43 protein-coding genes and 2 tRNA genes are annotated in these 57,161 nt (G+C 49.2%); 27 read left to right on the top strand and 18 right to left on the bottom strand.

The window, feature by feature from the left end:
- The 4 genes from EOJ37_RS08945 to purM form a co-directional block, all read right to left on the bottom strand.
- Positions 1-1,823, bottom strand: a 1,823-nt coding sequence (locus tag EOJ37_RS08945) for a type VI secretion system Vgr family protein (RefSeq protein ID WP_155522489.1), incomplete at its 3' end; no start/stop codon positions are given.
- A 669-nt stretch (positions 1,824-2,492) separates the two neighbouring features.
- Positions 2,493-3,047: a spermidine N1-acetyltransferase gene (gene speG / locus EOJ37_RS08940; protein ID WP_127959586.1), complete on the bottom strand. Its 555-nt coding sequence runs from the start codon at positions 3,045-3,047 to the stop codon at positions 2,493-2,495.
- Between the two features lie 169 nt (positions 3,048-3,216).
- A complete protein-coding gene (purN, locus tag EOJ37_RS08935) occupies positions 3,217-3,855 on the bottom strand; it encodes a phosphoribosylglycinamide formyltransferase (protein WP_127959585.1) in 639 nt (212 codons plus the stop codon).
- Entirely contained in the window at positions 3,855-4,889 is a 1,035-nt protein-coding gene (purM, locus tag EOJ37_RS08930; protein ID WP_127959584.1) for a phosphoribosylformylglycinamidine cyclo-ligase, read from the bottom strand. The genes purN and purM overlap by 1 nt, the downstream gene beginning before the upstream one ends.
- Positions 4,890-5,225: 336 nt before the next feature.
- On the opposite strand from purM, the gene upp reads away from it, so the two are divergent.
- The 4 genes from upp to EOJ37_RS08910 all read left to right on the top strand — a co-directional run bounded on the left by upp (position 5,226) and on the right by EOJ37_RS08910 (position 9,559).
- Complete coding sequence (gene upp / locus EOJ37_RS08925; RefSeq protein ID WP_127959587.1) at positions 5,226-5,852, top strand: uracil phosphoribosyltransferase; 627 nt, start codon at positions 5,226-5,228, stop codon at positions 5,850-5,852.
- Between the two features lie 116 nt (positions 5,853-5,968).
- Entirely contained in the window at positions 5,969-7,258 is a 1,290-nt protein-coding gene (uraA, locus tag EOJ37_RS08920; protein ID WP_127959583.1) for a uracil permease, read from the top strand.
- Positions 7,259-7,536: 278 nt separating this feature from the next.
- Entirely contained in the window at positions 7,537-9,015 is a 1,479-nt protein-coding gene (gene putP, locus EOJ37_RS08915; protein ID WP_127959582.1) for a sodium/proline symporter PutP, read from the top strand.
- 343 nt (positions 9,016-9,358) lie between these two features.
- Positions 9,359-9,559 (top strand): hypothetical protein, encoded by a 201-nt coding sequence (locus tag EOJ37_RS08910; RefSeq protein ID WP_127959581.1) that lies wholly within the window; start codon positions 9,359-9,361, stop codon positions 9,557-9,559.
- Positions 9,560-9,649: 90 nt separating this feature from the next.
- Here the strand turns inward: EOJ37_RS08910 and EOJ37_RS08905 are convergent.
- A tRNA-Leu gene (locus tag EOJ37_RS08905) sits at positions 9,650-9,736 on the bottom strand.
- Positions 9,737-9,741: 5 nt separating this feature from the next.
- Positions 9,742-9,815, bottom strand: a tRNA-Cys gene (locus tag EOJ37_RS08900).
- Between the two features lie 144 nt (positions 9,816-9,959).
- On the opposite strand from EOJ37_RS08900, the gene EOJ37_RS14415 reads away from it, so the two are divergent.
- Entirely contained in the window at positions 9,960-10,133 is a 174-nt protein-coding gene (locus EOJ37_RS14415; protein WP_155522488.1) for a hypothetical protein, read from the top strand.
- Between the two features lie 23 nt (positions 10,134-10,156).
- On the opposite strand, the gene EOJ37_RS08895 is transcribed toward EOJ37_RS14415, so the two are convergent.
- Complete coding sequence (locus tag EOJ37_RS08895) at positions 10,157-11,137, bottom strand: hypothetical protein (protein WP_127959580.1); 981 nt, start codon at positions 11,135-11,137, stop codon at positions 10,157-10,159.
- Between the two features lie 855 nt (positions 11,138-11,992).
- Here EOJ37_RS08895 and rsuA point away from each other — a divergent pair.
- The 3 genes from rsuA (at position 11,993) to EOJ37_RS08880 (ending at position 14,540) form a co-directional block, all read left to right on the top strand.
- Positions 11,993-12,697, top strand: coding sequence for a 16S rRNA pseudouridine(516) synthase RsuA (gene rsuA / locus EOJ37_RS08890; RefSeq protein ID WP_127959579.1), 705 nt, complete (start codon positions 11,993-11,995; stop codon positions 12,695-12,697).
- A 35-nt stretch (positions 12,698-12,732) separates the two neighbouring features.
- Complete coding sequence (locus EOJ37_RS08885) at positions 12,733-13,923, top strand: Bcr/CflA family multidrug efflux MFS transporter (RefSeq protein WP_127959578.1); 1,191 nt, start codon at positions 12,733-12,735, stop codon at positions 13,921-13,923.
- 170 nt (positions 13,924-14,093) lie between these two features.
- Entirely contained in the window at positions 14,094-14,540 is a 447-nt protein-coding gene (locus EOJ37_RS08880) for a YejG family protein (protein ID WP_127959577.1), read from the top strand.
- 355 nt (positions 14,541-14,895) lie between these two features.
- On the opposite strand, the gene EOJ37_RS08875 is transcribed toward EOJ37_RS08880, so the two are convergent.
- The 5 genes from EOJ37_RS08875 to EOJ37_RS08855 form a co-directional block, all read right to left on the bottom strand.
- Positions 14,896-15,465 (bottom strand): rhomboid family intramembrane serine protease, encoded by a 570-nt coding sequence (locus EOJ37_RS08875; RefSeq protein WP_127959576.1) that lies wholly within the window; start codon positions 15,463-15,465, stop codon positions 14,896-14,898.
- A 211-nt stretch (positions 15,466-15,676) separates the two neighbouring features.
- Positions 15,677-17,266 carry a microcin C ABC transporter ATP-binding protein YejF gene (yejF, locus tag EOJ37_RS08870; protein ID WP_127959575.1) on the bottom strand — a complete coding sequence of 530 codons (1,590 nt, stop codon included), beginning with the start codon at positions 17,264-17,266 and terminating at the stop codon, positions 15,677-15,679.
- A 1-nt stretch (position 17,267) separates the two neighbouring features.
- Entirely contained in the window at positions 17,268-18,293 is a 1,026-nt protein-coding gene (locus tag EOJ37_RS08865) for an ABC transporter permease (RefSeq protein WP_127959574.1), read from the bottom strand.
- Complete coding sequence (locus EOJ37_RS08860) at positions 18,290-19,384, bottom strand: microcin C ABC transporter permease YejB (RefSeq protein WP_127959573.1); 1,095 nt, start codon at positions 19,382-19,384, stop codon at positions 18,290-18,292. Before EOJ37_RS08860 ends, EOJ37_RS08865 begins: the two co-directional genes overlap by 4 nt.
- Positions 19,385-19,396: 12 nt before the next feature.
- Positions 19,397-21,205: an extracellular solute-binding protein gene (locus EOJ37_RS08855; protein ID WP_127959572.1), complete on the bottom strand. Its 1,809-nt coding sequence runs from the start codon at positions 21,203-21,205 to the stop codon at positions 19,397-19,399.
- A gap of 635 nt (positions 21,206-21,840) precedes the next feature.
- Here EOJ37_RS08855 and EOJ37_RS08850 point away from each other — a divergent pair.
- The gene (locus tag EOJ37_RS08850) at positions 21,841-23,202 is read left to right on the top strand and encodes an APC family permease (protein ID WP_127959571.1); all 1,362 of its coding nucleotides are present in this window, start codon (positions 21,841-21,843) and stop codon (positions 23,200-23,202) included.
- A 35-nt stretch (positions 23,203-23,237) separates the two neighbouring features.
- The gene (yddG, locus tag EOJ37_RS08845; protein WP_127959570.1) at positions 23,238-24,125 is read left to right on the top strand and encodes an aromatic amino acid DMT transporter YddG; all 888 of its coding nucleotides are present in this window, start codon (positions 23,238-23,240) and stop codon (positions 24,123-24,125) included.
- 264 nt (positions 24,126-24,389) lie between these two features.
- Here yddG and EOJ37_RS08840 read toward each other — a convergent pair whose 3' ends face one another.
- The 5 genes from EOJ37_RS08840 to EOJ37_RS08820 all read right to left on the bottom strand — a co-directional run bounded on the left by EOJ37_RS08840 (position 24,390) and on the right by EOJ37_RS08820 (position 30,832).
- Positions 24,390-25,517, bottom strand: a complete 1,128-nt coding sequence (locus tag EOJ37_RS08840; protein ID WP_127959569.1) for a hypothetical protein — start codon at positions 25,515-25,517, stop codon at positions 24,390-24,392.
- Positions 25,518-25,762: 245 nt separating this feature from the next.
- Positions 25,763-26,581 carry an N-formylglutamate deformylase gene (gene hutG, locus EOJ37_RS08835; RefSeq protein WP_127959568.1) on the bottom strand — a complete coding sequence of 273 codons (819 nt, stop codon included), beginning with the start codon at positions 26,579-26,581 and terminating at the stop codon, positions 25,763-25,765.
- On the bottom strand, positions 26,578-27,798 hold the full coding sequence (gene hutI / locus EOJ37_RS08830; RefSeq protein WP_127959567.1) for an imidazolonepropionase: 1,221 nt from the start codon (positions 27,796-27,798) through the stop codon (positions 26,578-26,580). The genes hutG and hutI overlap by 4 nt, the downstream gene beginning before the upstream one ends.
- Positions 27,799-28,010: 212 nt before the next feature.
- Positions 28,011-29,285 (bottom strand): arginine deiminase, encoded by a 1,275-nt coding sequence (gene arcA, locus EOJ37_RS08825; RefSeq protein WP_127959566.1) that lies wholly within the window; start codon positions 29,283-29,285, stop codon positions 28,011-28,013.
- 14 nt (positions 29,286-29,299) lie between these two features.
- Positions 29,300-30,832: an amino acid permease gene (locus tag EOJ37_RS08820; protein ID WP_127959565.1), complete on the bottom strand. Its 1,533-nt coding sequence runs from the start codon at positions 30,830-30,832 to the stop codon at positions 29,300-29,302.
- 478 nt (positions 30,833-31,310) lie between these two features.
- Between EOJ37_RS08820 and hrpA the strand changes: the two genes are divergently transcribed.
- On the top strand, positions 31,311-35,198 hold the full coding sequence (gene hrpA / locus EOJ37_RS08815) for an ATP-dependent RNA helicase HrpA (protein WP_206194039.1): 3,888 nt from the start codon (positions 31,311-31,313) through the stop codon (positions 35,196-35,198).
- An 87-nt stretch (positions 35,199-35,285) separates the two neighbouring features.
- Here hrpA and EOJ37_RS08810 read toward each other — a convergent pair whose 3' ends face one another.
- Complete coding sequence (locus EOJ37_RS08810) at positions 35,286-35,804, bottom strand: Hcp family type VI secretion system effector (RefSeq protein WP_127959563.1); 519 nt, start codon at positions 35,802-35,804, stop codon at positions 35,286-35,288.
- Between the two features lie 778 nt (positions 35,805-36,582).
- Between EOJ37_RS08810 and tssB the strand changes: the two genes are divergently transcribed.
- The 16 genes from tssB to tnpA form a co-directional block, all read left to right on the top strand.
- Positions 36,583-37,080 (top strand): type VI secretion system contractile sheath small subunit, encoded by a 498-nt coding sequence (gene tssB, locus EOJ37_RS08805; protein ID WP_127959562.1) that lies wholly within the window; start codon positions 36,583-36,585, stop codon positions 37,078-37,080.
- Positions 37,081-37,107: 27 nt separating this feature from the next.
- Entirely contained in the window at positions 37,108-38,595 is a 1,488-nt protein-coding gene (gene tssC, locus EOJ37_RS08800) for a type VI secretion system contractile sheath large subunit (protein ID WP_127959561.1), read from the top strand.
- A 5-nt stretch (positions 38,596-38,600) separates the two neighbouring features.
- Positions 38,601-39,041, top strand: a complete 441-nt coding sequence (gene tssE, locus EOJ37_RS08795; protein WP_127959560.1) for a type VI secretion system baseplate subunit TssE — start codon at positions 38,601-38,603, stop codon at positions 39,039-39,041.
- Entirely contained in the window at positions 39,041-40,885 is a 1,845-nt protein-coding gene (tssF, locus tag EOJ37_RS08790) for a type VI secretion system baseplate subunit TssF (protein ID WP_127959559.1), read from the top strand. Before tssE ends, tssF begins: the two co-directional genes overlap by 1 nt.
- Positions 40,849-41,901: a type VI secretion system baseplate subunit TssG gene (tssG, locus tag EOJ37_RS08785; RefSeq protein WP_127959558.1), complete on the top strand. Its 1,053-nt coding sequence runs from the start codon at positions 40,849-40,851 to the stop codon at positions 41,899-41,901. Before tssF ends, tssG begins: the two co-directional genes overlap by 37 nt.
- 18 nt (positions 41,902-41,919) lie before the next feature.
- Complete coding sequence (tagH, locus tag EOJ37_RS08780) at positions 41,920-43,227, top strand: type VI secretion system-associated FHA domain protein TagH (RefSeq protein WP_127959557.1); 1,308 nt, start codon at positions 41,920-41,922, stop codon at positions 43,225-43,227.
- On the top strand, positions 43,224-43,766 hold the full coding sequence (tssJ, locus tag EOJ37_RS08775; RefSeq protein ID WP_127959556.1) for a type VI secretion system lipoprotein TssJ: 543 nt from the start codon (positions 43,224-43,226) through the stop codon (positions 43,764-43,766). Before tagH ends, tssJ begins: the two co-directional genes overlap by 4 nt.
- A gap of 2 nt (positions 43,767-43,768) precedes the next feature.
- Positions 43,769-45,118 (top strand): type VI secretion system baseplate subunit TssK, encoded by a 1,350-nt coding sequence (gene tssK, locus EOJ37_RS08770; RefSeq protein ID WP_127959555.1) that lies wholly within the window; start codon positions 43,769-43,771, stop codon positions 45,116-45,118.
- Positions 45,115-45,882 (top strand): type IVB secretion system protein IcmH/DotU, encoded by a 768-nt coding sequence (icmH, locus tag EOJ37_RS08765; RefSeq protein ID WP_127959554.1) that lies wholly within the window; start codon positions 45,115-45,117, stop codon positions 45,880-45,882. The genes tssK and icmH overlap by 4 nt, the downstream gene beginning before the upstream one ends.
- Positions 45,883-45,891: 9 nt before the next feature.
- The gene (gene tssH, locus EOJ37_RS08760; RefSeq protein ID WP_127959553.1) at positions 45,892-48,618 is read left to right on the top strand and encodes a type VI secretion system ATPase TssH; all 2,727 of its coding nucleotides are present in this window, start codon (positions 45,892-45,894) and stop codon (positions 48,616-48,618) included.
- Positions 48,615-49,415, top strand: coding sequence for a Fis family transcriptional regulator (locus EOJ37_RS08755; RefSeq protein ID WP_127959552.1), 801 nt, complete (start codon positions 48,615-48,617; stop codon positions 49,413-49,415). The genes tssH and EOJ37_RS08755 overlap by 4 nt, the downstream gene beginning before the upstream one ends.
- Positions 49,412-50,098, top strand: a complete 687-nt coding sequence (gene vasI, locus EOJ37_RS08750; protein ID WP_127959551.1) for a type VI secretion system-associated protein VasI — start codon at positions 49,412-49,414, stop codon at positions 50,096-50,098. Before EOJ37_RS08755 ends, vasI begins: the two co-directional genes overlap by 4 nt.
- Positions 50,099-50,103: 5 nt before the next feature.
- Positions 50,104-51,501 carry a type VI secretion system protein TssA gene (tssA, locus tag EOJ37_RS08745; RefSeq protein WP_127959550.1) on the top strand — a complete coding sequence of 466 codons (1,398 nt, stop codon included), beginning with the start codon at positions 50,104-50,106 and terminating at the stop codon, positions 51,499-51,501.
- A gap of 31 nt (positions 51,502-51,532) precedes the next feature.
- Positions 51,533-55,054 (top strand): type VI secretion system membrane subunit TssM, encoded by a 3,522-nt coding sequence (gene tssM, locus EOJ37_RS08740; RefSeq protein WP_127959549.1) that lies wholly within the window; start codon positions 51,533-51,535, stop codon positions 55,052-55,054.
- A gap of 129 nt (positions 55,055-55,183) precedes the next feature.
- Entirely contained in the window at positions 55,184-56,614 is a 1,431-nt protein-coding gene (locus EOJ37_RS08735) for a type VI secretion system ImpA family N-terminal domain-containing protein (protein WP_127959548.1), read from the top strand.
- A 411-nt stretch (positions 56,615-57,025) separates the two neighbouring features.
- The coding region (tnpA, locus tag EOJ37_RS15060) for an IS66 family insertion sequence element accessory protein TnpA (protein ID WP_420820621.1) at positions 57,026-57,161 on the top strand (136 nt) is incomplete at its 3' end.

The following is a 57,161-nucleotide window of genomic DNA, read 5'->3' as shown; positions in this document are numbered from 1 at the left end:
TGGCCGTTGTGTGTGGCATAGAGGTTGAAGTTTTTGCCGTGTAGGCTGATACGCCCATCGGCGTGCAGTTCCAGTGCCGATGCGCCGCTCTCCAGCCGAATGCCACGCGCCGAGGCCAGTTCCAGCACTTGTTGTACCGTGCGTTGCTGTTGGCCGTTGATCTCGGTGTGTTGATCACCCTGAACCGTCAGGGTGTGGTTGCCGTGCGCGGTGAAATGATAATGTTGGCCAATTTCAATTTGCTGATTTTGTTGCACCGTTTCGATGTGGTTAGCGCCGACTTCGGTGACGCGGTTGTTCAGCACTTGGGTGGTCATGTCGCGCTGGGCACGCAGGAACAGGCCTTCCCTGCCTTTGGCATCTTCAAAGCGCAGTTCGTTGTAGCCTTCGCCTTTGTGGGTTTTGCTGCGCAATACCATCTGGGTTTTTGCCATCGGCAGTTTTAACGCGGCGCGGTTGACCGCGTGGTAGGTGCGGCCAGTGACCATCGGTTGATCCGGGTCGCCGTGCAGGAAGTGGATCACCACTTCCTGACCGACGCGCGGGATGGCGATCATGCCCCAGCCTTGTCCTGCCCACGGTTGGCTGACGCGGATCCAGCATGAGCTGTGGTCGTCGTTGTTGCCGTAGCGATCCCAACGGAACTGCACGCGGATGCGGCCATGTTCATCGCAGAAGATCTCTTCGTTGCCGGGGCCGACCACGTTGGCCAGATGTGGCCCGTCGATGACCGGTTTCGGCAGTGGCGTTGGCCGCCAGGTTTGGCTACGCGGGATAAATTGGAACTCGGTATTCAGGTGGGTGCCTTGCTCGCCGGCTTCTTGTTCCATGGCTTGCGGCTGTTGGCCGCTGTGGCGGGTGGCGATCAGTTGCCAGGCGCAGTTCAGGTCGGCGCGCGGGTGCTGGCTCAGCGTCAGGAGAATGCCAGGTTGCAGGCGGAAGTCGTTGCTGGTGCCGCGCCCCAAACGGGCGTCGTTGCGCAGCGCCTCCAGCCGGTAGCGGGTGAAATCTTTGCCGTGCTGCTGATCTTTGAAGCGACCAGGAAAATCAAACTGTTGGTAACTACGACGTTGAGCGATTTCGCCACTGGCTTGTTGGCTGAATGTCGCATCCCAACGCGGGTTTTTGAAGGTGTGATCCTTCAGTTGCACCTCCGCTGGGCGTACTTGCGCGCTGCAAATGAAGCTGTTGACGCACAGCTCGTTGGCTTGTGCCGCGACATTCGGGTTGTAGGGCAGGCTGGCTTTTTTCCGGATGATGCCGCAGTCATCGGCAAACACTACGGTATGGCGGCCCTGGTTGAACTCAAAATAGAAGAAGATGCCCTCTTCGGCGGCCAGGCGCTGGATAAATTCAAGGTCACTCTCTTGGTACTGCACGCAAAATTCGCGTGCTGGGTGCGGGTGGCGTAGGCCGAAGGCGTAGTCGACGATTTGTGCTTCACGCAGCAGTGTGCTGATGATCTGTTCGATGGTTTCAAGCTGGAAGATGCGTGAGTTACGGCGTAAGCCTAAGCGCCACAGGCTGGGGCGCACGGACATGCGGTAGCGGGTTTGCTGGAAGCCGCTGTCGCCCTGTTGAAAGCAGGTGACGATGCCGGAAACCGCGCGTTGTAGCACGCCGTCGCGCCAGACCGAGAGTGTCGCCCCGCGATCGAGCACCGCATCAAAATCAACCGCCGGGTTGCGGCTGGCGAGGTTAAGCTCCAGTTCAAACAGCGAGGAGTCGTGTTCGTGTAGGGTGAAATCGACCACCGCGAAGGTGCCAGCCGGTTGGCCGCCGGCGCTGAGGGTAAATTGCAATCCACTGGCTTGAGTGCGCATGTTCACGTTCCCTGAATCTCGCGTTGCTCGTGTTGATTGTGCGCGTAAATGGCTTGGTTTTAGTGCTTCTGATCACGGTGAGTGATGGTCGATACCGCAACGGCTAAAAAGCCTAACCGAGACGATAGCTTAATCACTGTTTCCGGATTAAATCACGCAGTTGCATGCAAAGAAACTGGTTTTTTCACCCTGCTTGAATACAGGGTGTCTGGCAGGGCAAGATCACGAACGTTTTTTAATCGATTATTAACTAAAGTTTGTTCTGTGCCACAATACGAGGAGCCAGGTAGTTCCCTCCCCTTAATAAGGGGAGGGTTAGGGTGGGGTGTTAACGCATTTGATTATTTTGAAATACCCCCTCCCAGCCTCCCTCTTTGCAGGGGGAGGAGCGAGACAATGCTTTTGCTTTGATAAGGGGAAAAACATCAACACGTGCTCAGGTCAAATACTGTTTTTGGTTAAAAAACGTTCGCGCGTTTGCCCTGGGGTGTCTGGCTGTTACAGCACAATCATCGGTGTTAGCGCCGGCCGCTGTGTGATATTGCTCTGGTTTTGTCTCGTCGATGCTGATCACTGAAACCACCCAAAAACATAGCCTAGATGATAGGTCAGCAAACGTGGCCAGATTCACGCACGGAATAGAAGTCGTTTTCCTATTACTGCTTTTATTCAGTAACCTGATGGTAGATCGCCTGATTGCTGTTTAAAACGTTGCAGATAACTGGGCTGGAAAATACACATCCGCAATACCGTGATGTATTTGCCGTTGACAAAGAACTCATCAATCAGTTCACCCTCAATGTCAAAACCCAATTTGGTGTAGATGTGGATCGCTTTGGCGTTATCTTTATCAACAATCAGATAGAGCTTATAGAGGTTCAGTACTGAAAAACCGTAATCCATCGCTAATCTAGCGGCTTTGCTGGCATAACCTTGCCCTTGATGTGCAGGATCAATGATGATTTGGAATTCGGCACGGCGGTGGATGTGGTCAATTTCAACCAGTTCTACGAGGCCGACTTTGTTGGATTGATGTTCGATGATAAAACGGCGTTCGGTCTGATCATGGATATGTTTGTCATACAGATCAACCAGTTCAACAAAGGCCTCGTAAGGCTCCTCAAACCAGTAACGCATTACGCTGGCGTTGTTGTCCATTTGATGCACAAAGACTAAATCTTCCCGCTCCAGGGGGCGCAGTTTAACATCATGAGTGGTCGGCATACTTTTTCCTGTTTGTTATCGCTATCAACATTGCAGAGATAAATAGTGTCAGAAGTATAGATCCAACCCGTGTCCGACGCTGGCAGGGCAGAGTGTCAAATGACGGTGTCAGGTGGGGCAATAACGGCAAGATAACCACTTGCCGTTAAGGGGGAACGAGTAGCGGTTGTTATTCTGCCGCGTATCCTTGCGCTGGTAAACGGTGGCCATCCAGCCAGGCAGCGCCATCTTGCATCCGTAAACGACCATTAATAAACCAACTCACTACCAGTGGGTAGATGGTGTGTTCCTGGTTCTTTACTCGCTCCATAACTTCTTGTTCGCTGTCGCCAGCAAAGATCGGTACTTTAGCTTGCAAAATCACTGGGCCACCATCCAATTGCTCGGTGACAAAATGCACCGAGGTGCCGTGCTCGCGGTCGCCGTTGTCGATAGCACGCCGATGGGTCTCTAAGCCAGGGTATTTGGGCAGTAGTGAAGGGTGAATGTTGAGTACCCGTCCACGGTAGTGCTGCACAAAAGCCGTGCCAAGAATACGCATATAACCGGCCAGCACGATTAGGTCGGGCTGGTACTGGTCGATAGTGGCGATTAGCGCCTGATCGAACGCTTCCGCATCAGCAAAATGTTTACTGCTGAAGATGTGACTGGCAATGCCTGCATCGGCTGCACGTTGCAAACCATAAGCCTTTGGGCGGTTGCTGATCACCGCAACCACTTCAGCGGTAATGCGTCCTTGCTGGCAGGCGTCGATCAGCGACTGAAGATTGCTCCCTTGACCAGAGAGCAGCACGACAATCTTTTTCATTACTCAATAACCACTGGTTGTTCAGTTGATTGGCGCAGTGTGCCGATCTGCCAGGCAGTCTCACCGGCCGCAGTTAACAGCGCAATTGCACACTCGACTGCATCGGCAGGGAGGGCGATCACCATACCTACACCACAGTTAAAGGTACGGTACATCTCATCACGTTCAACGTTTCCAGCCTGTTGCAGCCATTGGAAGATTTCTGGCCACTGCCAGCTTGATTCATCAATCACCGCCTGAATGCCTGCCGGTAGAACACGTGGAATATTTTCCCAGAAACCACCACCGGTTAGGTGTGCGATAGCGTGTACATCCACTTGCTCAATCAGTGCCAAGATTGATTTAACGTAGATTTTGGTCGGGGTCAGCAGATGATCAGCCAGTGATTTGCCCGCTAACTGGGTGGTTGCGGGATCGCTGTTGCTGACGGCTAGGATTTTGCGGATTAGTGAGTAACCATTGGAGTGTGGACCAGAGGCAGCAAGCGCAATCAGTGCGTCGCCAGCCTTGACTTTACTGCCATCAATAATAGCGGACTTTTCTACCACGCCGACGGCAAAGCCGGCGACATCATAATCTTCACCGTGATACATGCCGGGCATTTCGGCAGTTTCGCCACCAACCAGCGCACAACCGGCCTGTTTACAGCCTTCGGCAATACCGGTGATCACGCTGGTCGCTGTGTCGACATCAAGTTTGCCGGTGGCGTAGTAATCGAGGAAAAATAGCGGTTCAGCTCCTTGTACAACCAGATCATTGACACACATCGCCACTAAATCAATACCAATAGTGTCATGGCGCTGCAGATCCATCGCCAAGCGCAGCTTGGTACCGACCCCATCAGTGCCAGAGACCAGCACCGGCTCACGATATTTTTGCGGTAACGCACACAGGGCGCCAAAGCCACCAAGCCCCCCCATCACTTCTGGGCGGCGAGTCTGTTTTACCACACCTTTGATACGATCTACCAACGCATTGCCGGCATCGATGTCAACGCCTGCGTCTTTATAGCTGAGAGAGGTTTGGTCGGTCACTGTGCGATCCCCACGACGGTTTGCAGTTTGAAAAGAGTGCCAGTAGCGCAGACACATAGTGGAGCGTGTTGAGACAGCTACCAGCAGGCGCGGCAATTCTAACAGCGCAGGCAAACGTTTGCGAGTCTCTTATTGGCACAGCACAGAAAGTGTGAGTTTGATATGGCAATCGATCATACTAACTGTGAAAAACCGACGATACTTTTACCCAGGTTAATCGCTAGCAGCCTCTACCTTGGTTTAAACCAGACCGCTGATTGCTAGGCGTTACCCAAAAAAGACGCTATAATCCGCCGATTTTTTTGCCGCCAACTGCCGTGATTAGGAGAAAAAGTGATGAAGATCGTTGAAGTGAAACACCCGCTGGTTCGACATAAGCTGGGGTTAATGCGCGAACACGATATCAGCACCAAACGCTTTCGTGAATTGGCTTCTGAAGTGGGCAGTTTACTCACTTATGAAGCAACGGCTGACCTTGCTACAGAAAAAGTGACGATTCAAGGTTGGTGTGGGCCAGTTGATATTGATCAGATCAAGGGAAAAAAGATCACTGTGGTGCCGATCCTGCGTGCCGGTCTGGGCATGATGGAAGGGGTTCTGGAGCATGTTCCGAGTGCGCGTATCAGCGTGGTCGGTATTTATCGCGATGAAGAAACTTTGGAACCGGTGCCCTATTTTCAGAAGCTGGTTTCTAATATTGCTGAGCGGATGGCGCTGGTAGTCGATCCAATGCTGGCGACCGGTGGATCGATGATTGCCACCATCGATCTGCTGAAAAAGGCCGGTTGTAGCAGTATTAAAGTGCTGGTTTTGGTGGCAGCCCCAGAAGGGATTGCCGCTCTGGAACAGGCACACCCAGATGTTGAGTTATATACCGCAGCGATTGATAACTGCCTGAACGAGAAGGGCTATATTGTCCCTGGCTTAGGCGATGCAGGTGATAAGATATTTGGTACCAAATAGTTGATTAACCGACCGAAGCGTCGGTTTTTTTTCGCTTTTACCACCGGCCGGATTCGTTGCTGACATTGCTACAGCAGCAGACGACCGATCTATACAACCTAGAGGAAAGAAATAACATGACCCGCAGGGCCATTGGCGTTAATGAACGTTTACCGCTACTCCAGACTATTCCGCTGAGTTTTCAACACCTATTTGCCATGTTTGGCGCAACAGTACTGGTGCCGATCCTGTTTAATATCAACCCGGCGACGGTGTTGTTGTTTAATGGGGTGGGTACGCTGCTCTATCTGTTTATCTGTAAAGGAAAGGTGCCAGCTTATCTTGGCTCAAGTTTTGCCTTCATTTCACCGGTACTGCTGCTGTTGCCGTTAGGTTACGAGGTGGCGTTGGGTGGCTTTATCATGTGTGGCGTGCTGTTCTGCCTGGTCGCATTTATTGTCAAAAAGGCCGGTACCGGTTGGCTGGATGTGATGTTCCCACCAGCAGCGATGGGGGCGATCATTGCGGTAATTGGTCTTGAGTTGGCTGGCGTAGCGGCCAATATGGCTGGCCTGTTGCCCGCCGAAGGGACAAGCGCCGATAGCACAACCATTACTATCTCATTGATCACGCTTGGGGTGACTATTTTCGGTTCGGTACTGTTTCGTGGTTTTCTCGCTATTATTCCAATTCTGATTGGCGTTCTGGTTGGTTATGCACTTTCGTTCTTTATGGGCGTGGTCGATTTGACCCCGATCAGCGAAGCGAAGTGGTTCAGCCTACCCACTTTCTATACACCGCGCTTCGAATGGTTTGCCATATTGACTATCTTACCGGCTGCACTGGTGGTGATTGCTGAACATGTCGGCCATTTGGTGGTGACCGCTAATATTGTCAGAAAAGATCTGTTGCGTGATCCCGGGCTGCATCGCTCCATGTTCGCTAATGGCATCTCTACTGTGCTCTCCGGTTTCTTTGGTTCAACCCCTAACACCACCTATGGTGAAAATATTGGTGTGATGGCGATCACTAAGGTCTACAGCACTTGGGTGATCGGTGGCGCTGCAATCCTGGCGATCCTGCTCTCTTGTGTCGGCAAATTGGCGGCTGCAATCCAGGCTGTGCCAGTACCGGTGATGGGAGGGGTTTCGCTGCTGCTGTATGGTGTGATTGGTGCTTCGGGTATCCGCGTGCTGATCGAGTCAAAAGTGGATTACAACAAAGCACAAAACCTGATTTTAACTTCAGTGATCCTGATTATCGGTGTCAGCGGTGCCAAGGTTAATATCGGTGCGGCAGAACTGAAGGGGATGGCGTTGGCGACCATCGTCGGCATTAGCCTCAGCCTACTGTTCAAGCTGATCAGCCTTTACCGTAAAGAGGAAGAGGTGATTGAAGTGGCAGATGGATCTGTTGATCAACGCTAATTTATTTACCCTGCATACAGCTAATGCACGCACACTTGCTGCCATGGGTTTACAACTAGGAGCCGTGGAGCAAGTGATGGCGGCTGTTTTAACTTAAGCTGTTGCCCTTTGAACACATATTGAAGTAACCTCACCGGTTTACTGGGTGCTGGCATGCAGTTGCTGGCCCCATCTGCACCAATCCTTGACTGGGTACAAAAACCTATTGACTCTTGTGGGCGAGCGACATGTGCTGGGCTGATAGTGGATAGGCAATAAAAACGGAGAATTGCGCGAGAATGAGCACACCTATGCTAGTGACCTTTTTGGTCTACATTTTGGGAATGATACTCATTGGTTTGCTTGCTTATCGAGCAACTAAAAATTTTGATGACTATATTCTCGGTGGCCGTCGGTTGGGGAGTGTTGTCACGGCACTCTCTGCAGGTGCCTCTGATATGAGTGGTTGGCTACTCATGGGGTTGCCAGGAGCGATTTTCCTGGCCGGTATTTCAGAAAGTTGGATTGCGATCGGTTTGACTATCGGTGCTTACTTTAACTGGAAACTGGTGGCAGGGCGGTTGCGTGTCCATACCGAAGTTAATCATAACGCTTTAACTTTACCCGATTACTTTACTAGCCGCTTTGAAGATAACAGCAAACTGTTGCGCGTGATCTCTGCACTGGTCATTCTGCTGTTTTTCACTGTCTATTGCGCTTCTGGTGTGGTGGCTGGCGCTCGTTTATTCGAAAGCACCTTTGGTATTAGTTACCAGACTGCACTTTGGGCCGGTGCGGCAGCGACCATTTTGTATACTTTCATCGGTGGTTTCCTGGCGGTAAGCTGGACTGACACCGTGCAAGCTAGCCTGATGATTTTTGCGCTGATCCTGACACCGATTATGGTGATCCTCTCTCTTGGCGGTATCGATAGCTCAATTGAAGTGATCATGGCACAAAACCCGGCCAATCTTGACATGATGAAAGGGCTAAACTGGATCGCCATTGTTTCACTGATGGGATGGGGATTGGGCTATTTTGGCCAACCACACATTCTGGCACGTTTCATGGCAGCAGATTCACATCACACTATTCGCCGTGCGCGCAGTATCAGTATGACCTGGATGGTGCTCTGTTTAGCAGGCACTATTGCTGTTGGTTTCTTTGGTATCGCCTATTTTGCCAACCACAGTGATCAAGCCGCTAATGTGACACAAAATGGTGAACGGGTATTTATTGAATTGGCAATGCTGCTGTTTAACCCTTGGATGGCAGGGGTGTTGCTCTCCGCCATTTTGGCGGCGGTAATGAGCACCTTGAGTTGCCAACTGCTGGTCTGTTCCAGTGCGATTACCGAAGATCTCTATAAGGCTTTTCTGCGTAAAGGTGCCAGTCAGCGTGAATTGGTGTGGGTAGGGCGAGTGATGGTGTTGGTGGTTGCGCTGATTGCTATCACATTGGCGGCAGATCCAGAGAATCGTGTTCTGGGGCTGGTGAGCTATGCCTGGGCTGGTTTTGGTGCCGCATTTGGCCCGGTGGTGCTGATTTCGGTACTCTGGCCTCGCATGACTCGCAACGGTGCCTTGGCTGGGATGCTGGTTGGTGCAGCCACCGTGATTATCTGGAAACAGAATGGTTGGCTGGGTCTGTATGAAATTATTCCCGGTTTTTTGCTGGCTAGCATAGCAATCATTCTGGTTAGCCTGTTCGACAAGCCGCCTTCTGTTAATATTACACAGCGATTTAAACAGGCAGAAACTGAATTTAAGAAAGTGTAACACTCCCATACTGGGCACAAGGTTTTTCTTTGTGCTATACCCAATTGACTGCTTGTGGTCAGGGAAGATGCTGGGTGATGCCTGAATGGTTCAGGCACCACCTTTCTAGTTTTATGGCCACTACACAGCAGGTATCTGATAACAAAAAGCCACGTTCGGTGTCCTTATCACCATCACAGGGGATAGCCGTGAGCATTAGCGAAAGAGTTAGCGAGCGATTGTTGGTTAGCGACTAGTTGCACTTGCCTAACGATGTGGTGTGAGTCAGTCATCATATTGACTTGTTTGCTGTTATCCGTACCGTAAGAATATAACCAGTGATTGCCTGCGCACGATTGGAAATATGAAAACGCTTAAACCTCGTCGCCCGAATGGGCGTTGGATTTACTATATCCTGCATGAAGATATTTTGTGGCCCTGTCCAGTCAAATGGGAATGGGAGAGTAACTTCGGTGTTTGGGTACCATTCTACTACTCACCAACGTTGGAGTTTATTGCTGGTGATCCTGACAAAGCAGTCAGAGTGGTGAAGAGGGTAGCTTAACGCGCAGTAAGCTGGTTTGCATCGGGCTGTGTAGCAGGCATGAGGGAATCAATAAACTGCTTGATAAGAAAATGACAGGGTGAGATGTAATGGTGCCCGGGGCGGGACTTGAACCCGCACAGCCAAAAGGCCGAGGGATTTTAAATCCCTTGTGTCTACCGATTTCACCACCCGGGCAAGAGTGGAGGCGCGTTCCGGAGTCGAACCGGACTAGACGGATTTGCAATCCGCTACATAACCGCTTTGTTAACGCGCCTTAAAATTTTGCTCTGTTCAGATAGCTACCAATGATTCAGCAACACGCTGACACAGCCAGCACCAAACACCACATTTTCAGCTACTGCAAGTTCTGCCAAAAACAGAACAGCAACCTGCTGAAATTTTAATCAGAATTACTACTATGATGCTGATTTATATTGCTTTTAACTTGTGGTGGTCGGCAACATGGGCAGCATTATCTACTAATCGTTTTCCTTTGGCAACCCCTGATAGTGAGAAAAATGGCGCTTATGTTTCAAATGCTCATTTTGCAATCATTGCCCTGTTGCTTCCAACCGCTACCGTCTCGCGGTGAATGGCAAATGACACAACAAGCTGTCACTGTGTCAATTGTTCAGATGCTGCTTTTAATGCGCGCAACTTAGAACCCATCAAGGTTGCATCTGGCAGTGCATAAGCATGCATCCCTTCTAATACCGCACTAACAAAGAATTCTTCCTGAAGTGTTAGATCTTCCACTGAGCTGGCATAACCTTCACTGTCAAAAGCCAGTTCTACTAGTATCGGTTTACCATCAGGTGTTGATGCCCATACTTCAATATCAAAAGAGCTGGTTTTCCCATTGGGTAAAGTGAACTTTCCTGGACTCATCTGTGTGCTGTAGGCGATCTGTCTGATTAACTTTTCGTCTTTTGCTATGCCAAATTTAGCCAATTCAGGGTGAATGGAAAAATAATCATTGATACTATTGTTTTTTAGCATGTTTTCACTCAATTTTGAGCTAAGTGTAACTTCAAAATAAGACTGAAGCTCACCATGCTGATCGGCTGAAATGTTCTCTTCAGTTTTTTGTTTAATATTGCTTGCATTTGAAGCAGTAAACAATGAAGAGTGAATGATAGGAACTGGGGTGTTTTTGGCTATTTTCTTTACCGTCAATTTGGATTCGGATTTTTCCGTTATGGCAGAATCATGTGCTTGGCTATAATTTTGCCTAATGACAAGATGTTGCTGATCTAACAACTTATCTTTTGTGTCTAAAAAATGCTTTTGCTCTATTTTGAACAATAAATCTTTTTTACCCGAAGTAAATGAATATCCTTTCTCATTTGCTTTCTTAATCATGATATCGCGATAAAAAAGAATGGTTTCTTCTGCTGTTTTGCCATCAGGAACTATAGCGAGGAATTTAAACGAACGGCTGGAAAAATGAAGTAAATCATGCTGATTGAAGCTGGCTTTGTTTTTCATGAATAACATATTTTCTTCTGCCAGAGATGGTTTGTTGTTAACTGCAGCAGTTACATTGCTCGAAATGGAAAGTATGATCATAAAAAACATAGAAATAAAGCACTTCACTTTGAAACTCTCCTTGGAAAATTAGAAGTACACACTAAAGAAATATGGTTGAAGAATACCAGGGGTTAAACATGGTATCAATTTTTGTAATTAAATAGTGTTCTAAAAAATAGAGATGATGCCTACAATGGGTGGAGTATGTATTTTTTTTGAAGGCGGCAATGATCTCTTCATCAACCAGGGCAAGATCACGAACGTTTTTTAATCGATTATTAACTAAAGTTTGTTCTGTGCCACAATGCGAGGAGCCAGGTAGTCCCCTCCCCTTAATAAGGGGAGGGTTAGGGTGGGGTTTTAACGCATTTGATTATTTTGAAATACCCCCTCCTAGCCTCCCCCTTTGCAGGGGGAGGAGCGAGACAATGCTTTTGCTTTGATAAGGGGAAAAACATCAACACGTGCTCAGGTCAAATACTGTTTTTGGTTAAAAAACGTTCATGGTTTGCCCTGCTTCATCAACCTATGCAGAACGAGAAGGACAAATCATTTGCGTACCGATACCGGTTAAGAAGAGGAGCATAGGGGTATTGTTGTGCTGCGTTGTGTGAAGGTTTTGCTGTTGATATCGACTTTGATTACATAAGTAGTATCACGGACGTCGGCACTGTCAAAAGCCATCTTTTACCCCCTGTTTTCTGACTTGCTAGACTCAGAACCGCCGCAGGTGAAGCTGAAAAGACTTTATTTTATTTTAAATCAATAAATTATAACCGTCATCCAGTAGGGGGGCCGCGCGAAAAATTGCGCTGTTATGCCGAGGGTGTGGGGAGTATAATAAGTGATCTCCATCACACTGAATGCCTCCGTCTTTGGTTTGGCGAGGTAAATTCCATCACACAGGTAAAGCAGTTGGTTATGCGACTGGACAAATTTTTATCGCAGCAATTAGGTATTAGCCGAGGATTGGTCAGCCGTGAACTGCGTGCCAAACGCGTTACGGTGCAAGGCGAAGTGATTAAAGATGGTGCATTCAAATTGGAAGCACACCATCAGGTGGCGTTTGACGGCAATCCATTAACGCAACTCTCTGGACCACGTTACTTCATGCTCAACAAGCCTCAAGGCTATGTTTGCTCTACCGACGATCCTGATCACCCGACACTGCTCTATTTTATTGATGAGCCTGTGGCTTATAAACTGCACGCCGCTGGGCGGTTGGATATCGATACCACTGGGCTGGTATTGCTGACCGACGATGGTCAATGGTCTCATCGGATCACCTCGCCAAAACATCACTGTGAAAAAACCTATTTGGTAGAGTTGGAACAGCCATTAGCAGATAACACGGCAGCGATGTTTGCACAAGGCATTCAATTACATAATGAAAAAACAGTGACCAAGCCAGCACAGTTGCAACAGATTGATTCACATCGTGCCCGTCTAACAATCAGTGAGGGGCGCTATCATCAAGTAAAGAGAATGTTTGCCGCAGTGGGGAATCACGTTGTGGCATTACATCGCGAACGGATTGGCGCGATTGTGTTGGATCAGACGTTAGAGCCTGGAGAATACCGCCCACTGACCACACAAGAGATTGCCAGCGTTGCTGTACCGCGCTGAGTAGATAAATTTTTCCGCCGCAGGAGTCGTTACCAGTGCAACAAAAGCGTAGTTCTCACTTTGGTCTGATTTTTATTCTCGGCCTGCTCTCAATGCTGATGCCACTGGCAATCGACATGTACCTGCCCAGTTTACCGATTATCGCTAAACAGTTTGCTGTCGAATCGGGGCGGGTACAGATGACACTCAGTGCCTATATGGTGGGCTTTGCCGTTGGTCAACTGTTTTATGGTCCAATGTCTGATACTATTGGCCGTAAGCCTGTGATCCTTTGGGGAACAGTGATTTTTGCTATCGCCAGTGGCGCTTGTGCGATGGCACAGTCGATTGATCAGTTGATCAATCTGCGTTTTCTTCATGGCCTTTCGGCAGCCGCTGCCAGCGTCGTGATCAACGCATTGATGCGCGACATGTTTAGCCGTGATGAATTCTCACGCATGATGTCGTTTGTTATCCTAGTGATGACCATAGCTCCGCTATTGGCTCCAATGATTGGTGGCGTACTGCTCTCCTGGTTCGATTGGCATGCCATTTTTTGGACTATCTCCGCTGCTGCACTGCTAGGCTCGCTGTTGGTTGCCTTTTTTATCAAAGAAACCTTGGCAAAAGAGAAACGACAGAAGTTTCATTTACGTACCACGCTAGGCAACTTTGCCTCGCTGTTTCGTCATAAAAGCGTGTTGAGTTACATGCTGGCCAGCGCATTCTCGTTTGCCGGTATGTTCTCGTTTCTCAGTGCAGGCCCGTTTGTTTATATCGAACTTAACCAAGTCGCACCAGAACACTTTGGCTACTACTTTGCACTGAACATTGTTTTCCTATTTTTGACTACACTGTTTAACAGCCGTAATGTGCGCCGGTTGGGTTCATTCAACATGTTTCGCATCGGGCTGTTTTTCCAGTTTGCCATGGGAGGCTGGTTGGTCTTGAGTGGCACTTTGGGGTTCGGTTTTTGGGCGTTGGTGCTGGGAGTGGCGGGTTATATTGGTTGTATAGCCATGATTTCCTCAAATGCAATGGCAGTGATCCTTGATCACTTCCCGCACATGGCTGGAACTGCATCGTCACTGGCGGGCACATTACGTTTTAGCATTGGTGCGCTGATCGCCGCACTATTGGCGCAAGTTCCCAACAGCACTGCGTGGCCGATGGTTACCTCAATGGCACTGTGCAGTGTGATGGCGGTGTTATGTTACCTGTATGCCAAACGTGCTTTGCGTCAGTGACGGCGAAGGTTTAGCGCGGTTAATGGCTTAATAAGTTTTTCTTTTAGTGTTATATTTCGTTAGTTACATTTAACTATGGTTTTTTACTAAGGTAAATTTAGTTAATTTTTAGATAATGTAGTATTATTGCAATGTAAAATCTATGTTGCTTTTCCGGCTAGGGACAAAATGTGAGTGAAGTTCATCTTTCGATAATTCATCGTCTGCCGTTCAGTTATCGTTGGGTATCCGGCTACGTGGGCACAAAGCTGGAAGTGGTATCCGAGACAGCAGAACCCGGCAACGTCACTACTGACGCATGTAGCCACGTTGCTGAAGTCAATTCATCCGTCAGGAGACCAACCCAGTCGGTTAACTCACCCGATCATCTGATTGGTTTAAGGTTACTGAGCCAGCAGGGGCAAGAAGCTTGGCAGGCGATGCAACAGCTACAACACTGTTTATTGCAAGTCTATATTGAGTGTGTATTGCTTGAGTGGCAGGGCGAGCCTTGTCTGTTTGTTGCCCAGCAGGATGAGAGCGCTGCGATCTGCCGGTTAAAAAATATTGGGGTAGCGATCGCCGAGAAGATCGACACTCGACAAACGCTGCCCTCAAGTGCCCGCTATGGAACGTAATGGCAGATTATCTGGCTTACAGGTCATCGAACAATAGCGTGTCTGAATAACACAGTAACACGTTAAGGATAAGCGTGATATTGAGGCGAGACGTTCGAAATTTTTCACTAGCAAGGCTAATTAAATGGTTACTGCGATAGTCGCTTACAGGCAGAGCAAGTAGCTACAGAGCCAGCTTACACACCGGTGTTGGGCAAAAAGCCTAACCCCTGCCGATAGGCAATAATTGCCGGTGAGGGTTTCGTGCCGCACCGGTAGTAAAGGGCAACTAAAATTGCCCGCTCTGAACCGGCGATGATGGAACAATCACGCCAATGCCGCTAATCACCTGTTTTAGCTAACCATCTTTGGCTAGTTATCTCTCTGCTTGCAGGCTTTTGCGATAGCAAAAAGCCAATAATAGACCTGATAAAGTGCCCGCTAGATGTCCCTCCCACGAAACCTGCCTTTCTGTTGAAAATAGTCCCCAAATCAGACCCGAGTAGAAAAAAATGACCAAGATTGAAATGGCAATTAATTTCAATCTCTTGCCAAAGATACCAGCAAACACCAGAAAGGATGCCATGCCATATATCACACCACTTGCACCTATATGCGAGGCATTACGTCCGATGATCCAAGTGATCAGGCCGGTTGTGAGCCAGATAACAACAAGATAGCTAACGACTCTTTTTCGATGGGACATAAACAGTAAACAGGCCAAAAAGAAAAACGGCAACGTGTTAGCGATCAAGTGTTCAAAATTACCGTGAATAAACGGGGAAGTTACAACGCCCACTAATCCATACAGCTCACGGGGCACAACGCCGAATCCGAGTAGCGTTGCTCCGCTGAGGGACTTTATGATCTGCACTACCCAAAATACCATAATCAAGATCAACGGATACCTGGCTATCTCTCTCAATAAACTGTCTTTTTTGTTCATGATGTCACTATCTATGTTAAGTTATATCGTTCTATGCTTCCTGGAGCAAAATGAGAAACTACAACCAATTAGCTCGTGACAACGATGCCAGATTGATGTACTCAAGGGAAGCCATCTTTGATAAAAAAGATGACTAAATTCATTGAGTACGCTCAATCCAGCACTTTTATCCACGGTTTGATTTTGTTATCGCTATCAATCACTACTGCGATTAACGGCAACAGGCGAGCAGTTGCTGGGTATAATCCGCTTGCGGTGCATTAAAGATCGCTTGGCAATCACCTTGCTCAACCACCTCGCCTTGCTTCAACACAATGACCTGATGGCAGAGCGAGCGTACCACTTGCAAATCATGGCTGATAAACAGATAAGCCAACTGGTGGCGTTGTTGTAATGATTTCAGCAGCGCCAAGATCTGCGCTTGTACCGACTTATCTAGGGAAGAAGTGGGTTCATCGAGGATCAATAGTTGTGGTTGCAAAATCAATGCACGTGCAATAGCAATACGCTGTCGTTGCCCACCGGAGAACTCTGTCGGATAGCGGTGGCGCATCTCCGCTTCCAGCCCAACTTCCTGTAGCACCTCGATAACACGCTGTTCGCGCTGCTCTGGCGAAAGCTGCTGATGTATCTCTAGTCCCTCGGCGATAATTTGCAGTACATTCAGACGCGGATTCAGTGCCGAGTAGGGATCCTGAAACACGATCTGTAATTGACTACGATAGGGCAACATCTGTTGATGATTAAAGTTGTGCAATGGCTGGCCATTGAACCAAATTTTCCCTTGCGCATGAAGTAGACGTAGCAATGCTAAACCGGTGGTACTCTTACCAGAGCCAGACTCACCAACCAGGCCGATACTCTCGCCCGCGCGCAACTCAAAACTGAGATCTTTCAGCGCATAGTGCTGATCAACCACACGCCGCAGCAGTCCACGCTTAATCGGAAAACAGACTTGCAGATGTGCTACTTTCATTAACGTCTTGCGTTCAGCAGGTAACACTGTCGGCTCGCCCATCTGCTCTGCTGCCAGCAGTTGTTGGGTATAGGGGTGTTGTGGTGCGGTAAACAGCGCGGCCTGACTGCGCTGCTCTACACAGCGCCCTTGTTGCATCACTGCTACGGTGTCTGCCAGTCGACGCACAATATTGAGATTATGGGTGATAAACAGCAGTCCCATCGCCAACTCCTGCTTTAGCTCCTGCAATAGCAGTAAAATCTGTGCTTGCACAGTCACATCCAGTGCTGTGGTCGGTTCATCGGCAATTAGCAATTTCGGATGGGTTAACACAGCCATAGCGATCATCACCCGCTGACGCTCACCACCAGACAGTTGATGTGGAAAATCATTTAGCCGTTGTTTAGCATTACGGATACCAACACGCTCGAGACACTCAATAATCTCCACACGCGCACTCACCCGATCCCTACCACGGTGCAGCATCAACACTTCAGCTAACTGTTTTTCGATGCTATGCAGTGGATTCAGTGACACCATTGGCTCTTGAAAAATCATCGAAATCTGGTTGCCACGCACCTTTCGTAGCGCCGACTCTGTGCAGTGGAGCAATGAATCACCATTGAAACGGATATCACCGTTTGGATAGCACACTGCCGCAGCAGGTAGCAGACGCAAAATAGAGAGTGCAGTGACACTTTTTCCTGAACCAGAGCCACCAACCAGCGCCAACGTTTCACCGCTGTTCACTTGTAGTGACAGGTTCTCTACCACCAAGCGCTGTTCAGCATGCTGGCGAAATGCGATCGAGAGATCATCAATAGCGAGTAGAGGAGCGACCATATCAATACACCTTACCGGGATCAAAGGCGTCGCGTACGGCTTCGCCAATAAAAATTAACAGTGATAACAGGATCGATAACACCAGAAATGCCGTGATACCCAGCCAAGGAGCCTGCAAATTATTTTTGCCCTGTAACAGCAGTTCTCCCAGTGAAGGCGAACCCAACGGCAGACCGAAGCCAAGAAAATCGAGCGAGGTGAGGGTAGTGATAGAACCACACAGAACAAAAGGCAAAAAGGTCAACGTCGCCACCATCGCATTAGGCAACATATGACGATACATAATCACCCGATCCGGCACCCCCATGGCACGTGCAGCACGGATATAATCGTAATTACGGGTACGCAGAAACTCGGCACGAACCACCCCAACCAGACTCATCCAACCGAATAAAATGGTGATCACCAACAGCCACCAGAAATTGGGTTGCACAATACTGGAGAGTAAAATAATCAAAAACAACATTGGCATACCAGACCACACTTCGATAAAACGTTGTCCCCAGAGATCGATACGGCCACCGTAATAACCCTGCATTGCACCGACACAGATACCAATCACACTTGCACAGAGCGTCAACGCCAAACCAAACAGCATCGAAATACGAAAACCGTACAGCAGACGCGCCAACACATCGCTGCCATTACTATCAGTACCCAGTAAATTCTGGCGTGAAGGCGGCGAAGGGAACGGCACCTCAGTAGCAAAGTTAATGGTGTTATAGCTAAATCGGATCGGAGCCCAAATAGCCCAACCATGCTGCGCTATCTGAGCGACCAGGAAAGGATCCTGGAAATCGGCATCAGTCTGAAATTGGCCACCAAAAGTAGTCTCGCTGTAGTTGACCAGAAAGGGCACATACCACCGGCCCTGATAATTCACCAATAACGGTTTATCGTTGGCCAACAGATCAGACAGCAGACTGAGTAGGAAAAACAGCAAAAAAATCCACAGTGACCAGTAACCACGGCGGTTAGTGCGAAAACGTGCCCAACGGGCTTGATTTATCGGATTTAAACGGCTCATTGGCGGGCCTCAAAATCGATGCGTGGATCAACCAGGGTATACGTAATATCACTGATGATATTCAACAACAGGCCAATCAGCGTGAAGATATACAGTGTGCCAAACATTACCGGGTAGTCGCGCTGTAATGTGGCATCATAACCCAACAGCCCGAGGCCATTGAGGGAAAACATCACTTCAATCAACAGCGAACCGGTAAAAAACATACTGATAAAGGTGGCAGGAAACCCGGCAATCACCAGTAACATCGCATTGCGGAATACATGATGATAAAGCACTTTTTTCTCCTCTAACCCTTTGGCGCGAGCGGTAACCACATATTGCTTGCGGATCTCATCCAGGAAGGAGTTTTTAGTTAACATGGTTAAAGTGGCGAATCCGCCAATCACGGTAGCTAACACCGGCAGTGTAATATGCCAAAGGTAGTCGAGTATCTGACGATACCAAGGCAGCATATCGAAATCGCTGGAAACCAACCCACGCAACGGAAACCAATTCAGATAGCTACCGCCGGCAAACAGCACAATCATCAAAATGGCAAACAGAAAGGCCGGAATCGCATAACCGACGATAATCAGTGTGCTGCTCCAGGTATCAAATGTGCTACCGTTATTGATTGCTTTACGGATGCCAAGCGGAATCGAAACACCGTAGATGATCAAGGTACTCCATAGCCCCAGCGAAATCGAAACCGGTAAGCTACGACCAATCAGTTCCATCACGGAAGCGCCACGGAACAGGCTATCGCCGAAGTCAAAACGCATATAGTTCCATAACATGGTGAAGTAGCGCTGATGCAGCGGTTTATCGAAGCCATAACGCTTGGTGATTTCGGCAATCACTTCCGGATCAAGCCCACGCGAACCACGATACTGCCCTTCGCCGACATTGCCGATTCCAGTTTTGGCATTGCCTAATCCTTCACCGAGACCCGAACCGGCAAAACCACTGCTGTGACCCAACTCGATGGCAGCAATCGCCTGATCGACCGGGCCACCTGGAGCAACTTGAACAATAAAAAAGTTAAGCGTGATGATTGCCCAAAGTGTCGGGATCACCAAAAGTAAACGACGTAATAGATAAGCGGCCACCGCAGGCTCCTTTTATTGCTGGCGTGTAGGTAGTGTTGCTGCCTTATCGGCATCATACCACCAGGTATCTAACCCGATGGCATAGGTCGGCCGCTGTTCGGGTTGAGAGAATTTATTCCAGTAAGCATAGCGATCGTGGTTTGAATACCACATTGGCAACATGTAGTGATTCCAGGTTAATACCCGATCCAGCGCGCGTCCGAGTGACAGTAGCGCCGGTTGATCACCCTGATGTTTAACAATTTGGCGGACTAAATAGTCAACCGCAGCGTCATTAACCCCCGGAGTATTCCAACTGGAGCTGAGATACTCTGAATCCCAAAGGATTTGTAGCGCGGTATTGGGAAACGGCATCGCGGAATATACTGTCGGCAACATATCGAAATCGCGTTTGCGTAGGCGACGAGTGAACTGGCCAACATCGACCTCACGGATCTGCATCTCAATGCCTAACCGCTTTAAATTACGTTGGAAGGGCAGCACATACTGAAAATTACCGCCACTTGGCAGCAGCAGCTCAAAACGGAACGGTTGCCCAGTTTCGCTGTGTACCAAGCGGCGCTGACTCACCTGCCAGCCGGCTTGTTGCAGTAGTTCACTCGCCTTAAGTAGGTTCTGACGATTGTGTCCATCCGCCGCCGAACGTGGTGGCTGATAGCGAGGGCCAAACACCGCTGGCGGCAATTTATCTTTTAGCGGCAGCAGCCAAGCCAGTTCAGCCGCATCGGGGCTAGCGGTGGCGGCATATTCAGTATTCTGAAAATAGCTATCGGTACGCTGATAAGCCTGATAATGCAATGCCTTATTCATCCACTCAAAATCAAAAGCCAGTGTGATCGCCTCGCGTACTCGGCGATCAGCAAATATTGGTCGGCCAACATTAAATGCTAACCAGCGACTGTTCTGAGCGGCGTGATTAACTTCATCACGCTTAATAATGTAGTGCTGATCGAAATTATTGCCCCGATACTGGGTGGCCCAATTTTTGGCTGACGCTTCTGCACGCAGATCATAAGCACCCGATTTAAACGCCTCTAACGCGACGTTATCATCCAGATAATAGTCATAACGGATATGATCAAAGTTATTTTGCCCGCGATTAACCGGCAAATCGGCAGCCCAGTAGTCAGTGACACGCTGATAGGTGACATATTGGCCCAAGCGGTAATCGCTGATTTTGTATGGTCCACTGCTCAGTGGTGGCTGGATCAGCGGTTCGCTGAGTGAATAATTTTGCCAGAAACGTTCTGACAAAATCGGCAGTGTCAGCAAACCGAGCAACTTATCTTTATCAGCCTCTGGCAGCGTGATACGCACCGTCAAGGGGGCTACTGCCTCGATCTGTGTTCCTTGATAAAACACCCGAAATTGGGCCACGCCTTCGGTCATAAATTTATTAAATGTGAAGGCGACATCCTGTGCCGTAATCGGGCTGCCATCATGGAAACGTGCCTCAGGATTAAGTTCGATCTCCATCCAACGCATATCGGTTGGCGCACGAGCCACCTTTGCGACCAATGGATAATAACTGGCAGCTTCATCGTCCGAGGTGGTAAACAGCGCATCATAAAGTTGGATCGTGCGTTCTGCTGACACACCGCGCGAGGCGAAACGGTTAAAATTGTCATAGGTCCCGATTGCTGCCAGACGAATATCGCCACCTTTTGGCGCATCGGGATTGACATAGTCAAAATGTTGGAAACCGTGCCGATACTTCGGCTCACCAAGTGCAGTGAAACTATAATATTCACGCACATCCTCAGCCAATGAGGCCAAACTAGACACTGCCAGCAGCAGGGCAGCAACAAAGCGTATCAGCATCTCTAGGGTAAACTCCGGCGACAAAGTTCAAAACCGATCCGATTTCCGTTTTAAAGCCGCTCAGCTTGTCATGTTGTCGCACCGCAGTGCTCACAACTCGCATTAACTTGGTCCACGATGCAGTTGTTGTGTACCGTCGTGGTGCAAGCTGGCGGTGGGGATAACACCGTCTCGAATAGGCTGTTAATGATTCGATTCAAAGCATAGCATTTTGCTACATCTCGGGCTAACGAAAGCTTCTGCTGTTTCATCAGAAAATTACCCCTTCCACTTCAAAATTAAAATTTAACAATATTTAAAACTAAAAAGAAATCAATTTTTTATCAAATAATTGCATTATTAGCGCTCTTTATGGTTGAAGCTTTCTTAGTGTGCTAGATTAAGCTAAAAAGCACGACTACCCTGTTTATCATAGTGAAGAAAATTCGGCTTTATTCCTTGGCACAGGCGAGTATGATAGCGGCGCGTGCTGTTACCAACGTGGCACTCTTGGGTGTTTTACTCAGGGATCTCACCGAGCATGTGTAAGTGCCAGACCAGATTTTTTGCAGATGAGTTGCACTCTTGCGAGACTGCGCGCGGCGGTGATTAATTTTTTCTGACTTGGCGCACTGAACGCCGGTGAGGAATTGCCCATGACAGTAACAGCCATTGAACGTGATGGCGCGGGTAAACCGCAATTGCGTAAAACACTAAAATTGTGGCAAGTGGTGATGATGGGGTTGGCCTACCTGACTCCGATGACGGTGTTTGATACCTTCGGTATCGTTTCTGGTGTCACCGATGGTCATGTGCCGACCTCTTATCTGTTTGCTTTGGCTGGCGTACTGTTCACCGCCATCAGCTATGGCAAACTGGTGCGCCAGTATCCGACCTCCGGTTCCGCCTACACCTATACCCAAAAAGCGATCAATCCGCATGTCGGTTTTTTGGTTGGCTGGGCATCGCTACTCGACTACCTGTTCCTGCCGATGATCAATACCCTGTTGGCAAAAATCTATTTAACCGCGCTGTTCCCTGAGGTTCCGACCTGGGTTTGGGTGGTGGGTTTTGTCACCATCATGACAGCGATCAATCTCAGCAGTGTTAGCCTAGTAGCCAACTTTAACACGCTGTTTGTACTGGTGCAGTTGGCGATCATCGTGGTATTTATCTTTCTGGTGGTGCAGGGGTTACATAACGGCGAAGGGCAAGGAACAGTTTGGAGCCTGCAACCTTTTGTCAGTGAACATGCCCACCTATTGCCGATCATCACCGGAGCGACCATCCTTTGCTTCTCGTTTCTCGGTTTTGATGCAGTCACCACACTGAGTGAAGAGACCCCGGAAGCGGCCAGAGTGATCCCGCGAGCGATCTTCCTGACTGCACTTTACGGCGGGGTGATTTTCATCAGCGTCTCATTCTTTATTCAACTGTTTTTTCCCACTATTGAACGTTTTGATAGCCCGGATGAAGCACTGCCGGAGATCGCGCTCTATGTGGGTGGCAAACTGTTCCAAGCGATCTTCCTCTGTACCACCTTTATCAACACACTGGCTTCAGGTTTGGCATCACACGCCACCGTTTCGCGTCTGCTCTATGTTATGGGGCGCGACAACGTTTTTCCTGAGCGTTTCTTTGGCTACATTCATCCTAGGTGGCGCACCCCGACACTGAATGTATTGATGGTAGGTATAGTGGCACTCTCTGCGCTGTTTTTTGATTTGGTCACCGCCACCGCGTTGATTAACTTTGGCGCACTGGTTGCGTTTACCTTTGTTAACCTCTCGGTAATCAATCACTTCTTTATCCGCCAACGGCGTAACAAAAGCTGGAAAGATCGCTTTAACTTCCTAGTGCTACCACTCATTGGTGCTTTGACGGTCAGCGTATTGTGGCTAAACCTGGAAAGAACTTCACTGACCATGGGGCTGGTTTGGGCAGCACTGGGCTTCGCCTATCTTGTCTACCTCACCCGGCTATTTCGCCAGCCGCCGCCACAATTTGAGGGGCACTAAGTGCTGACGTTATCACTCACTGGTCGCCGCCACTGATGCCGCGCACCGCGAACGCGACACTGTTCGGCCTATTGGCGATCCTGCTATGGAGCAGTGTGGTCGGGCTGATCCGTAGCGTCAGCGAAGGGCTGGGGGCAGTGGGTGGTGCGGCAATGATCTACAGTGTCGCCGCACTGTTTCTGCTACTGGTGATGAAAAGGCCAAAACTCTCAGTTTTTCCAATCAGTTATCTTCTTCTGGGCGGCGCGCTATTTGTGCTGTATGAGATCTGCCTGTCACTCTCGCTTGGTTATGCCAACAATCGCCTACAAGCGATTGAGCTAGGAATGATCAACTACCTATGGCCCTGTTTTACCATACTGCTGGCACTGTTATTCAACCAGCAGCGAGCACGTTGGTGGGTGGTGCCTGGGCTACTGATTTCTCTGCTTGGTGTCGGCTGGATCATGAATGGCACGGGGAGTTGGTCTGCAACACAGATGATTGCCAACATTCGCAGCAACCCTCTCAGTTATGGTCTCTCTTTCACCGGCGCGCTGTTGTGGGCATTGTACTGCAACGTGACGAAACGGATTGCCCAAGGTCAAAATGGCGCAGTACCCTTTATGTTGTTCACCGCAGTTGCACTGTGGTTGATTTATCCCTTCAGTACGGACGCCGCGATGCAGTTCACGCTACCGGTCACTCTGGCGTTACTGGCGGTTGGGGTAGCGATGGGCGGCGGTTATGCTGCATGGAATATCGGCATTCTGCATGGCAACATGACGCTGTTGGCCACCGTGTCCTATTTCACCCCGGTATTATCAGCGCTGTTTGCTGCACTGGTGCTACGCACCACATTAACGATCGACTTCTGGCTTGGCGTCGCTATGGTTAGCCTGGGTTCATTCATTTGTTGGCATGCCACGCGTGCGACAAGATGATTTACAGACACCGCATGGATATATTCTGCGGTGTACATACAATTAACCTGCGTATCGGCTTGACGCAATGAAATCATGGCCAACACTGGGGCGAGTTTTCTGCCCCAGTGGGTCAATTAACCGGCGATGTGATGGTTCAAACAGAGTCAAAACGAGATAAACCATCCGCCAATCTCATTAAATTATTGATAATAAACATCTTTCTTCTTTGATGTACTAGAGTGTCTGTTCACAAAACAGCGTATTGAATGCATTGTTTTATGTTTAAGGCCAGCTTAATGTTGCTATGGCTTGTGCGGTGCCACCGCCATAGTGACGCAGTGAATTGCTGCACAATGTCCAGGTGAGCGGGATTTCAGTACTCCCTTCTGCCACATTAGCAATATTAGTCGGTTGGTTATTAAACAGGATCTGTTCGTTGTGTGTGGTGGTGCAATCGCCACTCTCTGCTGCGAGAATGCCACGGATCTCTGCCAGTGTTTCTGCATTGGTATTGTTAAGTGCCAGCGTATCAGTATTGCGACCAAGGCTCCCACTAAATGCTAATTGTAGTGTGGTTTGTCCAGTGCCTGAACCACCATCATTGATGGTGTTGCACTGGATGGTCAACTGTGAGGAGTAAGTTGCCAGTATTTGTTTATCTGCCTGTAAGTGAGTCACTGCACCAAATGAAACATTATTATCCTGAAAGCCAACGGTGCAGTCAGTAGGGAGTGTGATAGTGAACTGAGAAGCCGGTATCAACTGCGTCACTGGGGGGGTAGAGCTGCGAGACCGAGCACTATGCCCCAACCGAGGACTGTTTATATTACCCAGTGGCGCAAGTGGGCCGATATAAAGTGACATGACGCCACTCATCGTGCCACGGTGGCTGCTGGTACGTACAGCCCCGTAGCCAGGGCCTAATGAATGCTGCTGGGTGCCGAGGCACCAGGGAGTGGTTGTGAGACTGCTGGTAACCAAGTTACCGTTACTTGACCAACTTCCCGAAGATGTATAAGTAACGTGGGTGCCGTTATTTATATTGCTTACCCAGTATTCGCCTTGAATAGTGCCACTGCTCATACCAAGTATCACGTCTGGGGCTAATACCAAGCCGCTGAATACACCATCAGAAGAGGTGCCGAAAAGCGCTGGGTTCATGCAGACGTTGATAGTGCTTAAAAAATTATCCGTGATCATTCCCCCCCAGGGATCAGCACTGGGTAAACCTAACGTGGGGCTGGTAGTGCCGGTCCAACTTCCTACCACTGACGTAGACCAGACAAAACCGCTACCTGGTGCAAAGGAACCTGTTGGGCCTGTTGCTGCATTGATGTTTTGGGCGGAGAATAGTGCCAGTATCGCTGATAGTTTCCATTTTTGTTGGTTTATCAGAGAATAAATTGCCATTGATTCGTCCCTATATGTGATTTTGAACGATAGGTTTTCCAACTACCGGTCTGAGAGCTGAGCACCGGTAGTGTCTAGGTGTTTCCTCGTGTAAGAAGTGTAGCCTGATTGGTAAATATTGCAGGTGATAGACTATATTTTGCGCTAGCGTGCACCCTATGCGCACGCCACTATCGCTGTTGTTTGCTGTTGTTCAATAAGGGCTTGGCAATTATTACTGGTCGCCTATCTTGGCCGTCTGTTGACTACGAGATGTTACCGAACGCAGCGTTTTTCCCCCAGGTTAGCATGGTGTCGAGTAACTGCTGTAGTAGGCGTTGCAGTAATGCAGCACGCGCAGGAGAGTAACTGAATGGCGGGCGTTCAGACATATAGTTCAGTTGTGCTAATTCAAGTTGCACTGCATGTTGTTGTTGTTCCGGTTGGCCATAGGCGCGGGTGATATAACCGCCTTTGAAACGCCCATTGAGTACGTAGCTGAACTGGTGCTGTTGTTGACAGCAAAGCAATAGTTGATCGCTTAAACTGCTGGCACAACTGTTGCCGTCATTGGTGCCGAGATTCAGATCGGGTAGTTGTCCGCTAAATAGCCGTGGGATCACCGAGGCGATCGAGTGAGCATCAAACAACAGGGCGTAACCATGTTGCTGCTTTAAACGCTGCAGTTCTTGTTGCAACTGTTGATGGTAAGGGTGCCAAATTGCGGCTAGGTAGTCGGCTCGTTCCGCAGCTGACGGGGTAGCATCCGGTAGGAAGGTAGGCTGACCGTCAAACAGAACATCTGGAAATAGTCCAGTCGTGGCACTGCGGTAAAGTGGTTGATCATCGGCTGGGCGGTTAAGGTCGATCACCAGTCTTGAGTAATTCGCAATCAGTATGCTGGCTCCAAGTGTTTGAGCAAACTGATACAGCAACGGTAGGTGCCAGTCTGTATCCGGTAATGGACGCGCAGCTTCAGTTAGGCCTTTTTCAACCGCTGGGGTTAATTGGGTACCCGCATGAGGAATGCTGATTAACAGTGGCAGTGTGCCTGGCCGGAATTGAAATGGATCAGTGATAATCATCGGCGTAGTGCTCCTCGGAAAATGACGCTACAGGGCAGTTGACCGCCCAACCAATAAGCTAACTGTGCGGGTCGCTCCAGTGGCCAGTGTACAAAGTTGGCCAGTTTGCCCACTTGCAGTGACCCCTGTGTCTGTTGGATCCCTAAAGCGGTTGCCGCATGGTATGTGACACCGGCCAGCGCTTCTTCTGGTGTCAGGCGGAACAGGGTGCAGGCCATGTTGAGCATTAAGCGCAATGAGAGTGCTGGCGAGGTGCCTGGATTGGCATCACTGGCGATCGCGATCGGTACACCATGTTGACGAAATAGCTCGATGGGTGGGCATTGTGTTTCACGTAACAGGTAATAAGCACCGGGCAAGAGTACGGCAACGGTGCCGGCAGAGGCCATAGCGATGACATCCTTTTCGTTGACATACTCCAGATGATCGGCACTGAGTGCCCGATAGCGTGCAGCCAAGCTGCTGCCACCGAGAGCCGAGAGTTGTTCTGCGTGCAGTTTGACCGGCAGTTGTGCTTGTTGTGCAGCGTTGAAAACGCGCTCAACCTGCACGGGTGAAAAAGCAAGGTGTTCACAGAAGGCATCAACTGCATCGGCCAGTCCGGCGCTGGCGACGGCTGGAATAATCTGGTTAACCACCAGATCGATATAATCATCACTGCGGCCGTGATATTCCGGTGGCAGCGCATGGGCTGCCAGACAGGTGGTTTTTACTTCTACTGCGGCTAACTCGGCAAGTTGGCGTGCCACACGCAGCATCTTTAATTCACTCTCGAGATCTAAACCGTAGCCCGACTTTATCTCTATGCAAGTAACCCCTTCGGCTAAAAGGGGATGTAGCCGAGCCATCGCCTGCTGCTGTAGCTGTAGCTCTGGTGTATTGCGCGTGGCATTGACGGTAGAGAGAATGCCGCCACCCTGTGCGGCAATTTCGGCGTAGCTGACTCCATTGAGTCGTTGTTCAAATTCATGGCTACGATCTCCGCCAAACACCAAGTGAGTATGGCAGTCGATTAAGCCAGGAGTAATGATGCCAGCGGAAAAAGTGGTCACTTGGTGTGCGTTAATGCTGGGTAGCTCATTGCGCGGCCCTAGCCAGATTATCTTGCCTTGCTGTACTGCAATTGCCCCGTCATGGATGATCTGGTACTTGCCGCCCTGCATGGTGACAATGTCTGCACCTTGCCACAGACTGTCGCACTGGATCGCTATGCTCATTGTTTCTCAGCCTTTGCATGGTTGTATATACAAGAATAAACAACCTAGCGCATTCATGACATCAGAACAAGAGGCAGGATAAAAATTTGTCGCATGATTGTTGCATTTTGGTGTGATGGTTGAGCGAGACGGCGCTGCTCAGTTCCATTGAGCAGCCAAGGGGTAAAACGTGTTCTGCGCTTGCAGAGGAGGAAAGGTTGCAGTTTGGTCGCTTAGTAGTCGATCGCGTCACGGATGATCGGACAGGTCATACAGTGGCCACCACCTCGCCCACGACCTAGCTCACTACCAACTATTTCAATAACTTCTATGCCCTCTTTGCGTAGCTGAGTATTGGTTTTGGTATTGCGATCGTAAGCCATCACCACGCCCGGCGACAGTGCAACCATATTGTTACCACTGTCCCACTGCTGGCGCTCAGTGTCGTAATCGTTGCCTTCAGTTTCTACCACACGCAGTTTTTTCAGGTTCAATGCACCCGCTACCGCCTCAACAAAAGTGCCTTTGTCACGGCTTAGTTTCATTCCAGTGGGGCCATCGTCTGGGCGCAACGAGAATGTTTTGATCTGGTTAACAATTGCAGGGTAGAGCGTGACCACATCGCGATCACAGAAGGTGAAGACAGTATCTAAGTGCATTGCAGCACGCAGTTTTGGCATGGCGGCGATCATCACTCGCTCCACACCCGAGTGTTTGTCAGCAAACAGTGCGGCAGCTAACTGGGTAATGGCTTGGTGTGAGGTGCGCTCACTCATACCAATCAATACCGTTTTGTTGCCAATTGGCATCACATCGCCACCCTCAAGTGTTGCGCTACCGTGATGCACGGTAGGATCTCCCCACCAGACACGGACATGATCAGCACCAAAATCGGGATGGAATTTGTAGATAGCGGTGGTCAGCACCGTCTCTTCGTGGCGTGCTGGCCAGTAGAGTGGGTTGAGTGTCACACCACCGTAAATCCAGCAAGTGGTATCGCGGGTATAGAGTGTGTTTGGGAGTGGTGGTAACAGATATTCAGTAATGCCGACAGCTTCACGGATCAGTTTCAGTTCTTCATGATCGGCATAGCCCTCTTTAGCCAAATCAGTGGTGGATAGCCCACCGATCAGCACTTCAGCCAAGGTGCGCGGCGGTAGGCTATCCAGAAAACTGCGCGTTTCATTCAGGATGCCAAGCGAAACTTCATTCGGCACAATTTGCTGATCTAGGATCCATTTTCTGGCCTCTGGCAGGGCCAGCGTCTCAGTGAGCAAATTGTGCATTTCCACCACATCGACACCGTGTTCACGCATTTTGGTCATAAAGTCAAAATGGTCGCGTTTAGCACGTTCTACCCACAGCACATCATCAAATAACAAGGCATCACAGTTGCTCGGGGTGAGCCGATTGTGTGCTTTGCCGGGGGCGCAGACCATCACTTTATGCAATTTGCCCACTTCTGAATGTACACCAAATTTAGCCTGCTTTTTTTTCTTGGTTGTCATATAAATTGCCTCGATCAGATAGTGATAATGCCGGTCGCTATGCTGTAGATAGCAACAATGGCGGCAACGATAATCAGAACAAATAGCCCCAATTCCGCAGGGGTAAATACTCTATTCGCCCCTTGTTCACGTCGGGCGAGAATAAACAGCAAGGTGCCTGGGCCGTAGATCACCGCTGACAGCAGCAAATATTTCATGCCGCCGGCATAGATCATCAACAGGGAATAGAGTGTGGCGATCAACGCGATGATGAGTTCTTTCTTCTGCCCGACCTCGTTAGGTTGATAGCTTTCACCACTCCAGGCTAATTTCAGCCCATAGGCGGCAACCAACAGGTAGGGAATTAAGGTTAATGAGCTGGTCAGCTCTAACGCTAACTGGAAGGCGTATTGGCTGAACATGGTCAGGATCAGAAACAGTTGGATGGTGAGGTTGGTCAGCCAGACTGCCGAAGAGGGCACCGCATTGTGGTTTTCAGCACCAAACACTTTTGGCACGCTGTGATTTTTCCCCGCAGCAAACAGCACTTCGGCCGCCAGCAGTGACCAGGAGAGATACGCACCCAACACCGAGATCAGTAAGCCTAGGCTGATGAAGATCGCCCCCCAACGCCCAACTATCGCTTCTAACACACCTGCCATTGAAGGTTGGCGCAGTGCGGCAAGATCAGGGCGCAGCAGCACGCCGTAGGAGAGCATGGTGATCAGCACCATCAGGCAGAGCACGCCGATAAAACCAAGTACAGTCGCGATACCGACATGTTTGCGTTCTTTAGCATAACGGGAGTAGACGCTAGCACCTTCAATCCCAAGGAAGACAAATACCGTGACTAGCATGGTGCTACGCACCTGGCTAAATAACGATTCAGGTTCACCGCTAGCCGCAATGGCTGTCGCAGCATGTCCAACATAGCCGTAGTTATCAAGACGATAGTTATCAAGCTGGGTTAGGTCAGCAATATGGGCTGAAGCCGACTCTGGTGCTCCCCAGAAATTGAGCATGAAGATATCCCGGTTGAATGCAAACACCAACACGATGATAAACAGCAGGATTGGCAGGATTTTGGCGACGGTGGCAATAGTATTGATACTGGCGGCGCCTTTGACACCACGCAGGATCAACAGATGGAATCCCCAGAGCAGCGCTGAAGCAAGAAGCACCGCTGATAGTGTGTTGCCATCACCAAAGACCGGGAAAAAAGCGCCCAAGGTTGATTTGATCAACACGAAGTAGGAGACGTTACCAATGCAGCTTCCTGCCCAGAAGCCGAGTGCGGCAATAAAGCCAAGGTAGTCACCGAACCCCTCTTTGGCATAGATAAACACACCTGAATCAAGTTCGGGTTTACGCTGCGCTAAGGTCTGGAAGACAAACGCTAACATCAGCATCCCGCCGCCAGCAATACACCAGGCAATCAGGGCACCAAAGCCACCGGTTGCCCGCCCAAAGGTGGCCGGTAGAGAAAATATCCCGGCACCAATCATGGAACCCACCACTAATGCGGAGAGGGACCAGAGAGACAATTTGTTGGTTGATGAGCTCGTCATAGTTTCCCTTTACTGTGCTAATTAAGTGACTCATTGTTAATACAGGAGATCTGCATCAAGCTGTTTGAGTTAACCCACCGTATTGCGCCTAGCGCCTTTGCCGGGAGTCGTGTGTGAACAGCAGCAGGAGTGCCAGTGATACGCCTCAATTTTGCTTACGATGCAATCTGTAGGTTAAACAGTACTCATGCTGTTGCATGGGTAACCTAGGTGGTTTTCTGACTATTAGAGCATAGCTATAACCTTCAAATTTGCCTCTTTCTTGACGCGACAAATTGACTTTTTTCACGATAATTATCTGAAAGCTTGTGTAATCTTAGTGGTTAACTCCAACAATGAGGATAATCCCGATTGGCCTGTCACGCATCAAGCAGTGAACATGATGTTGCGTTGAGGGCTAGGGGGTACGCTGCTGGTTGTGATATCTTTACGACTCTCTAATCAGTACAAAATCAGTCACAAACGAGGAATGGTTAACGTGAAATCTCCGCTCGCACCACTGTCATTGCAATTAGATGACGTCATGTTGCGTGATGCTGCGCGTTTACGGCGTCGCTTGCAGGGGGCTGGCAAAGTGAAAAACAGCCAGAAACAGCAAGCGATTGCCCTTGAAATCGAACAGGATCTCACTTTCTGTCGGCAAAAAGTATCAGCTCGCCTCGCCAATCGCCCAGCAATCAGTTATCCAGAGAATTTACCGGTTAGCCAGAAAAAGGCCGAGATCTTGGCAGCGATACGTGACCATCAAGTGGTGATTGTTGCGGGGGAAACCGGTTCAGGCAAAACAACCCAGTTACCAAAAATCTGCCTGGAGTTAGGGCGGGGTATCAGAGGAATGATTGGTCATACCCAACCTCGACGCCTAGCAGCACGCACGGTTGCTAACCGTGTCGCTGATGAGTTGCAGACAGCACTGGGCGATAGTGTCGGTTATAAAGTGCGCTTTAATGACCAGGTAGGCGAACACACGCTGGTCAAGTTGATGACTGACGGTATTTTGTTAGCAGAGATCCAGCAAGATCGACAACTGTTGCAGTACGACACGCTGATTATTGACGAAGCACACGAGCGCAGTCTAAATATCGATTTTATTCTGGGTTATTTGCGTGAATTGCTGCCAACTCGACCTGATCTGAAAGTGATTATTACCTCAGCCACCATCGATCCACAGCGTTTTTCCCGTCATTTTCACCAGGCACCAATTATTGAAGTTTCTGGGCGCACTTATCCGGTTGAGGTGCGCTATCGTCCACGGGTGGAGGAGAGCGCCGATGGCGATCGTGATCAACTACAGGCGATTTTTGATGCGGTAGATGAATTGAGCCAGGAAGGGCCTGGCGATATTCTAATTTTTATGAGTGGTGAACGTGAAATCCGTGATACCGCTGAGGGGTTAAGCAAACTGGATCTGCCACATACCGAAATCTTGCCACTCTACGCACGCCTCTCTAACAGCGAACAGAACCGTGTTTTTCAGCCACATACCGGGCGTCGGATCGTGCTGGCAACCAACGTTGCTGAAACCTCATTGACGGTGCCGGGCATTAAATATGTTATCGATCCTGGTATGGCGCGGATCAGTCGCTACAGTTTTCGTACCAAAGTACAAAGGTTACCTATCGAACCTATTTCGCAGGCATCCGCTAACCAGCGTAAGGGGCGTTGCGGTCGTGTTGCGGAAGGGATCTGTATTCGGCTCTACTCAGAACAGGATTTTCTCTCGCGTCCCGCTTTTACCGATCCTGAAATATTGCGCACTAACCTGGCGTCAGTCATTTTGCAGATGACTGCGTTGGGGTTGGGGGATATTGCTGCTTTTCCATTTGTCGAGGCACCCGATCGACGCCATATACAGGATGGTGTCCGACTGCTGGAGGAACTGGCCGCAATTACCAGCGAGCAAAATGGTCACTATCAGTTGACACCACTCGGGCGGCAACTGGCACAACTGCCGATCGACCCACGCTTGGCACGCATGGTGCTTGCTGCGCAAAGCAGTGGTAGCGTGCGCGAGGTGATGATCATCGCTGCCGCTTTATCAATCCAAGATCCACGTGAACGTCCGTTGGAAAAACAGCAGGCGGCAGATGAGAAACATCGCCGTTTTCTTGATAAAGAGTCTGACTTTATCACGTTGGTTAATTTGTGGGAGTTTCTGCAACAGCAGCAGAAATTGCACAGTGCCAGCCAGTTTCGTCGTTTATGCCGCAGTGATTATCTCAACTATCTGCGCGTGCGTGAATGGCAGGATATTTACACTCAGCTACGTCAAGTGGTGAAAGAGTTGGGCATACCGGTTAACAGTGAAGCTTCTGACTATCGCAGTATTCATACTGCGCTGTTGACTGGATTATTGTCACATATTGGCCAGAAGGATGTTGATAAGCAGGAGTATAGCGGAGCGCGTAATGCACGCTTTGCGCTGTTCCCTGGGTCAGGTCTGTTTAAAAAACCACCGAAATGGGTGATGGTCGCTGAACTGGTTGAAACCAGCCGTCTATGGGGACGTGTCGCCGCACGTATTGAACCCGAGTGGATCGAGCCGTTGGCCGGGCACTTGGTGAAATATCACCACAGTGAACCGCACTGGTCTAAGTCGCAACAGGCTGTGATGGCGAATGAGAAAGTCACTTTGTTTGGGTTGACGATCGTTAACGCCCGGTTGATCAACTACAGCACTCAAGATCCTGTACTGTGCCGTGAGCTTTTTATTCGCCACGCACTGGTCGAAGGCGACTGGCAGACACGCCATGCCTTCTTCAGCGCCAACCAAAAGTTGCGCACCGAGGTAGAAGAGCTTGAGCATAAATCGCGCCGACGCGACATTTTAGTTGATGATGAAACCCTGTTTGCCTTCTACGAACAGCGTATTCCCAATGACGTTATCTCTGGCCGCCATTTTGATCGTTGGTGGCAACAAACAGCCAAGGAGCAGCCTGATCTGCTCAATTTCGAAAAAGCGATGCTAATCAGACAGGGGGCTGAGAAGATTAGCGCCTTGGATTACCCCAATTATTGGCAACAGCAGAACCTGAAATTGCGGCTTAGCTATCAGTTCGAACTCGGCACTGATGCTGATGGTGTGACAGTACACATTCCGCTTGCGATCCTCAATCAGGTGGATCCGGTTGGTTTTGAGTGGCAGATCCCAGGGCTACGACGTGAACTGGTGATCGCTTTAATCAAATCATTGCCAAAGCCGTTACGGCGCAATTTTGTCCCAGCGCCCAATTATGCTGAAGCTTTCCTAGCCCGAGTGACACCATTGCAGTTGCCACTGCTGGATGCCTTGGAGCGTGAATTACGCCGGATGACCGGTGTAACGGTGCCACGAGAGAGTTGGCAGTGGGAACAGATACCCGATCACCTAAAAATCACTTTTCGGGTACTGGGTGAGAAAAACCGCACTCTAGCAGAAGGCAAAAACCTGATTTCACTACAGTTGCAACTCAAGCAGCAGGTGCAGCAAACACTGTCTGCGGTTGTCGACGATGGCTTAGAACAGAGTGATTTGCACATCTGGAGTTTTGGTGATTTACCAACATCCTATCAGCAACAGCGTGGTGGTTATGCACTCAAAGCCTTTCCAGCATTGGTTGATCAGCAACAGAGCGTTGCTATCAAGCTATTTGATAATGAGCAGGATCAACAGCATGCGATGTGGCAGGGGGTGCGCCGTTTGCTGTTACTGAATATCCCTTCACCGATTAAATATTTGCATGAAAAACTGCCCAACAAGGCGAAGTTGGGACTCTACTTTAACCCTTATGGCAAGGTGCTGGAGCTGATCGATGACTGTATCGCTTGTGGTGTCGATAAGTTAATTGCGGAACAGGGAGGATTGGTGTGGCAAGAGGCACAATTTAACCGCTTACAAGCGTATGTGCGTGCTGAGTTAAATCAAACGGTAGTTGAGATTGCCCAATTGGTTGAGCAGATCCTCAGCAAAGTATTTGCTATCAACAAATATTTAAAGGGACGCGTTGATATCGCGCTGGCTCTGGCACTGGCGGATATTAAAACGCAACTTTCTGGATTGGTTTATCGTGGCTTTGTTACCAACAATGGCTGGGCACGTCTGGCAGATACCTTACGCTATTTGCAGGCGATTGAGCGGCGGCTGGAGAAGTTGGCGCTTGATCCGCATCGTGACCGAGCACAATTGCTACGAGTCGAACAGGTACAAACAGCCTGGCAACAGTGGCTAAATAAATTGCCAGAGAAACGTCAACAGCATGAGGAGATCAAAGCAGTACGCTGGATGATTGAAGAGTTGCGTGTCAGTTTGTTTGCGCAACAACTGGGTACCCCTTATCCGATCTCAGAGAAACGTATTTTACAAACCCTCGAGCAGCTCAGTGGTTAGCGGGAAATTATCACTGGTGAATACTTAAGTGCAAATAAAACAGCCAACCCGAAGGTTGGCTGTTGAAGTTGTGCTGATCTTAGCCTATTAAGCTTCGATCGGAGCACGCCAGTCGTCAGAGCCAGAAGTACCGGCAGTAGTATGTTCCCAGGTGATCTTACGATATGCCAGAGAAACACGAACTAACTGGGTGAATTCTGCTTTGGTTGGGTCTTGGCAGTGTGGCATTTTGCAGTCGATATCGATAATAGTTGCATCTTCTAATTTGGTAGTAAAGAAGTGCTCTTGCTTACCTTCAACCGATGTACGGTACCACTTCAGTTCAACTGTTGGCAGCATTTCGCCAGAAGCTAATGCGTTATACAGCAGCGGAACCGCTTTGTTGTAAGCCACGGTGAAGCGGAATGGCTTGTGCGCACGTTGACCAGAAGGCTGACCTGATTGTGGGTCAGTAGGTACAGTCACGACGTGATCAAATTCCTGTACCAACATTTGGTCTTCATGACCCTGTACAAAGATATTACCAACCGACTCGGCAGTGAAAGCGCCGGCGGTGATATTACCCTGAGTTTTTCCAGTAATAGAGATATACGCTGGAGTTGGCATATTAAATTTCCTTGATAGTTTGTTTTAAACCAATAGAGCGTCATTGTCTGCTACTCAAAATCGCTGAACGCAGAATGTAACAGCCCTAGCACCTTACTTGCGAGTGTTACTATAAGTAACTTTTTGCTAAGTGCAAGCTATAGTTGCGGTTTACCGCTGCGCATGTTAGCATTATCAGAATAAAAAACTATATTTATTGCGTTATGAGTTTTTTATGCTGGTTTTTTGTTGCGTAAATGGGGTTAACAAATCGCGTTACTGTGCCTGTTAATTTTAATAATTTGCAATTTGTTGTTTTTAAAAATAAAATTTTTTCATTAAAAATAATTTTTGTGATCGCTGGAATTTTTTAGCTATCCATTCTCTTAGTCGTCGTTCCTGATCTTGTCAACAAAATGAGGATGGACTTTTCTATCGAAGATGATAAATAATGCGTGTGATGAATTTGACTCGATCTGGTTGTCGCCTGTCTCACTTAAATTGAGGCGTTGGTTGGCCGCTTTCTTTATATTACCTCGTTGAAGCGTATCATCAACGAAAGGTAAATCATCACAGGAAGTCCATCATAATGGAGGTAGGTTGAAATGGATGTTGGTCTCGTGTCAGTCAGGATGTTCAATCTGGATCGGGCGTTTATTTAATATGTAGATGGCATTCGCTACTGTTGATTTTACGGCTGCGTGAATGGTGTCTGTGCGTGGTTTACGGTCGGTATTAGTTATATGTTAAATAATAGCATCTAGCTAATATCCCTTATAATTACTAATAAGGAAGAGTTATGAGTAAAAACAATCAAAGCAGTGTTGCTCCCAAGGAAAGGATAAATATCAAGTATGTTCCTAACACCGGAGACCAGGTTGCTGAAATCGAGTTACCCCTGAATTTACTGGTAGTGGGTGACATGAAAGGGACTCGGGAAGATACCCCAATCGAGGAGCGCCAGGTTGTTTCTATTAATAAGAATAATTTCAACTCAGTAATGAAGGAAGCTAATATTGGCTTAACCTTCAGTGTGCCAAATCATCTCGAAGGAGATGGGCAAAATGATATGCCAGTTTCATTAGCAATTAATTCTTTAGATGATTTCTCACCTGATAATGTGGCGAAAAAGGTGCCAGAGCTCAAAAAACTGCTGGAGCTGCGCGAAGCATTGGTCGCTCTGAAAGGACCTCTTGGTAATATCCCGGCATTCCGCGCCCGCTTGCAGGATCTACTCAGCAATGAAGAGATGCGCGAGCAGTTGTTAAAAGAACTCGACATTATTAATCAAAAATAATTAAGTGCTTAATAGGGAATTTCACGTATGTCCTCACATGAAGAAAATGCCGTTTTAGAGGCACCTGCCAGTGCTGCGAGTACGACTTTCTTACTCGACGAAATTATGTCACAGACACGGATGATGCCGGGTAATGATGGTTATGACGTAGCCAAGCAAGGGGTTGCTGCTTTTATCGCTAGCATCCTCGATACCGGTACGAATGAAGAACCGATTAACAAGCTACTGGTTGATCGTATGATCAATGAGTTGGATAAGAAGCTCAGTGTTCAGATGGATGCCATCCTTCATGCGCCTGAGTTTCGTGAAATTGAGTCTTCTTGGCGTTCACTGAAGTTACTGGTTGATCGTACCGACTTCCGTGAAAATATCAAAATCAACATCATGCATGCGACCAAAGAAGAGTTGCTGGAAGATTTTGAATTTTCACCAGAGATCGTCCAGTCCGGCTTCTACAAGCATGTCTACTCCTCTGGCTACGGTCAGTTTGGTGGTGAACCAACGGCAGCGATTATCGGTAATTACGCGTTCAGCAACACTTCGCCAGACATGAAGTTACTGCAGTATGTCAGCGCTGTTGGTGCTATGGCACACGCTCCATTCCTGTCCAGCGTTGCACCGGACTTCTTTGGTATCAGTAGTTTCACTGAATTACCTGCAATCAAAGATTTGAAATCAGTATTTGAAGGGCCAGTACATACCAAGTGGCGTTCGCTGCGTGAGTCTGAAGACTCCCGCTATCTCGGCCTGACCACACCGCGTTTCCTGCTGCGCTTGCCATATTCTGCCGTTGAGAACCCGATCAAAAACTTCAACTACTTTGAAGATGTCAGTAAAAACCACGAGCATTACCTCTGGGGTAATACAGCATTCTTGCTGGCTTCCTGCTTAACTGACAGTTTTGCCAAGTATCGCTGGTGTCCGAACATTATCGGCCCACAAAGCGGTGGGGCAATTCACGATCTGCCAGTACACCTGTATGAAGCGATGGGTGAAGTGCAGGCCAAAATTCCAACGGAGATCCTGATCACTGACCGGCGTGAGTTTGAGCTGGCAGAAGAAGGCTTTATTACCTTAACCATGCGTAAAGGTAGTGATAATGCGGCGTTCTTCTCAGCAAACTCAGTACAGAAACCGAAAATATTCCCGAATACTCGTGAAGGCAAAATGGCAGAAACCAACTACAAGTTGGGTACTCAATTGCCATACATGTTCATCATCAACCGCTTGGCTCACTACATTAAAGTGTTGCAACGTGAGCAGATTGGTTCATGGAAAGAGCGTCAAGATCTTGAGCGTGAACTGAATAACTGGCTCAAGCAGTACATTGCTGACCAGGAAAACCCACCAACAGATGTACGTAGTCGTCGTCCTCTACGCTCAGCACAGATCCAGGTATTGGATGTAGAAGGAGATCCAGGCTGGTATCAAGTGGCAATGCAAGTACGTCCGCACTTTAAGTACATGGGTGCGAGTTTTGAATTGTCATTGGTTGGTCGTTTAGATAAGGAATAACAGAGATGGCTGCACTTCTCACCTGGAGAAGAGGGAGTTCTGCCAGCCTGTTTGAGCGCATTCAGGAGAAGGAGCGACGCTCCTCTCCTGATAGCCGAGTGCAGGAGTTGTTGATTTCGGTTAAACGACATCTAAATAAGGTACTCAATACTCGCCCCGGTGCTTGTGAATCGACGGTGGATTTAGGGGTAACCGATTTCAACGATGCAACGGCCACGACGACCGACTTCAGGAAAAGTATTGAAGAGGCGATCAAGCTCTGCATTGAAGAGTATGAACCTCGAGTTGCTGACGTTACGGTGGAATCGATATTAGATAATGATGATCCACTGTTACTTGGTTTTCGTATCAATGCCTACATCAATTTTGGCGATGAAGGGGAGTTGGTTGAGTTCAATATTCACTTGGATAACAACCGCCGTTACTATCTTAACCAGGAAGCATAATGTCATTTGAAAAGTATTTCCGGGATGAACTGGATTACCTCCGACAATTGGGGCGTGATGCAGCAAGCGAACGGCCACATCTAATTTCTTTTTTATCAGAGAAGGGTTCTGATCCGGATGTTGAACGTCTGTTGGAGGGATTTGCTTTTCTGACTGGCAATCTGCGCGAAAAGATAGATGATCACTTCCCGGAACTGACGCATGGCCTGCTGAATATGCTATGGCCAAACTACCTGCGCCCCGTTCCCAGCATGACCGTGATCGAATATACCGTTAATGACAGTGTGATCACCGAGGCGACGCTGGTAAAACGCGGCGTTGAGGTAAAAAGTATTCCGCTTATCCGCCCGAAAGAGCGTGAGGAGTACAAAGATGACAAGAATTACGTTGATCCACAATGTACCTTTACCTTGTGTCGTGATCTCTGGCTGTTTCCCATGGTTATCCGTGACATTTCGGTAAACAACAGCAACAAACAGGGGATACTGACCGTTGACTTTCGCGCCAAAGCGCAATTGAACCTGTCTGAATTACAGCTTGGCAAACTGCGCTTTTACCTGGGTGAAGACAGTTACACCAGTACCCAGCTCTACTTCTGGATCTGTCACTATTTTGAGCAGGCTGAACTGATTGTTAACGACATCACGATCCCAATGCCGGAATTTGACTTTGTTCCTGTCGGCTTTGAGCGTGACGATGCGCTGCTGCCTTATCCGAAAAACGCGTATGTCGGCTACCGTATTTTGCAGGAGTATTTCTGTTTTCAGGAAGGCTTCCTGTTTTTTGATGTCACCGGTATTGGCGACCTACCTGCCGAGTTAAATACCAGTGAGTTCTCGCTGCGTCTATATTTTTCTCAGCCGTTACCCTCAGAGGTAAAAATACGCTCAACCACGCTAAGGCTAAACTGTACACCCGCCGTCAATCTGTTCCAGCATGATAGCGAAGCGATTGTCGTAGATGGTACACGCACTGAGTATCCACTCTCTGCCAGTTATCAGTTCCCTTATCGCTATGATATTTTCTCGGTTGATCGTGTTATCAGTTGGCTTGATGACGAAGATGAGGAACCGCAAACCAAGAAAAAGAGCATACTCGGACGTGGGCGAGGGGAGGTCAGATCCTACCCGGCGTTTGAAAGCTTTCATCACCAGATTGAACAGGCACAAGAGGAACCAACGCTCTATTATCGCCTGCGGGTAAAAAACTCACTGTTTCGCAAAGGATTTGAGCACTATCTCTCATTTGTTCGCAGTGATGAATCAAAAGTGGCACTGACCGAAGAGAATGTTTCTGTCTCTTTAACCTGTACTAACCGAGAGTTACCACTGTCATTGAGTGTTGGCGACATCAGTCACCCCACTTCAGAGAGCCCGGCATTTGCCACATTTAGCAATATCACTCGGCCTTCAGTACCACTCTATCCGGTATTGGACGGTACACTGCATTGGTCGCTGCTTTCAAACATGTCATTGAACTACATGTCATTGCTGGATAAAGATGCATTAAAGCAGATTATTCATACCTACGACTTTCCCAGTATTTATAACCGGCAGTCGGCGCGTGCCTCGCAAAGAAGACTGGATGCCATTCAGCGTGTTGAAACTAAGCCAATTGACAGGTTATTCCGTGGTCTACCCGTCAGGGGGCTACAAACCACGCTTTGGTTGGAGCAGAGCGCCTTCAGCTCTGAAGGTGAATTGTATCTGTTCAGCACCGTATTGGCGCACTTCTTTTCTCTATACGCCAGTGTGAATGCATTTCATCTACTCAAAGTTGTTAATCTTGATAATCAGGAATGTTACGAATGGCCGGTACAGACAGGACAACATGCGTTGATGTAAGGCGCGTTACAGGTGCGCCGAAGCAGCAGATGCTGGATATTTCGCGGTTCAGCTTTTATCAATTAGTTGAACTGCTTAATAAAATGGCGCACAAGCGGCAGAGCATTACCAATGCCACAGTTCCGTCTGAAGAAACAATTCGCTTTAAATCGAGTGCAAGCTTGGCCTTCCCCACGCGCGATGTGATTGGGGTAAAAGTTTCCGAGCGTGAACAATTTGAACTGGAAGTCTCTTTTCTTGGCCTGCATGGTAGCCAGTCACCATTGCCAGGTTACTACTTGGACTCGTTAGCCTGGGAAGAGGCACAAAATGAAGACCGGTTAACTGATTTTCTTAATGTATTTAACCACCGATTACTGGTGTTGTTGCATCAGATTTGGCGCAAATACCGTTACTACATCTGTTTCGAACATGGCGGCAATGATGCCTTTTCGCAACGGATGTATGCCTTAGTAGGTTTAGGCAGCGAGGTAGTACGTAAAAACCTGCAGATCAATCATGGCAAAATGTTGGCCTATGCGGGTTTACTGGCCAGCCCAGGACGCTCGCCAGAAGTGATCTGCAGTCTTATTTCACACTGCTTCAACCTATCTGAAGTCTCACTGCACAATTGGCAGTACCGCAGAGTGAAAATTATTCCCGAACAGCAAAACCGTTTGGGCAGCAGAGTTCGTTTGCGGGGCAAAAGATACCAAAAAAAATCGGTGTTAGGCGTTAATTTCACGCTTGGCGAACGGGTTGATGATTGCAGTGGAAAGTTTTTGCTCTGCCTTGACAATCTGACACGCGAGCAATTTTTATCATTTTTACCTAACGGTGCCAACTATGCACCACTGGTGATGTTTGTTGCCTTTACCATGCGTGATCAGTTTGCCTGGGATCTACGCCTGGGTTTGGCAGCAAAGCAAGTTGGCGGAATGGTGCTAGGGCAGCGAGAGAACAGCCTATTAGGTTGGACCAGTTTTATCGGTGAACCGGCAGAACGCCCCTACGTCACTATTCGTGTTATGGAATAAGCATCGGGAACAGAGATCATGGATAAACAACAATCAGCATTGTCACTGCGAGTCATAAACAGCGAGAAGCTCGCAAGTGGGAAACAAGCCAGCAGCCTATTTGATACCCAAGGTGGTGTGGTAGGTAGTGACGACAGCCACCATTGGTCGATTCAGGATCAGCACGGCAAGATCAGCCCTTCTCAATTCGCGGTTGAATGGCGTGATGGTGCATTTTGTCTACGGGTATTAAATGGTCAAGTGTCGATCAATCAATCTACCCTCACAGTACGATCCGGCTCGGTGCGCATTCAGCAGGGTGATGAAATCACCTTGGGTGAATTACGTATCAAAAGTCACATCGGGCGTGCCGGATCCGATATGAGTGATCCACTGCTGGTTTCGCCAGAATCATTGGTATCGAGCTACAGCAATCCGCTTGAATCGATGATCGACACTGCTGCGGTGAAAACACGTAGCTATGCACCACAGTATGGTCAACAGGCAGAAACCGTTGCTAACAGCTTTAGCAATGACCCATTACGCGTACTGGAAACAGAAAGCCTCACCACGCGCGATCCATTTGCCAGCGCATCAGGGCTTGAACAAGCATTGCAACAGGATCGTTACAGCAACCCGCTGTTCTCTTCGCCATTCTCTGATGACGGTCAGGGGCGCATTATGGATCAGGAATTTATGGAACTGCCACAAATCAGCTCGCTGCTTTCCGGTCATCATCAGGCAGGGCATGACGATATTTCGCAACGTCATGTTGCTATTACCCCTCTGATGCGAGGGCTGGGAGCGCAACTGCCACTGGTGAATAGCCAGGAAGCCAACGATTTTCTTGAAGAGATCGGCAAAACACTAAAAGCGGCGATTGTTGGCCTACTGGCACTACAACGTAGCCAAAATGGCTTAAGAGATAAGCACCTGCGCCCAATCGAGGATAATCCACTGCGGTTAAATATGGATTATGACACCACGCTCAGATTGCTATTTGCTGATCAAAAAAGCCCAGTTCACCTCTCGGCGCCAGCCTCTGTTGCTGAAAGCCTGCACAATTTGCGCTTGCACTATCAGGCTAACCAACAAGCGATCACCAAAGCGCTCGACACCATGCTGGACGCATTCTCGCCGGACCGCTTAATGACACGCTTTACACAGTATCTGCGTAGCCATGATCGCCAAGAGCGAGATCCAGCCTGGGCGTGGGAAATGTACAAAAACTATTACCAGGAACTCTCTTCCAGCAGACAGCAGGGTTTCGAGAAGCTGTTTGGTGAAGTGTATGAGCAGGCATACGACCAAGCATTGCGGCAAGGCATGAAGGATAGTGAGCAATGAGAACGGGTAAAAACATCCTGTTGATCTCTGCCATCTGCTCGGTGTTTCTGTTGTCTGGTTGTGGTGCCTGGGAGGCGACCAAGAAGGTCGGTAAAGTGATCATGGACCCAAGCACCAAAGTGGGGGGAGATGCTGAACAACCTTCAACAATTCAAATGACATTGCTGACTGAGCCGGACATCAACCCGAACGAGAAGGGCGAAGCCTCGCCCACCTCGATTGCAGTGGTCTACCTGAAAGAGGACTCCAAGTTACTGGCCGCAGATTATGACCAACTGAGCAGCGATGCATTAGAGAAGACGCTGGGCAAAAATTACATTGATCATCAAGAATACACCCTGTTACCTGACCAATATAAACCGCTATCCAGCGTGAAACTGGAAGAGAAAGCGCGTTATTTGGGCGTCGTCGCCTACTATGCCGACGCCAATCGCAGCGAGTGGAAAAAGATAATCAAAATTAATGGGGTAGGCCACAACTACCATGTGCTTGTCCATGTAAGATCAAATGAAATTGACTTAAGGAAAGAGGAGGAATAACTATGTCTATAAAAAATAGAGTAATTTGGCACGAAGGCTTATTCACCAGAGCACAACATTTCCAACAGCAACAAAAACACAATGATTATCAACTACATCGCCGCATCAGTTCGCTACAGGGCTATAGCTATGGCTTTAGTAGCCTGCTGATAAACCAGGATCTATTGAAACTAGGGCGAATCGGGTTGAGTGCAGCCAGTGGCTGTATGCCTGATGGCACAGTATTTGATATTCCCCATCAAGATTACTCACCAAAACCGCTAGATGTGGTTAAGTTCAGTGATGCCAACAGCCGTAATATCTTCCTGGCGTTGCCAGTGCAAAATGATGGTATTAATGAAATCACCAGTGAACGTGCCCAGAGTGCCACCTCAGTACGTTATCGGGAAAATTTACAAGATGTTTTTGATGTACACACTCAAGGCGGTGACTCTTGCCAACTCTTACTGGCACAGTTAACCCCACGACTGATGCAAGGTTCAGACGATCTCAGTGCCTACACAACCTTACCACTGTGCCGCATCAAAGAGAAAACGCCTGACGGCGCGCTGGTACTGGATGATGACTTTATCCCAACCTGCATGACAACCACCGCATCCACGGTATTAAAAAACTTTATTGATGAAGCGCAACATACACTGATCGAACGTTCTGACGTACTGGCAAACCGTATCGGTTCACCTGGCCAGCAAGGTATTGCTGATGTGGCTGAATTTATGATGCTACAAGTGTTTAACCGCATACAGCCACTGTTCAGCCATCTGGCAGAACAGTCGATTATTCACCCAGAAGATTTTTATCGTCTGTTGATCCAGGCTTGTGGTGAACTACGCACCTTCACTGATGGTTCACGCCTTGCCGGCACTTTCCCCAAATATCAGCACAACAACCTGACCGACACCTTCCAGCCGGTGTTGTCAATTATGCGCCGTGCGTTGAGCACCGTATTGACACCACGCGCAGTATCGTTGCCGCTACAACCACATGCCAATGGTGTCCGTGTTGCTACTGTTAACGATCGTGAACTGCTACGCAGTGCTGAATTTGTACTGGCAGTTTCGGCGCAGATCCCACAAGAACAGTTGCGCAAACAGTTTAGCCAGCAAACCAAAATCACCACACTGGATCGGATCCGTGATCTGGTCAGTGTACAGTTACCAGGTGTAACACTGGTTTCGCTCTCAGCGGCACCACGCCAATTGCCTTACCATTCAGGCTATGTCTATTTTGGGCTTGATCTGAAATCCGCAGCATGGAAAGAAATCCAACAGGGCAACTCAATCGCCATCCACGTTTCTGGCGAATTCCCTGAACTCGACATGCAATTCTGGGCCATCAGGAGTAGTACATGAGTGTTGATGCCGCAACCGACAATGCCCTGTTTCTGAAACCAGAGAACAACCTGGCACAGAGGCAGTATCAGTTACCGCTACGCGGCGAGAGCCTCAACCCGATGGTGGATGCGGCTACTCCGCTGCTTGGCATGGTGCTACGGCTAAAAGACATGGAAAATCAACCGTTACCACCCCACCTTTATCAGCAGGTGGTGGCGGACATCCGCGCTATCGAGCAGTTTTTACAAACCAAAGGTTATGAACCTGGTGCGATCGTCTCATTCCGCTACGTCCTATGCACCTTTATTGATGAAACCGCCCTTGGTTATGGCTGGAACACCCAGAACGACTGGTTACAGCAATCACTGCTGGTGCATTTTCACAATGAAACCTGGGGTGGAGAAAAAGTATTCGTACTACTGGAACGATTACTGGGTGAGGCTAAACGCTACCAGGATTTACTGGAGTTTATCTATCTCTGCTTCTGCCTCGGCTACCGTGGTCGTTATAAAGTGACGATGCAATACAATGATGATTTTGAAAAATTATTCCGTCGTCTGCATCAACAGTTGCAACAGTTACGTGGTGAGGTTCCTGCGACAACACTGCACCGGACGCAAAGCCAGTCAGTACAGCCTTACAAGTTAACTAACCGCATTACAATCAAGAAAATTTTGTTGGGTAGTGCCAGTTTGTTGGTAGTGATTTATCTGTTCTACTTCTTCCAACTGCACACTCAGACCCAGGACATCCTAAAACAACTAAACAATTTATTGAGCTAGGAAGCAGAAATGATCCAGATTGACTTACCCACATTGGTAAACCGCCTAAACCCGATTGCACGTCATGCACTGGAAGCGGCGGCCGCACACTGCGTCAATGTTCAAGAGGCAGAAATCACCGTCTCACAAGTATTGATGCAAATGATTTCAACACCATTAAGCGATGTTCGCCTGATTTTAAATCAAGCAGCCATCGACAGTGATGCCTTAAAAGGACAACTTGATCAGCGTATTGCCAGCTATTCCACAGTAACGCAGGCCTACCCCAGTTTTTCACCCTTGCTGGTAGAGTGGTTGCAGGATAGCTGGTTATTAGCATCAACAGAAATGTCGCACAGTCAGCTACGCAGTGGCGTAATGCTACTAACGCTACTGATGAGCCCAATGCGCTACCTAACACCGACTGCCTGCAAACTGTTGTCACCGATCAACCGCGAATTGTTGCGGCAAAACTTTAACAGTTGGACAACTGATTCAGCCGAAGTCCCCATCAGTGAAAAAAACAATGGAACCGCCGGAAAAACCGATGTTGTCGACGGTGATAGCCTGCTCAACCGTTATGCCAGTAACATGACCGAACAAGCACGCAAAGGCGAGCTGGATCCGGTGTTATGCCGTGACGAAGAGATCGACCTGATGATCGACATTCTCTGCCGTCGGCGCAAAAACAACCCGATTGTGGTGGGTGAAGCCGGGGTAGGTAAAAGTGCGCTGATTGAAGGGCTGGCACTGCGCATCATCGAAGACCAAGTACCCGACAAACTGAAAAACAGCGAGCTGATGACACTGGATCTTGGTGCATTACAAGCCGGTGCAGCAGTCAAAGGCGAATTTGAAAAGCGCTTTAAGGGCATCATGGCTGAAATCGCCCAATCAGATCGCCCAATCATCCTATTCATTGATGAAGCACACACCCTGATCGGTGCTGGCAATCAGCAAGGTGGGTTGGATATCTCAAACTTACTGAAACCCGCCTTAGCACGAGGTGAACTGAAAACCATCGCAGCGACCACCTGGGCGGAATATAAAAAGTATTTTGAGAAAGATGCCGCCCTCTCACGCCGTTTCCAACTGGTAAAAGTCTCAGAACCGAGTGCCGAAGAGGCGACCGTGATCCTGCGCGGGTTGCGCGTTATTTATGAACAGGCGCATGGCGTACTGATCGACGATGAAGCACTGCAAGCCGCATCAGTGCTCAGTGATCGTTACCTCTCAGGCCGCCAATTACCAGACAAAGCGATTGACGTACTCGATACCGCCGCAGCACGCGTAGCGATTAACTTAACTGCACCACCGCGCCAAGTATCCGCCTTGAAAACAGCGCTGCATCAACAGGCGATGGAAATCGAACTGTTACAACGCGAACAGCGGCTCAGCCTTGGCCAACCCGATGAGCGCTTAGTGTTATTACAGCAGCAGCGCGAAGCGATTGAACAGCAGTTGAATGCATTAATGGAAGGCTGGCAAACGCAACAGCAGCGTGTGCAGCAGATCATTGCACTCAGAGCCGAAATCTTGGCACCAACAGCAGACGTGACTGCTGAACAGCAGGCTGAACTGGCAACCCTGAGTGCAGAACTGGCACAACTGCAACAGCAGCAAACGCTGGTCTCACCTCATGTTAACAAGCAACAGATCGCTGCTGTCATCGCTGAGTGGACTGGCGTACCATTAAATCGGTTATCGCAAAGTGAACTCTCAGTAGTCACTGAGCTACCCAGCTTCCTTGGCCAACAAATCAAAGGGCAGGATGTGGCAATCCACTGCCTGCACCAACACCTATTGACCGCACGTGCAGATCTACGTCGCCCTGGTCGCCCAATGGGCGCCTTCCTGCTGGTAGGCCCGAGCGGGGTAGGTAAAACTGAAACGGTGCTACAGATTGCCGAGTTGCTATATGGTGGCCGCCAGTACCTAACCACCATTAACATGTCAGAGTTTCAGGAAAAACACACTGTCTCACGCCTGATTGGTTCACCACCTGGCTACGTCGGTTATGGTGAAGGCGGAGTATTAACTGAAGCGATCCGACAAAAACCGTATTCCGTGGTTCTGCTGGATGAAGTAGAAAAAGCGCATCCTGATGTGCTCAATTTGTTCTATCAAGCTTTCGACAAAGGCGAGTTAGCCGACGGAGAAGGGCGCATTATTGACTGCAAAAATGTGGTGTTCTTCCTCACCTCCAACCTTGGTTACCAAACCATTGTTGACCACAGTGAACAACCGGAATTGCTCAACGAATTGCTTTACCCAGAGCTGGCAGCCTTCTTCAAACCAGCCTTACTGGCGAGAATGGAAGTGGTTCCCTACCTGCCGCTGGGTAAAGAGACGCTGAAAACCATTATTGAAAGCAAACTGGCGCGTTTGGAGAACGTACTGCGCCAACGCTTCAATGCTGAAGTGGTGATTGAAGCGACCGTGATTGAAGAGATCCTGCAACGCACCACACGCGCAGAGAATGGCGCGCGAATGCTGGAGTCGATCATTGATGGTGCCTTACTACCGCCACTTTCGCTGCTGTTATTGCAAAAAATGGCTGCCGGCGCACAGATCAGCCAAATTTGTCTCAGTGTGGAAGCCAACCAGTTCACTGCCCAGGTAACAGAAGAAGGGACAGCAGATGCTGAGTGCATGCAACAGGTGTCAACCTCAACCGAAAACAGCGATGTTCAACCAGACATCACGACAAGTGAAACCACGGAAGAAACCACTGAAGAGGTAGAGGAGGTGTCATGAGACAACGACTAAAGAGTGTTCTGGCACTGCTGGAACATGAGTCGATTGAACAGCTGATCCGTTTCTTCCTTAATGTTAACCACCACCGTCAGCGCTTTAGTGCGCTGATGGTAGCGATGTTCAATCCTAGCGAAAGTCGTCTTGATTGTTATCGCCAAACAGTAGGGGAGGATCTACAGGTTCCGCCCTATCTGGATGTTGATATCGATGATATCAATCATCCGCTGGTGCAAGTGTTACGCAACGGCTCCGCTGAAGTGTGGGACACACTCAACCAAGGCGTGCGTATTGAACATGCGGGTTTTCGTGGTTTTATTCAGCAACTCCCTGCTGAGTGTGGTCTCTATGCACTGCCCGTGTTTGACTTTCTTGGCCGAGCCTGTGGCGTCATCGCGGTGTTTGCTGAGAATATTGCACGCTTTGCCGACACGCGCGGCATGTTTGCTATCTACTGCCAGGTTTTTCAACATCGGTTGAATAAACTGCAAGAGATCGAACAACTGCGCGCACAACTGCGGCAAATTCGTGAAGTGTTCAAAGCACAACAGCAGCGTGAGAAGGAACTGGATTCTCTACTGCAATCACTGAGCTGTTCGGCCGGTCAAAGCCTGCCTGGTATCTCACGTGACTACAGCAAAATTGATGATCTGGCTGAAGCGGTTGAAGCATTTGAATGTGCGGTACTCAGACAGCGCCAACGCATGTATGGCAACGACAACAAGCGTATTGCTGACAGCTTAGGCATTGCCCCGCGCACACTGTTATACAAATTAACAAAGTATAGGGATCAGTTATGAGTGTGTGGTTACTGCTCACATCGCTGTTGCTGCAAAGTGCTTATGATGTGGCATCACTAATGACTCCATCGACCGTAGCGCCAACTGCAGCAGCCTCGGCGGAACATGAGGGACTACAGAAAAAATTGGCGGTCGTAATGCGTTGCCGTAGTGAGACATCACCCCTGGTCAGGCTGGATTGCTATGACCAGGCACTGTCGTTGAAACCAGAAGCACGGTTAGCCCCCGTACTGGCGGGGGTAGCCTGGCAACGAGCAATGGCACAGGAAAAAACGCGCGTCGATCACTCAACTGCGTTTTTGACTACTGAAAGCGAAGGCCCTCATCCACAGGTGGTGATCACCACCCCAGCACTGGGCGTTGCGCCACCAAGGCCGGTGCTGATGTTTAGTTGCATCGACAACATCACCCGCCTGCAAGTTGCGTTAGTCGAGCCACAGAAAGAGAGTTCAGTCTGGCTGATCACTGACAATGATCGTTTTGACGGACAGTGGTTCCTCCGTGAAAACGGCTATGTCCTGGAAGCCAGCCGTGGTTTAGATGCAATCGACAATATCAAACAGTTAATGAATGCCAATACCCTCACTATCGAAGGCAAAAATGGCGGTTTTTCTCGCCTGACTTTTACGCTTGCGCAACTTCCGCAAGCATTGAAACCGCTGCGTAGCGCTTGTCACTGGTGAAAACAATGGAAACAACAACACAACATCCCTGGCATCAGCTACTGCTTACCCCTCTGACGGCTGAGCAGATCGCACAGTCATTGGTAGATGATGATCCTGACTGGGAAGCTATCGACAGCCAAATGGTGAAAATCGGCTCTCTGGCGCATTCAACGCTGGATATTGAAGCGCTACAGCAACAGACGTTGAAGCTACTGGCAGAAAAGAGCAAAGATTTTCGTTTGGTGGTACACCTGCTGCGCACATTACAACATGCCGGACAACCGGATGAAGTCATGCTGGCCATCACGCTGCTCACCGACTATATCAAGCACTTCTGGCACAGTGCTGCACCGCAGGATTTACGCCACAAACGGCGCTTTGCCCAGCAGATACTGAAGCGCTTTGACACGGCTAGCGAGCACTTTACTCAACGTGCAACGGTACTACAGCGCGAAACAGTACAAACACTACTGAAACAGTTGGCCGAGCAGTGGGGCGATGAAGAGGCGACACTGGCCAAAACAGCACTGGAGTTATGCAGCAGTTATGCCCGTGCCCCAAAACCAAAAGCACAGCGCCCTGTAGAAATAGCAGAGAGCAGCGACACGACCAGCAGCCAGGCTCCAAGCTTGACGCTGGACAACAGCAACGACAAAGCGTGGCGTAAAACGGTACTGAAGATGGCAGACTTGCTGTGTGAATATCAGCCACATGCAGCGATTGGTTTCCGCTTACGCCGCCATATCGTCTGGGGCAACATCACCACAGCACCAATGGCGCAGAGTGATGGGCGCACACCGCTGGCGGCAGTACCGGCTGATCGTATCGCTGATTATCAAGGCCGCCTGCCGAATGCCGATCAACTGTTATGGCAGCAGGTAGAGCAAAGCCTGACCTTAGCCCCTTACTGGCTGGATGGGCATGTGCTCTCAGCACAGATTGCACTGAAATTAGGTTATAGCGAGGTGGCGAGCGTACTGTGTGACGAACTGAACAGCTTCCTGGCACGCATTCCACTCTTAGCTGACCTGTCGTTTTCAGATCACACGCCTTTTCTTGCTGCTGAATCAGCCGCCTGGCTTACGCAATACTCAGCCAGTCAACGCGCTATCGCCTCGGGAAGTGCTAGTGGTGGCGTAGAGCAAGAGAACCTGTGGCAATGTTTAGAACAACAAGGGTTGACGGCAGCCTTACAGCAATTAGAAGCACAGGCTCCGCAAACCGGCGAAACAGCCGAACCAAGAGCGCACTTCTATCACCAGTTACTCAGTGCTCAATTGCTGGAAAAAGCGGGGTTAACCACCTTAGCTGCACAGCAGTATCAACACTTATGGCAGATAGGACAGCAATTGCAGCTCACTCAATGGGAGCCTGCACTAATGACGTTACTGGCAGAAAAACAGCGGCAGCTAACAGCATGAATGCCAGCGAATGTAACAGGAGTATCACTGAATGAAATTGCCCTCGTTTTCTTTTTTGCGTCTGACAAAACCGGCACTGCCACGGCTAAAAGCCTCATTGCCGGTTTTGCTGGTGATCATGGCCTGCCTAGCACTGGGTTGGGTATGGATATATGGCCCTGAATGGCAATGGCGCAAAATGCAGCCATTTGAACCGCTGCTGAGTCGCTGGCTGGTCACTGCACTATTTATCTTGGTTGCCGTCTGCTGGATAAGTATCAAACTGGTACGACGACTACAACAACTGGAGCACTTACAACTACAGGCACAAACACAGATTAACGATCCAGTACTGGTTGATATCGAACAACAACAGGTTTACCTCAACGCTTGGCAACAGCAACTTCAGCGTCATTTAGGGGTGCCAAAATTTGTTTATCATCTGCCGTGGTATCTGGTACTGGGCGCCTCAGGAAGTGGCAAAAGCACGCTGATTAAAGAAAGTTGCAAACTGGTCGATATTGTTGGTCCAGAGATGCTCAGCATTGAGGGAGCTTCTCCACTGCGTGTCCGTTGCTGGCTAGGAGAGCAAGCGGTGCTTTTTGATCCCTCGGGTGAACTGATCGAACAGCCAGCAGTCAGCAGTGAAGGCAAAACAGCGCTAAATGGCCGCTTATGGCAGGCACTGCTCGACTGGTTACTCACTCACAGAACCCGGCAACCGCTTAATGGCCTGATCCTGACCGTTGATCTGCCACAACTGCTGACCGCCAACAAAGCACAGCGCGAGCACTACATTTCCAGCCTGCATCAACGCCTGATGGATGTACGCCTGAGCTTACATAGCCAGTTGCCACTCTATGTGGTGTTCACCAAACTTGACCTACTGTACGGTTTTGAAGCGATGTATCAAAGCCTGGACAAAGCACAGCGCGACGAAGTTTTGGGCGTTACGCTGACACCGGAAGAGGAGCACAACTGGCAAGGCGTAGTGACACAATTCTGGCAACAGTGGCTGGCACAGCTCAATGGCGCGATGCTGGACATGATGCTCAACCAGGTTGATGCTGGACAACGCAGCCAACTGTTCAGCTTTACTCGCCAGATGCAAGGGATGCGTGACAGCGTAGTCATGTTACTGGAAGGATTACTGGCCGGAGACCAACCCGGGCAATTACTGCTGCGTGGAGTTTACCTCACCTCGGCGCAACAGCGTGGGCAGATGGATGATCTGTTTACCCAATCGGCGGCAGCACAATACCATCTGGCACCGCAAGCCTTCCCCACATGGCCTGTTGCTGACAGCACGCCTTATTTTAGTCGGGCACTGTTTGATCGGGTGCTGCTCGCTGAACCCAATCTGGCCAGTGAAAACGCACGTTGGCTACGCCGCACACGTCGTCGCTTAGCACTGTGTGCCTCTCTGGGTGCAATCGTTGTCTCAGCAAGTTGGGTGGGCTGGCACTACTACTACCAGATCAACTACCGTGCTGGACAGGAAGTATTGGCACAGGCGAAACTGTTCCTCTCCATCCCTGTACCTAAAACGCAAGACCCGTATGGCAACCTACAGCTTCCGCTGCTGAACCCGATCCGCGATGCGACACTGGCCTACGGTAACTACCATGAAAAACCAACATTTTTCGCGGACATGGGGCTGTATCAAGGCAACCATATCGGCCCGTATGTCGAGAGCACCTACCTGCAACTGCTACAACGCCGTTTTGTCCCTGCGTTAATGAGCGGACTACTGACACGCCTCAATGCGGCACCGAAAGGCAGCGAAGAAAAGCTGGAGATCCTGCGCGTGATGCGGATGCTCGATGATGGCGGTGGGCGTAATATCCCACTGGTACGCCACTACATGAGCCAACGCTGGAGTGCCGAATTTACTGGCCAGCGAGAACTACAGCAGCGCTTAATGAGTCATCTGGAATATGCGTTAAAACACACTGATTGGGCAGCAAAACGTCGCCAAGGCGATGTCATCGCCATCAGCAGTTTTGAACCCTACCATACCCCAATCCAGTTGGCACAGCAGGAACTGAGCAAACTGCTGCCGTACCAGCGGGTTTATCAAAACCTGCGTCTGAAAGCACAAGAGTCACTACCGCCGGGGCTGAATATGCGTGATGTGGTTGGTGCCAGCTTCGATGGTGTATTTGTCGCCAGCAACCCACAGTGGCTGCAAATCCCGCAGTTTTTAACGCGCAAAGGACTGCAAGAGTACTTTGTTAAACAGAACGAACAGTTGATCGACCTGACTGCGGTAGACAGTTGGGTTCTCAACCTGTCGAAAAACATCGAATACAGCGAAGCAGACCGCCGTGAGATCCAGCGTCAGGTCACGGAACTCTATCTTGGCGACTATATTGCGATGTGGCGTACCGCACTCAGTAACCTCTCAGTACGTGAATTTGCCGATCTGCCACAGGCAATCAGCACGCTGGAACAGGTGACCAGTGGTGAACAGCCATTCCGCTGGGCGTTACAGTCGCTCAATGACAATACCCGTCCGCCATTACTGCCGGATGGGTTGGCTGGCAAAGGATCAGAAAAACCGGATCACCTACTGTTAACCCGCATACATCGCGAATTTGCACCAGAAACCAGTGTATTGGTGGAAAACAGCGAAAAAGAGAGCGTGCTGCAAAGTGTGTATCAAAAACTGACCCAACTGCACCGCTACCTGTCAGCGATCCAAAACTCACCGACACCGGGCAAAGCAGCGATGAAAGCAGTGCAACTGCGTTTGGATCAGAACAGCAGTGACCCAATTTTTGAAGTACAGCAATTGGCGAAAGGGCTACCGGAGCCATTGAATCGCTGGGTAGGCGGCCTGGCAGAACAAGCCTGGCGTGTGGTGATGCGTGAAGCACTGCGCTCGCTGGAAGTTGAGTGGAATAACACCGTAGTCAAACAGTACCGCACCTATCTGGCAGGGCGCTATCCGTTCAATCCAAACTCCAAACAGGATGTGCCGTTGAGTGAGTTTGAACGTTTCTTTGCGCCAAAAGGTACCTTGGACAGCTTCTATCAGCAGCATCTGAAGCCGTTTGTTGAGAACAATCTGGCTACTGGTCAGCAAGATCAACTGCTGATCCGCCCAGATGTATTGCGGCAATTGGCCCATGCACAGAAGATCCGCAATACCTTCTTCACTGCGCAAAATGGCCTCGGTGCTCAGTTCTCCATGGAACCAGTAACGCTAAGCGGTAACAAGCGGCGCAGCGTACTAAACCTAGATGGACAACTGATTGACTACGCGCATGGTCGTAGCCATAAAGTCAACCTGATTTGGCCTAACTCAATGCGTTCAGTCGTGGAAAGCAAATTAACACTGGTACCGAATGAGAGCGGCAAATCACCACGTTCAATCGAGTTTAGTGGCCCGTGGGCACAGCTACGCTTGGTCAATGCCGGTGAATTGACTAACGTGCGGCCAAATGTGTTTGATGTGCGCTTCAAGGTGGCTGATGGTGAAATGACCTACCGTATCCATGTTGATGAATCCGATAACCCGTTTGCCGGAGGGCTATTTAGTCAGTTCACACTGTCAGATACCCTGTATTAAAGTGGACATTGTCGAGGGGTGGCTGGCAACCACTCGGTGCTGCCTAACCACCTGATTTAATCTAACCCGTTGTGTGGCCGCCGCGCAGTTGGCGGCCATAACACCTTCACTGTCAAGGATGTATCATTTATGGCTAACAACCAACAGACGCCACCAGGATTGCCACCATTGTCAGTCGGGGGCGATCCGCGTAACGTGGCGGAATTTGGCGCGCTACGCAATGAGATCAACAAAATCAACCATCCTGCTCGGCCGGAGGTCGATTGGCCGCAGATCACTGAGCTGGCCGCCAACCTGTTTGAACATCATGGTGTCGATCTGCAAACCGCAGTCTATTACACCGTAGCACGTAGCCACACCGGTGGATTGAAGGGTTTTACTGAAGGGGTGGAGCTATTAGCAACACTGATCGCTGATCACTGGTCAGCCATGTGGCCGGCACCGGCAACAGCGCGGCTCGATATTCTCGACTGGTTCAACGGTCGGGTTGGCAGTTGTGTACGGCAATATCCGTTTGATAGCGCGACTATTCCTCTGGCGAAGCGAGCCGAGCAGGCACTACGCCGCATCTGCGACACGCTACAGCAAGCCGCACTGCCGCGTGCTTCACGGATAGAAAATCTGCTCTATTTCATGCAAGAGACAATAAAACAGCTTGAAGCACCAGAACCGGAACCGGCACCAGCGCCGAAACCGGTTGCCAAACCAAAGCCGACTCCACCGCCACCACCTGAACCACTGGTGATAGAGAAGATCGTTGAAGTGGAAAAGGTAGTCGAAAAGATAGTGGAAGTCGAAAAACTGGTGGAAGTGGAAAAAATCGTTGAAGTTGAGAAAGTCGTCACGGTTGAAAAAATTGTCGAAGTAGAAAAACTGGTTGAGGTGGAGAAACCCATTGAGGTGGAAAAACTGGTGCCCGCGCCCGGCATGTTATTGCGCGGTGCTGCTACTGGGATATTGCTCTGCTTGCTAGTAGCTGCAATCGCCTATTTCAGCTACATCCAACCCATGGCGCAACAGTTGGCCTCATTGCGCCAAAACATGCCAAGCTCGGTGCAACTCTGGCAACAGCAACCTGAGTTGGCAGAATATGGTGCACAACTTGATAAACTGGCGAGTCTTACCCCATTAGCCACCCTGCAGTGGGGGGATAGCATCGTTGCTCAGGCTCGGCAAAAATGGCCAACGTCACCAGTCCAAATGCTGCATAGCCTACGTTGGGAACAGTTATTGGCGGACTGGCGCGAGCAGCTACCCATACTTGACAGCTATTCGCGAGTAAAACATCAGTTGTGGCGGCTGTCTAGAAAATTAAGATCTCAGGAACAGAGCATTGAGATTGATAATGAAGTTACCACTGCCGATGTGATAACAGCGCTAGAGAAGATGGAGCGTGATCTGACAAGTGGGCAACCACTGGATGCCCTGTTATGGCAACTGAGTGAATCGATTGCACAAAAACAAGCGCCATCACCGCAATTGATCAGCCAGATCAACACACGCTGGTTGGCATTGTTGAGTCAATACCATGAGTTAATGTTACGGGCAGAAAAGTATTGATCATCGCTGATTAAACAGCGCAAGTGTTGAGTGAATCGAAGGTCAGATCTCACTCAACATGATCAACTGAGGCAGCATCACCATCACCAATCAATAGCTGCCGATGATTTTTACCGATACTGACAAACGCATCTCTCTTAATCTCATCAACCCAAAAGCACCATCTGATCTGTCAGCGATGGTAAAAATTCATCGGTTGTATTTTATGATTTCCACTTTGTCAGCGATAAATACGTTCTAAGATTAGTTGATGTCAACTCACGGATTACCGAGAGCCACAGGGTTAAGCCTACCCTAGGGAAAAATGCTCTGTGGCCTAGCCCAATGTAAACATCCGGCCATCTCACCTTGTCAGCCTCGTTGGTCACGATCATTATTCTCGCCATCACATCCTCTGCTTGAGAATAAACCATGCCATATACCAAACAGCAAAAACAGCAGCATCTTGATAACTGGCGAAACAGCGGACTCTCCCAATCCGCTTACTGTCGCGAAAATAATCTGAAGTTAGCCACCTTCCATTACTGGAAAATTCAGGCGGATAAAT

This window comes from Serratia microhaemolytica (genome assembly GCF_004011885.1).
GTDB lineage: Bacteria > Pseudomonadota > Gammaproteobacteria > Enterobacterales > Enterobacteriaceae > Serratia_G > Serratia_G microhaemolytica.
This window is presented reverse-complemented; position numbering and strand designations above follow the sequence as displayed.

Coding starts and splice junctions, on each gene's coding strand:
- speG (WP_127959586.1), bottom strand. CDS start 3,047: ATGCCGACCACTCATGATGTTAAACTGCGCCCCCTGGAGCGGGAAGAT.
- purN (WP_127959585.1), bottom strand. CDS start 3,855: ATGAAAAAGATTGTCGTGCTGCTCTCTGGTCAAGGGAGCAATCTTCAG.
- upp (WP_127959587.1), top strand. CDS start 5,226: ATGAAGATCGTTGAAGTGAAACACCCGCTGGTTCGACATAAGCTGGGG.
- uraA (WP_127959583.1), top strand. CDS start 5,969: ATGACCCGCAGGGCCATTGGCGTTAATGAACGTTTACCGCTACTCCAG.
- putP (WP_127959582.1), top strand. CDS start 7,537: ATGAGCACACCTATGCTAGTGACCTTTTTGGTCTACATTTTGGGAATG.
- EOJ37_RS08910 (WP_127959581.1), top strand. CDS start 9,359: ATGAAAACGCTTAAACCTCGTCGCCCGAATGGGCGTTGGATTTACTAT.
- EOJ37_RS14415 (WP_155522488.1), top strand. CDS start 9,960: ATGATGCTGATTTATATTGCTTTTAACTTGTGGTGGTCGGCAACATGG.
- rsuA (WP_127959579.1), top strand. CDS start 11,993: ATGCGACTGGACAAATTTTTATCGCAGCAATTAGGTATTAGCCGAGGA.
- EOJ37_RS08875 (WP_127959576.1), bottom strand. CDS start 15,465: ATGAACAAAAAAGACAGTTTATTGAGAGAGATAGCCAGGTATCCGTTG.
- yejF (WP_127959575.1), bottom strand. CDS start 17,266: ATGGTCGCTCCTCTACTCGCTATTGATGATCTCTCGATCGCATTTCGC.
- EOJ37_RS08865 (WP_127959574.1), bottom strand. CDS start 18,293: ATGAGCCGTTTAAATCCGATAAATCAAGCCCGTTGGGCACGTTTTCGC.
- EOJ37_RS08855 (WP_127959572.1), bottom strand. CDS start 21,205: ATGCTGATACGCTTTGTTGCTGCCCTGCTGCTGGCAGTGTCTAGTTTG.
- EOJ37_RS08850 (WP_127959571.1), top strand. CDS start 21,841: ATGACAGTAACAGCCATTGAACGTGATGGCGCGGGTAAACCGCAATTG.
- yddG (WP_127959570.1), top strand. CDS start 23,238: ATGCCGCGCACCGCGAACGCGACACTGTTCGGCCTATTGGCGATCCTG.
- EOJ37_RS08840 (WP_127959569.1), bottom strand. CDS start 25,517: ATGGCAATTTATTCTCTGATAAACCAACAAAAATGGAAACTATCAGCG.
- hutG (WP_127959568.1), bottom strand. CDS start 26,581: ATGATTATCACTGATCCATTTCAATTCCGGCCAGGCACACTGCCACTG.
- hutI (WP_127959567.1), bottom strand. CDS start 27,798: ATGAGCATAGCGATCCAGTGCGACAGTCTGTGGCAAGGTGCAGACATT.
- arcA (WP_127959566.1), bottom strand. CDS start 29,285: ATGACAACCAAGAAAAAAAAGCAGGCTAAATTTGGTGTACATTCAGAA.
- EOJ37_RS08820 (WP_127959565.1), bottom strand. CDS start 30,832: ATGACGAGCTCATCAACCAACAAATTGTCTCTCTGGTCCCTCTCCGCA.
- EOJ37_RS08810 (WP_127959563.1), bottom strand. CDS start 35,804: ATGCCAACTCCAGCGTATATCTCTATTACTGGAAAAACTCAGGGTAAT.
- tssB (WP_127959562.1), top strand. CDS start 36,583: ATGAGTAAAAACAATCAAAGCAGTGTTGCTCCCAAGGAAAGGATAAAT.
- tssC (WP_127959561.1), top strand. CDS start 37,108: ATGTCCTCACATGAAGAAAATGCCGTTTTAGAGGCACCTGCCAGTGCT.
- tssE (WP_127959560.1), top strand. CDS start 38,601: ATGGCTGCACTTCTCACCTGGAGAAGAGGGAGTTCTGCCAGCCTGTTT.
- tssF (WP_127959559.1), top strand. CDS start 39,041: ATGTCATTTGAAAAGTATTTCCGGGATGAACTGGATTACCTCCGACAA.
- tssG (WP_127959558.1), top strand. CDS start 40,849: ATGGCCGGTACAGACAGGACAACATGCGTTGATGTAAGGCGCGTTACA.
- tagH (WP_127959557.1), top strand. CDS start 41,920: ATGGATAAACAACAATCAGCATTGTCACTGCGAGTCATAAACAGCGAG.
- tssJ (WP_127959556.1), top strand. CDS start 43,224: ATGAGAACGGGTAAAAACATCCTGTTGATCTCTGCCATCTGCTCGGTG.
- tssK (WP_127959555.1), top strand. CDS start 43,769: ATGTCTATAAAAAATAGAGTAATTTGGCACGAAGGCTTATTCACCAGA.
- icmH (WP_127959554.1), top strand. CDS start 45,115: ATGAGTGTTGATGCCGCAACCGACAATGCCCTGTTTCTGAAACCAGAG.
- tssH (WP_127959553.1), top strand. CDS start 45,892: ATGATCCAGATTGACTTACCCACATTGGTAAACCGCCTAAACCCGATT.
- EOJ37_RS08755 (WP_127959552.1), top strand. CDS start 48,615: ATGAGACAACGACTAAAGAGTGTTCTGGCACTGCTGGAACATGAGTCG.
- vasI (WP_127959551.1), top strand. CDS start 49,412: ATGAGTGTGTGGTTACTGCTCACATCGCTGTTGCTGCAAAGTGCTTAT.
- tssA (WP_127959550.1), top strand. CDS start 50,104: ATGGAAACAACAACACAACATCCCTGGCATCAGCTACTGCTTACCCCT.
- tssM (WP_127959549.1), top strand. CDS start 51,533: ATGAAATTGCCCTCGTTTTCTTTTTTGCGTCTGACAAAACCGGCACTG.
- EOJ37_RS08735 (WP_127959548.1), top strand. CDS start 55,184: ATGGCTAACAACCAACAGACGCCACCAGGATTGCCACCATTGTCAGTC.